55 protein-coding genes and 2 pseudogenes (1 of these 57 only partly in view) are annotated in these 56682 nt (G+C 68.8%); 16 read left to right on the forward strand and 41 right to left on the reverse strand.

Annotated features, from left to right (window positions below; translation table 11 throughout):
• Positions 1–20 precede the first annotated feature (20 nt).
• The 6 genes from L2C96_RS33410 to L2C96_RS33435 are packed head-to-tail and all read right to left on the reverse strand — an operon-like array spanning position 21 to position 5318.
• Positions 21–1718, reverse strand: a complete 1698-nt coding sequence (locus L2C96_RS33410; RefSeq protein WP_237339026.1) for a recombinase family protein — start codon at positions 1716–1718, stop codon at positions 21–23.
• A 2-nt stretch (positions 1719–1720) separates the two neighbouring features.
• Positions 1721–3802: a P-loop NTPase family protein gene (locus L2C96_RS33415; protein WP_237339027.1), complete on the reverse strand. Its 2082-nt coding sequence runs from the start codon at positions 3800–3802 to the stop codon at positions 1721–1723.
• Complete coding sequence (locus tag L2C96_RS33420) at positions 3795–4406, reverse strand: hypothetical protein (protein WP_237339079.1); 612 nt, start codon at positions 4404–4406, stop codon at positions 3795–3797. Before L2C96_RS33420 ends, L2C96_RS33415 begins: the two co-directional genes overlap by 8 nt.
• Positions 4406–4738 (reverse strand): hypothetical protein, encoded by a 333-nt coding sequence (locus tag L2C96_RS33425; protein ID WP_237339028.1) that lies wholly within the window; start codon positions 4736–4738, stop codon positions 4406–4408. Before L2C96_RS33425 ends, L2C96_RS33420 begins: the two co-directional genes overlap by 1 nt.
• Positions 4738–5085, reverse strand: a complete 348-nt coding sequence (locus L2C96_RS33430; protein WP_237339029.1) for a WhiB family transcriptional regulator — start codon at positions 5083–5085, stop codon at positions 4738–4740. Before L2C96_RS33430 ends, L2C96_RS33425 begins: the two co-directional genes overlap by 1 nt.
• Positions 5082–5318, reverse strand: coding sequence for a helix-turn-helix domain-containing protein (locus L2C96_RS33435; protein WP_237339030.1), 237 nt, complete (start codon positions 5316–5318; stop codon positions 5082–5084). The genes L2C96_RS33430 and L2C96_RS33435 overlap by 4 nt, the downstream gene beginning before the upstream one ends.
• Before the next feature lie 131 nt (positions 5319–5449).
• Here L2C96_RS33435 and L2C96_RS33440 point away from each other — a divergent pair, with 131 nt between their 5' ends.
• The 3 genes from L2C96_RS33440 (at position 5450) to L2C96_RS33450 (ending at position 7878) form a co-directional block, all read left to right on the forward strand.
• A complete protein-coding gene (locus L2C96_RS33440; protein ID WP_237339031.1) occupies positions 5450–5833 on the forward strand; it encodes an XRE family transcriptional regulator in 384 nt (127 codons plus the stop codon).
• 144 nt (positions 5834–5977) lie between these two features.
• Positions 5978–7528, forward strand: coding sequence for a transcriptional regulator (locus L2C96_RS33445; RefSeq protein ID WP_237339032.1), 1551 nt, complete (start codon positions 5978–5980; stop codon positions 7526–7528).
• The gene (locus tag L2C96_RS33450; protein WP_237339033.1) at positions 7528–7878 is read left to right on the forward strand and encodes a signal peptidase I; all 351 of its coding nucleotides are present in this window, start codon (positions 7528–7530) and stop codon (positions 7876–7878) included. The genes L2C96_RS33445 and L2C96_RS33450 overlap by 1 nt, the downstream gene beginning before the upstream one ends.
• Here the strand turns inward: L2C96_RS33450 and L2C96_RS33455 are convergent.
• Positions 7867–9507 carry a transcriptional regulator gene (locus L2C96_RS33455; protein WP_308191201.1) on the reverse strand — a complete coding sequence of 547 codons (1641 nt, stop codon included), beginning with the start codon at positions 9505–9507 and terminating at the stop codon, positions 7867–7869. The genes L2C96_RS33450 and L2C96_RS33455 overlap by 12 nt on opposite strands.
• A 147-nt stretch (positions 9508–9654) precedes the next feature.
• Positions 9655–10203, reverse strand: a complete 549-nt coding sequence (locus L2C96_RS45250) for a GntR family transcriptional regulator (RefSeq protein ID WP_308191202.1) — start codon at positions 10201–10203, stop codon at positions 9655–9657.
• Between the two features lie 496 nt (positions 10204–10699).
• On the opposite strand from L2C96_RS45250, the gene L2C96_RS33465 reads away from it, so the two are divergent.
• Positions 10700–14356: an NACHT domain-containing protein gene (locus L2C96_RS33465; RefSeq protein ID WP_237339034.1), complete on the forward strand. Its 3657-nt coding sequence runs from the start codon at positions 10700–10702 to the stop codon at positions 14354–14356.
• Between the two features lie 341 nt (positions 14357–14697).
• On the opposite strand, the gene L2C96_RS33470 is transcribed toward L2C96_RS33465, so the two are convergent.
• The 6 genes and pseudogenes from L2C96_RS33470 to L2C96_RS33485 all read right to left on the reverse strand — a co-directional run bounded on the left by L2C96_RS33470 (position 14698) and on the right by L2C96_RS33485 (position 18520).
• Positions 14698–14982: a hypothetical protein gene (locus tag L2C96_RS33470; RefSeq protein ID WP_237339035.1), complete on the reverse strand. Its 285-nt coding sequence runs from the start codon at positions 14980–14982 to the stop codon at positions 14698–14700.
• 54 nt (positions 14983–15036) lie between these two features.
• A complete protein-coding gene (locus L2C96_RS33475) occupies positions 15037–15381 on the reverse strand; it encodes a hypothetical protein (protein ID WP_237339036.1) in 345 nt (114 codons plus the stop codon).
• A 229-nt stretch (positions 15382–15610) separates the two neighbouring features.
• Positions 15611–15925: pseudogene (locus L2C96_RS45410) on the reverse strand (recombinase family protein); the annotation flags it as partial.
• On the reverse strand, positions 15855–16493 hold the full coding sequence (locus L2C96_RS44800) for an aldehyde dehydrogenase family protein (protein ID WP_308191204.1): 639 nt from the start codon (positions 16491–16493) through the stop codon (positions 15855–15857). The pseudogene L2C96_RS45410 and the gene L2C96_RS44800, both read right to left, overlap by 71 nt.
• Before the next feature lie 16 nt (positions 16494–16509).
• Positions 16510–17042: pseudogene (locus L2C96_RS44805) on the reverse strand (aldehyde dehydrogenase family protein).
• Between the two features lie 146 nt (positions 17043–17188).
• Positions 17189–18520: an MFS transporter gene (locus L2C96_RS33485; protein WP_272883613.1), complete on the reverse strand. Its 1332-nt coding sequence runs from the start codon at positions 18518–18520 to the stop codon at positions 17189–17191.
• Positions 18521–18714: 194 nt separating this feature from the next.
• Between L2C96_RS33485 and L2C96_RS33490 the strand changes: the two genes are divergently transcribed.
• Entirely contained in the window at positions 18715–19473 is a 759-nt protein-coding gene (locus L2C96_RS33490; protein WP_027936030.1) for an IclR family transcriptional regulator, read from the forward strand.
• On the opposite strand, the gene L2C96_RS33495 is transcribed toward L2C96_RS33490, so the two are convergent.
• The 17 genes from L2C96_RS33495 to L2C96_RS33575 form a co-directional block, all read right to left on the reverse strand.
• The gene (locus L2C96_RS33495) at positions 19424–19915 is read right to left on the reverse strand and encodes a beta/alpha barrel domain-containing protein (RefSeq protein WP_372491292.1); all 492 of its coding nucleotides are present in this window, start codon (positions 19913–19915) and stop codon (positions 19424–19426) included. The two genes, L2C96_RS33490 and L2C96_RS33495, sit on opposite strands and share 50 nt — an antisense overlap.
• On the reverse strand, positions 19816–21462 hold the full coding sequence (locus L2C96_RS33500; protein WP_237339039.1) for an oxidoreductase: 1647 nt from the start codon (positions 21460–21462) through the stop codon (positions 19816–19818). Before L2C96_RS33500 ends, L2C96_RS33495 begins: the two co-directional genes overlap by 100 nt.
• Complete coding sequence (locus L2C96_RS33505; protein ID WP_237339040.1) at positions 21441–22220, reverse strand: short-chain dehydrogenase/reductase; 780 nt, start codon at positions 22218–22220, stop codon at positions 21441–21443. The genes L2C96_RS33500 and L2C96_RS33505 overlap by 22 nt, the downstream gene beginning before the upstream one ends.
• Positions 22221–22296: 76 nt before the next feature.
• On the reverse strand, positions 22297–22710 hold the full coding sequence (locus L2C96_RS33510; protein ID WP_020419042.1) for a cupin domain-containing protein: 414 nt from the start codon (positions 22708–22710) through the stop codon (positions 22297–22299).
• Positions 22707–23672, reverse strand: a complete 966-nt coding sequence (locus L2C96_RS33515; protein ID WP_237339041.1) for an acyl-CoA dehydrogenase family protein — start codon at positions 23670–23672, stop codon at positions 22707–22709. The genes L2C96_RS33510 and L2C96_RS33515 overlap by 4 nt, the downstream gene beginning before the upstream one ends.
• Complete coding sequence (locus L2C96_RS33520; protein WP_237339042.1) at positions 23669–24802, reverse strand: acyl-CoA dehydrogenase family protein; 1134 nt, start codon at positions 24800–24802, stop codon at positions 23669–23671. The genes L2C96_RS33515 and L2C96_RS33520 overlap by 4 nt, the downstream gene beginning before the upstream one ends.
• On the reverse strand, positions 24799–26010 hold the full coding sequence (locus L2C96_RS33525) for a CaiB/BaiF CoA transferase family protein (RefSeq protein WP_237339043.1): 1212 nt from the start codon (positions 26008–26010) through the stop codon (positions 24799–24801). The genes L2C96_RS33520 and L2C96_RS33525 overlap by 4 nt, the downstream gene beginning before the upstream one ends.
• 29 nt (positions 26011–26039) lie before the next feature.
• Positions 26040–26834 carry a crotonase/enoyl-CoA hydratase family protein gene (locus L2C96_RS33530; protein WP_237339044.1) on the reverse strand — a complete coding sequence of 265 codons (795 nt, stop codon included), beginning with the start codon at positions 26832–26834 and terminating at the stop codon, positions 26040–26042.
• Between the two features lie 12 nt (positions 26835–26846).
• Positions 26847–28460 carry a thiamine pyrophosphate-binding protein gene (locus L2C96_RS33535; protein ID WP_237339045.1) on the reverse strand — a complete coding sequence of 538 codons (1614 nt, stop codon included), beginning with the start codon at positions 28458–28460 and terminating at the stop codon, positions 26847–26849.
• Positions 28461–28597: 137 nt separating this feature from the next.
• Entirely contained in the window at positions 28598–29710 is a 1113-nt protein-coding gene (locus tag L2C96_RS33540) for an NDMA-dependent alcohol dehydrogenase (protein WP_237339046.1), read from the reverse strand.
• A gap of 44 nt (positions 29711–29754) precedes the next feature.
• Positions 29755–31254: an aldehyde dehydrogenase family protein gene (locus L2C96_RS33545; protein WP_237339047.1), complete on the reverse strand. Its 1500-nt coding sequence runs from the start codon at positions 31252–31254 to the stop codon at positions 29755–29757.
• Between the two features lie 117 nt (positions 31255–31371).
• Positions 31372–33054 (reverse strand): sigma-54-dependent Fis family transcriptional regulator, encoded by a 1683-nt coding sequence (locus L2C96_RS33550; protein WP_237339048.1) that lies wholly within the window; start codon positions 33052–33054, stop codon positions 31372–31374.
• A gap of 336 nt (positions 33055–33390) precedes the next feature.
• Positions 33391–34347: a PDR/VanB family oxidoreductase gene (locus tag L2C96_RS33555; protein WP_237339049.1), complete on the reverse strand. Its 957-nt coding sequence runs from the start codon at positions 34345–34347 to the stop codon at positions 33391–33393.
• A gap of 8 nt (positions 34348–34355) precedes the next feature.
• Complete coding sequence (locus L2C96_RS33560; RefSeq protein WP_237339050.1) at positions 34356–36317, reverse strand: acetoacetate--CoA ligase; 1962 nt, start codon at positions 36315–36317, stop codon at positions 34356–34358.
• Complete coding sequence (locus L2C96_RS33565) at positions 36293–37276, reverse strand: fumarylacetoacetate hydrolase family protein (RefSeq protein WP_020419031.1); 984 nt, start codon at positions 37274–37276, stop codon at positions 36293–36295. Before L2C96_RS33565 ends, L2C96_RS33560 begins: the two co-directional genes overlap by 25 nt.
• A complete protein-coding gene (locus L2C96_RS33570) occupies positions 37273–38217 on the reverse strand; it encodes an MBL fold metallo-hydrolase (protein ID WP_237339051.1) in 945 nt (314 codons plus the stop codon). The genes L2C96_RS33565 and L2C96_RS33570 overlap by 4 nt, the downstream gene beginning before the upstream one ends.
• Positions 38217–39422 (reverse strand): cytochrome P450, encoded by a 1206-nt coding sequence (locus L2C96_RS33575; RefSeq protein WP_237339052.1) that lies wholly within the window; start codon positions 39420–39422, stop codon positions 38217–38219. The genes L2C96_RS33570 and L2C96_RS33575 overlap by 1 nt, the downstream gene beginning before the upstream one ends.
• Before the next feature lie 108 nt (positions 39423–39530).
• On the opposite strand from L2C96_RS33575, the gene L2C96_RS33580 reads away from it, so the two are divergent.
• Complete coding sequence (locus L2C96_RS33580; RefSeq protein WP_237339053.1) at positions 39531–40148, forward strand: TetR/AcrR family transcriptional regulator; 618 nt, start codon at positions 39531–39533, stop codon at positions 40146–40148.
• A gap of 670 nt (positions 40149–40818) precedes the next feature.
• Here the strand turns inward: L2C96_RS33580 and L2C96_RS33585 are convergent.
• Both L2C96_RS33585 and L2C96_RS33590 read right to left on the reverse strand, forming a co-directional pair.
• Positions 40819–41247 carry a DUF6537 domain-containing protein gene (locus L2C96_RS33585; RefSeq protein ID WP_237339054.1) on the reverse strand — a complete coding sequence of 143 codons (429 nt, stop codon included), beginning with the start codon at positions 41245–41247 and terminating at the stop codon, positions 40819–40821.
• Between the two features lie 69 nt (positions 41248–41316).
• The gene (locus L2C96_RS33590) at positions 41317–42363 is read right to left on the reverse strand and encodes an amidohydrolase family protein (protein ID WP_237339055.1); all 1047 of its coding nucleotides are present in this window, start codon (positions 42361–42363) and stop codon (positions 41317–41319) included.
• Positions 42364–42456: 93 nt separating this feature from the next.
• On the opposite strand from L2C96_RS33590, the gene L2C96_RS33595 reads away from it, so the two are divergent.
• Positions 42457–43188 (forward strand): TetR/AcrR family transcriptional regulator, encoded by a 732-nt coding sequence (locus tag L2C96_RS33595; RefSeq protein WP_237339056.1) that lies wholly within the window; start codon positions 42457–42459, stop codon positions 43186–43188.
• Positions 43189–43510: 322 nt separating this feature from the next.
• On the opposite strand, the gene L2C96_RS33600 is transcribed toward L2C96_RS33595, so the two are convergent.
• A complete protein-coding gene (locus L2C96_RS33600) occupies positions 43511–43855 on the reverse strand; it encodes a hypothetical protein (RefSeq protein WP_237339083.1) in 345 nt (114 codons plus the stop codon).
• Here L2C96_RS33600 and L2C96_RS33605 point away from each other — a divergent pair.
• On the forward strand, positions 43854–43994 hold the full coding sequence (locus L2C96_RS33605; protein ID WP_237339081.1) for an integrase core domain-containing protein: 141 nt from the start codon (positions 43854–43856) through the stop codon (positions 43992–43994). The two genes, L2C96_RS33600 and L2C96_RS33605, sit on opposite strands and share 2 nt — an antisense overlap.
• Before the next feature lie 102 nt (positions 43995–44096).
• On the opposite strand, the gene L2C96_RS33610 is transcribed toward L2C96_RS33605, so the two are convergent.
• Positions 44097–44942, reverse strand: a complete 846-nt coding sequence (locus L2C96_RS33610) for a LysR family transcriptional regulator (protein WP_237339057.1) — start codon at positions 44940–44942, stop codon at positions 44097–44099.
• Between the two features lie 69 nt (positions 44943–45011).
• Here L2C96_RS33610 and L2C96_RS33615 point away from each other — a divergent pair, with 69 nt between their 5' ends.
• Entirely contained in the window at positions 45012–45758 is a 747-nt protein-coding gene (locus L2C96_RS33615) for an SDR family oxidoreductase (protein WP_237339058.1), read from the forward strand.
• A gap of 62 nt (positions 45759–45820) precedes the next feature.
• Here L2C96_RS33615 and L2C96_RS45255 read toward each other — a convergent pair whose 3' ends face one another.
• From L2C96_RS45255 to L2C96_RS33640, 4 genes are all read right to left on the reverse strand, one after another.
• Complete coding sequence (locus tag L2C96_RS45255) at positions 45821–46162, reverse strand: IS3 family transposase (protein ID WP_308191203.1); 342 nt, start codon at positions 46160–46162, stop codon at positions 45821–45823.
• 375 nt (positions 46163–46537) lie between these two features.
• Positions 46538–47923: an MFS transporter gene (locus L2C96_RS33630; protein WP_237339059.1), complete on the reverse strand. Its 1386-nt coding sequence runs from the start codon at positions 47921–47923 to the stop codon at positions 46538–46540.
• Between the two features lie 461 nt (positions 47924–48384).
• The gene (locus L2C96_RS33635) at positions 48385–48546 is read right to left on the reverse strand and encodes a hypothetical protein (RefSeq protein ID WP_237339060.1); all 162 of its coding nucleotides are present in this window, start codon (positions 48544–48546) and stop codon (positions 48385–48387) included.
• Positions 48543–49418 (reverse strand): helix-turn-helix domain-containing protein, encoded by an 876-nt coding sequence (locus L2C96_RS33640; RefSeq protein ID WP_237339061.1) that lies wholly within the window; start codon positions 49416–49418, stop codon positions 48543–48545. The genes L2C96_RS33635 and L2C96_RS33640 overlap by 4 nt, the downstream gene beginning before the upstream one ends.
• A gap of 153 nt (positions 49419–49571) precedes the next feature.
• Between L2C96_RS33640 and L2C96_RS33645 the strand changes: the two genes are divergently transcribed.
• Complete coding sequence (locus L2C96_RS33645) at positions 49572–49850, forward strand: Rossmann-fold NAD(P)-binding domain-containing protein (RefSeq protein ID WP_237339062.1); 279 nt, start codon at positions 49572–49574, stop codon at positions 49848–49850.
• Complete coding sequence (locus L2C96_RS33650) at positions 49838–50566, forward strand: SDR family NAD(P)-dependent oxidoreductase (protein WP_237339063.1); 729 nt, start codon at positions 49838–49840, stop codon at positions 50564–50566. Before L2C96_RS33645 ends, L2C96_RS33650 begins: the two co-directional genes overlap by 13 nt.
• Positions 50567–50633: 67 nt before the next feature.
• Here L2C96_RS33650 and L2C96_RS33655 read toward each other — a convergent pair whose 3' ends face one another.
• A complete protein-coding gene (locus tag L2C96_RS33655) occupies positions 50634–51611 on the reverse strand; it encodes a helix-turn-helix transcriptional regulator (protein ID WP_237339064.1) in 978 nt (325 codons plus the stop codon).
• 63 nt (positions 51612–51674) lie between these two features.
• Here L2C96_RS33655 and L2C96_RS33660 point away from each other — a divergent pair, with 63 nt between their 5' ends.
• Positions 51675–52826: an epoxide hydrolase family protein gene (locus L2C96_RS33660; RefSeq protein ID WP_237339065.1), complete on the forward strand. Its 1152-nt coding sequence runs from the start codon at positions 51675–51677 to the stop codon at positions 52824–52826.
• A gap of 337 nt (positions 52827–53163) precedes the next feature.
• On the forward strand, positions 53164–54093 hold the full coding sequence (locus L2C96_RS33665) for an FAD-dependent oxidoreductase (RefSeq protein WP_237339066.1): 930 nt from the start codon (positions 53164–53166) through the stop codon (positions 54091–54093).
• On the opposite strand, the gene L2C96_RS33670 is transcribed toward L2C96_RS33665, so the two are convergent.
• On the reverse strand, positions 54075–54554 hold the full coding sequence (locus L2C96_RS33670; protein ID WP_237339067.1) for a hypothetical protein: 480 nt from the start codon (positions 54552–54554) through the stop codon (positions 54075–54077). The genes L2C96_RS33665 and L2C96_RS33670 overlap by 19 nt on opposite strands.
• Positions 54555–54894: 340 nt before the next feature.
• Between L2C96_RS33670 and L2C96_RS33675 the strand changes: the two genes are divergently transcribed.
• The 3 genes in view from L2C96_RS33675 to L2C96_RS33685 are tightly spaced (at most 44 nt apart) and all read left to right on the forward strand, a layout consistent with a single transcriptional unit that may run on beyond the window.
• Complete coding sequence (locus L2C96_RS33675) at positions 54895–55821, forward strand: LysR substrate-binding domain-containing protein (protein ID WP_237339068.1); 927 nt, start codon at positions 54895–54897, stop codon at positions 55819–55821.
• A 44-nt stretch (positions 55822–55865) separates the two neighbouring features.
• Complete coding sequence (locus L2C96_RS33680; RefSeq protein WP_020419001.1) at positions 55866–56288, forward strand: RidA family protein; 423 nt, start codon at positions 55866–55868, stop codon at positions 56286–56288.
• Positions 56285–56682, forward strand: the 5' portion of a protein-coding gene (locus L2C96_RS33685; protein ID WP_237339069.1) for a DUF1028 domain-containing protein. 268 nt of this gene lie beyond the right edge of the window; 398 of the gene's 666 nt are visible here — the first part of the coding sequence; its start codon is at positions 56285–56287; its stop codon lies beyond the right edge, outside the window. The genes L2C96_RS33680 and L2C96_RS33685 overlap by 4 nt, the downstream gene beginning before the upstream one ends.

Below are 56682 nucleotides of genomic sequence, written 5' to 3' on the forward strand. Positions count from 1 at the left end.
AACAATCCACATCGCCGCCATCAACGAGTGGCTACGCCATTGAAACAGGCCCTAGCCGCTGCTCGCTGCGCCTGCGCCTCGTTGACCGCGTCGACCAGGGCCGCGGGATCCACACCTGCACCGATGGCCGCCCGGAACCGTTCGAGCCTCGCCTCCGCATCGGCGAGCCGCTGCCGGGCGACCTCGCGTCCAGACGTCGCTCCCTCGCCACCCTGGGATGCGACCAACGCCGCCACGGTCCGGTCGACGTTGTCGCAAGCGAACAGGCCGCCCAGCCACGTGTTGACGGCGTCCCTCAGCGGCTCCTCCCGCAGATAGACCGAAGGCGGGTGTTCCGCCAGCGCCGGCGAGCCGGGCGCGAGGGTCCGTGCCGGACACCGGTAGTACATGCCGTGCTTGCGCGGGCTCGCTTCCATCTTCCGCTGGCAGTACGCGCACCGGATTCGACCACGGAACAGGTACGACCTCCGCGTGGGCCGGTCACTCCGCTCAGCCTTGCGAGCAGTCCGCAACCCGCCGGCCCCCTTCGACCTCCTCAACAACTGGGCTTGGGTGAAGTCCTCGACCGACACGATCGCCGGGTGCGCCGGAAGCCGGGACCGAACGACGCGATCTGGTGCCGACCGTCGGAACCGCGTGACGTGCCCAGCGGCCACGTCGTCCGGGTCCAGCAACGTCTCGTGCTTCGTCCAGCGCCCGAAGAACGCGTAGCCCGTGTACCGCGGGTTCTCCAGGATCGACCGCACCGTACTTCCCTGCCAGCCGTCCGCCAGCCGGTGCCGGTTCTGATCCGGTCGGCGAGCAGACGGACACGGGATCCGATCACGATTGAGGCCGTTGGCGACCGCACGATCACCCTTGCCGCTGAGGTACTCCGCGAAGATCCGTCGCACCGCTTCGGCCGACGCCTCGTCGATGTCCAGCACCCGCAGCCGGTACCCCTCGGCCGCCTTCCGCGGATTCGGATGCGGCCCACCGTCCACCACCTTGTACCCGTACGGCGCCCGGCCGCCCTGATGCCGCCCCTCGTTGATCACCTGGGCGTCCATGGCTGCCCGCACCCGCGCCTGGACGTGCTGCCGCTCGGACTCGCTCATCCCGCCGAGCACGCTCATCAGCATCTTGTGCGACGGATTCCGCGCATCGAACTTCCCGCCCAGCTCCGGCACCCACAGGTCAACCCCATACGCCGCGAACTTCGGAGCGACCAGCGAGAACTGGTTCCCGAACCAGCACCGCGTCCCCTCCCCCACGACCACCGCCCGCCACCGTCGGCCCGGGTCCTTCAGCGCCTTCAGCAGCCGGCTCGCCGCCTCCCGCCGCTCCCACGGCACCGACCGCGACTGTCCGACGTCGAAGAACTCCGCGACCACGCTCCCGCCGAGCGGCTCGACGAACTTCCGCGCGTTGCTCAACTGCCAGCCGTGCGAGGTCTCCGGATCCTGGTTGTCCTCCGTCGAGCACCGGCCGTAGAAGGCCACCGGGCCGATGCCCTCATCCACCGGCTCACCGACCTCGACGCCCAGCAAGTCATCGAGCGTCGCCCACGGGTCGTGGTTGATTTCAGCAGTCATCGATCCCCTCTCGCCGGGGCCATCCAGGGCCTCGACCTCAGCCAGCTCGATCAGTATGGCAAGCAGTATGGCGCTAGCTTTCCTATTCAGGCTAGGGAGTTGGTCGGGGACGCGGACGATCACGTGGTCATCGAGCGCGCCCATCGTCAACTCGGGTCCGGGTCGGCGCCGCTCTTGATTTCATCAATCGCCGCTCGCAGATCCGCAGTGCGGTATCCACGGACTCGCCGCAGCTCACCGTCCTCCGAGGGCACGTAATGCCTGGTCGGCCTGCACCCCAGCTCGCCCATCTGACGCCCGAAGCCGGTTGCTTCGACCTCCAGCGCCTCCACGAGCTCCGCGGTCGGCACGAACTCGCGTTCCTCAAGTTCCTCACCGAGGTACTCGACGACGGACGCGAGCGGTTCGGGCAGCTCGGATCGACCAGTGCCCCCGCCGAGCGCCATCACAACCGCGGTCGAGTCGATCGACCGGCGAGAGTCGTCCCCCGCCGCGTGCCCAGTCAGGGTGCCGGCCGCCTCCCGCAGTGCTCGACCACGGGCACAGATCGCCTGCCAGTCCTGGTTGCCCATGTAGTACGTCCACACCGTCATCGCGAGCGACTCGCTCCCGGCGTCCATGTCTCCGTCCGGCCGGAGAATGCCCACCCCCTTGTGGCTCGGCAGGAGCGCGGATGCGTCGTACCCGCGGGTGTTCATCTGCTCGCCCAGCACGATGTTCGAGTCCCGCCAGTCCATCACCCGCAGAGCGAACCGCGAGCCGAGCACCGACCGCAGCCGCGAGGGAATCGTCTGCGAATCCGGCCGCTGCGTCGCGAGCACGACGACGATCCCGGCCGCCGGCCCCTTCCGCGCGAGGTAGGCCAGCAGATCGGCGACATGCTCGCCAATGGCGATCTTCTTCGCCCCGACCTCGATCTTCGCGGGGTTCTCGAGGAACACCTGGACCTCGTCGATGATCACCGCGGTGATCGGCATGTCCAAGCCGGGATCACGCGAGATTCCAGGAGTGATCTTGGACTCCGGGCAGACCTCATCGTCCAGGGCGGCCATCCGCTGGTATCGCGCCTGCACCTCGACGACCAGCTCAAGCAGGTGATCCCGCACAGCTTGGACATCCGGCAGGCCGTCTCCGCACACGAACCGGTGCGCCACCTGCTCGGCCGCCTTCCAGTCCTTACCGCCCTTCCCGTCGAACACGTACAACCGGGAATGCGGGTCGAGAATCAGTCCCGCCGCAGCCAGCCGCGCAGCCATCGTCTTGCCCTGTCGCGGAATCGCCCCGACCAGGAGCGACGTCCAGACCAACGGCAGGTCGATCCGGCGCCGCCGCGCGTCCACACCGAACGGAATCGGCTGCCACGCATCCCACCACTCGGCCTCGACCAGCGGAGTCCTCCTCGGCGGACCGGAATACGGGTCCTCATCAGCAACCCAGAGGAACACCCGCCCGGCGTGGCCGCCCCGGCCGCGGACCCGCTCGACGATCAACTGGACCTCGTCGACGGCCAGCGCGGACGCGAGCGCGTCCCGGTGCTTGATCACGTCCGCGGCCTTCCGCGTAGCCGGAAGGTCGATCGTGATCGCCCAGCCGTCGCCGACACGCCGGGCTCGCTCGACCAGCCGGAGCGTCTCGTCCTTGCCGATCAGTTTCGCGTCCCGGAAGGCGTCGACCAGCACCTGCGGATCCATCGTCCACGCCAACGCCCGCGGACCGGGCAGGACGGTCTTGCGCCCCGGCGCTCCCTCCTTCCGGCGTCCGGCTACCGCCAGTACGACAGCTGCCACCGCGCCCGCGCCCCACAAGGCCACCGAACCGTAGAGCAGGTAGGCGACGAGCAACCCCGAGGCGACAGCGGCCACCACCGCTCCACTCACCTTCCACCGGAAGAGCGTGAGCGCCCGGATCTCCACGAACTTGTCCGCCAGCTTCTCGGACTTTTCAGCTGCCTCCCGGTAGTCGTGGACGCGAACCCACTTCCGCCACACCCGGAACATCAACACGGCACCGCGACCAACCGCGGAAGCGAATCGGAAGGGCAGCCGGATCAGCAGAGCGATCACGGCACGGACCGCGCGCCTGAACTCCTGCCGAGACGTCAGCCAAGCCGGGCGGCGCCAGCGGGAGCCGCCACCAACACTGATCGGTGATTCCTCATCGACCAACTCCGCGTCGAACACCGGCGCGGCCCGCTCGACCTCGTGCCCGGCGTTGGGTGCCTCAGCCATGCGCACCCTCCGCCCGCAACTCGGCCGCAAGGCGAGAAGACAGACCGCGCGAACACCCGGTCACCTCACGAACCCAAGCCGGTGTCACCACCGTCTCCGGCGTCCTGGCAGCCCGCGCCATCGCGAGGTACTCCGCGGACGACGTCCGCACGCCGCGCGGGCGAGCCGCCTCCTCGGCAAGCGAGGACTCCGAATACATCGCGGCCCCCAGCTTGTCCCGCAGATCCGTGACGGCCTCAGCCGCCACGAACACCACCAACGGAGGTACCGAGTGCAGCACGACCTGCGCCGGCGACCGGTCCACGAACGCCTCCCAGGTGTTCATGACGTAGGTCGCGCCGAGCGTGAACCACTTGGCTCCCCGTGCCCAGCCACCGGTCCGGATGCCGTATCGGGACGTCACCTGCTCCGCGCGCAGCACGGCCAGCAACACCAGGGAGACCATCGGGTCGAGCAACCACGCACCGCACCACCGGAGCGACCATGCGGGCGCGCCGGCGGCCGCGAACTGCTGAACGTTGGTCATCGTGAACGCGAGCCCCAGCAGGATTCCGGTCCAGCACAACCGGTCGACCTGCCGAGCGACTCGCTCGAGCGGCTCCATCACCGGCGACCTCCCCGCCGCCGCGGAGTGTCCTCCATCGTGACCGTGAGCGCGCGAGTGATCGTGTACGACGCGAACAGGGCCGGCACCCCGAGGACCACGAGCAGGAGCCCGATCCCCCGCCCGTAGGTGATCGCCACCCACTGCACCGCGACGATCAGGGCCGCGTTGAACAGAACCCGGCCGGCCAACGACGCGAACCGTGCGCCAGTCCGGGCCGCGTCCGCCGCCGCTCGCGCTCGCCGCGCCCCCGACCGCCACACGAACAGCAGCACGCAGAGAACTCCCACGCCGGCCAAGATCTGAACAGGCGTCAGGCTGACGTTCCCCATCAGGCCTCGCCTCCCCGCCGGCCGGCGCGGTCACCACGCTGCAGCCAGAACCGGTGCAACTCCCGGCGGTCGTCCTCGCACATCCCGCCCCAGATGCCCAGCGTCTGCTCTCCGCCGGAGCGCAGCTCGAGCTCCAAGCACTCGTCGAGTACCGGGCACCCGGCGCAGAACGCCGACGCCAGTTCCCGGTCAGGCAGCTCCATTCCAGACGGTTCTGGCGGTTCAGCCTCCCCGGAGCGCCAGAAGCAGAGCCCGTCACGCCTCACGATGCGGTCGAGCGTGGGCGTGGGGACCCAACGCAACCGGTCCAGCTGCCACGCCAACTCGACCAGGAGGAGATCAGTCATCCGACGCCTCCGACCGTCGGGCGGCCGAGGAGCTTGATCAACGCCGGGGCGGGGATCACGAGGCGACCATTGCGCCTCTCCGCGCGCAGCGTGCCGAGCCGGATCGCGCGGTGAATACGCGGCTCACCGACTCCCAGCATCGAAGCGGTCTGAGAAATCGTGTAGTACGCCGGGCGGCCGGCGCGAGTAGCGATACGCATTGAGAAGTCCTTCGAGTCGTTGATTTCAGCCATAGACAGCTGATTTCAATAGCGAATGGGCGCACTTTTCCAGCGCGCCGCCAAAGAAGCGCCGCGTTACGCCGCGGTATGGAGCGGAACCGCTAACCTCGTCGCCGAGGCGGAGCGCGGAGGAAGAGGAATCGGTGTCGGAGGACTGGGCGGCAGTCGCCAAGGCCATCAACGACCGGGTCAACGAACTCGGGTGGCTTCAGCGCGAGCTCGCCAAACGCTCGAACGTGTCGCAAGCGGTCGTGCGGGAGATCCAGCACCACGTCGTGGAGCGACGCAGGAGCCCCCGAACCCTGGAGTCCCTCTCCGTCGCCCTCGGCTGGCACCCCCAGCACCTGGACGCGGTGCTGCACGGACGCCGGCCGCCCGAACTCCATGAGCCGGTCACGGATCGCGGCGACACTTTGTGGACGCGCCTCGAGCAACTCGAACGTCAGATGAGTGAGATCATCGACCGTCTCGACGCCTTGCAGACCGACGTCGCGACCGTGCTCAAGCACGTCCGCCCGAAGCGGTAGCCCGATGGTTTTCCGTTTCCGGAAGTCGTTGTTTTCCATGCCTGTAATTGCACTGGAAATCGACCTCGCGTCCCATGCACATCCAGTGCCGCCCGAGTGCACGACCAGTGCAGGTTCACTGCACAAGACGAGTTCGGGAGCACGATGAGCCTGCTCGACGGCTGGACCGGCGCGACGGCGTGCGCGCTTCAGTCGGCGCTGCGACTCAGCAACGAGGCGTTTGCCGAACACCTCGGGATTGGGGTTCGCACCGTTGCTTCCTGGCACCAAAAGCCGACGCTGCGTCCGAAATCGGAAATGCAGCAGCTCCTCGATACTGCGCTGGAGCAAGCGTCGCAGCCGGCGCAGGAGCGTTTCGCGGCCTTGACCAACTCCGGATCTTCACGGCCGACATCCGAGGCTGAGCAGCGCTTGGGCGCCGATCCGCACATCGGTGCCGCGCTCGACTGGCTGGACCGCCACGCCCGGCGAGCGCCGGGCACGAGTCGCCGCGACGTAGCTGACCGGCTCGCCAGGGTGGACGTCCGCGAACTCGAAGACCGCGGGAACCGCCGGGGCAGGGTGCGTCAACGCGACGTCGCTCGCGCCCTCGCCAACTACTACCGCCATCTCCCGCAGGGCTACGGCTGCTACTCCGCATTTCACGACGGGGGCGATTCAGCGACGACCATCCTCACGTCCACGACCTGGCTGGACCTCGACTGCGCCCTCACCCCGCACAATGATCAGGTTCAGCTCGCCGACACCGGCGCACAGGATGAGAGTCTCGACGAGGAAGCCGCCGGCCACGCCGCACAACGACTCGCCGAGACGCTCGCGCTCGGCATCCGCCTCGTGGACATGCCGCTCTACCGGCTCATCTCGGCCGACGTCCGGAAAGGCACCCTCGGGGGATCAGCCGCCATCACCGAGTTCGTCCGCTACGCCCTGACAATGGACTTGCTCGAAGGCGAACTCATCGACACGCTCGCCGCGGGCGGGGAGGTCACCCCGGAAACATCTCCCCTCCGGCACCGCTACCTGCCTGACGCCGGGTCCGTGCTCGACCTCTCCAACCGGCTCTGTGCGGGCGGAACTCTCGCGCTCACCGCCATCGCACGCCCAGCCGACCCGTTCCGCGGTCCGGCTGACTACCTGCTGCTCGTGCAAGAGCGCTCCGGCCGAGTCGTCAACGCCGCGCGTCAGCTGGCCGTGATCCCCAAGGGCTTCCACCAGCCGATGACGGACTACCGGGCCGACACCCGAATCGGCGCGACGCTGCGGCGCGAGATGGAAGAGGAACTCTTCGGCCGCGACGACATCGACAACACGCTCGGCCGGCAACGCGCCGCCGACCCGATGCACCCGAGCCGCTTGTCAGAGCCGATGCGCTGGCTGACGGAGGCACCGGACCGGCTCCGGATGGAGTGCACCGGCTTCGGCCTCAACCTGATCAGCGGAAACTTCGAGTTCGCCGGCCTGATCGTGATCGAGGACGAGGAGTTTTGGAGGCGCTTCGGCGGGCGGGTCGAAGCCAACTGGGAGTCCTCCGCGCTGCGGCAGTACTCGAGCCTCGACCGTCGGCTGCTGACCGAGCTGATCAGCGATGTAGCGTGGAGCAACGAAGGGCTGTTCGCCCTGCTCCAGGGGCTGCGTCGGCTCGCGCAGATCGGCGGGGAGCGGGTGAGCCTGCCGGAGATCGAGTGGGAGGTCTAGTGGGCAGCAACTGGTACCGCGGCAACGCCAACGACGACGGCGATGCCAACCGCGGCTGGCTGCTCGGCCACTTCATCGAACCCGCTGACGACGTCCGCTCGAGCAAGGACGTCGAGGTCAAATGGGGTGTCCACCCCGCCAGCGACAAGCGCGCCGAGTGGACCAAGGACGACCAGCGGACCACGCTCCTCCTGTTGGTGCAGGGCACGTTCCGGATCGACCTCACCGAGGGCAGCACGGTCATGCAGCGCCAGGGCGACTACGTCGTCTGGGGTCCGGGCATCGATCACTCCTGGGAAGCCCTCACCGATGCGGTCGTGGTCACCGTCCGCTGGCCCTCAGCCACGTAGGACCTCGACCGCGGGCAGGTCGACGCGCTTCCCGCCGATCTCGCGCAACCGCCGCACGCCCTGCAGGAAGGCGAAGAGACCCTCGTTGCACCATGACTCGTCGCTGATCAGCTGCGTGATCAGCTCTTTGTCGAGGCTCGAGTAGATCCGCATACCGCCGGTCTCCCAATTCGCCTCGACCTGACCGCCGTAGCGAGCCCAGAACTCATCGTCCTCGATCACGATCAGGCTGGCGAACTCGTAGTTGCCGCTCACGAGGTTGAACCCGAAGCCTGTGCATTCCATCCGCAACCGATCGGGTCCGTCGGCCAGCCAGCGCATCGGCTCAGACAACCGCGACGGGTGCATTGGTGCCGCGGCTCGGTGCGGGCCGGCGGTGCCGTCGACGTCTCCCCGCCCGAACAGCTCCTCCTCCATCTCGCGAAGCAACGTCGCACCGATCGAGGTCTCACCGCTGGCGTCGACCAACGGCTGGTGGAAGCCCTTCGGAATGACCGAGAGCCGACGCGCGGCGTTCACAACTTGGTCGGATCGTTCCTGAACCAGCAGGGCGTAGTCGGCCGGGCCACGGTACGGGTCGGCCGGCCGCGCGATGGCACACAGGGCGAGCACGCCTCCCGCGCACAAGCGCTCGTTGAGTTCGTGAACGGCCTCGAGGTCCGGCAGGTCCCGGTCCCGCATTGGCAGCGAGCCCTGCTGGGTAGGTCCGCCGGCCGTCAGCTGGTCGACGAGCTCGGCCTCGAGCAAGTCGGCCGACAGGGCATAGTTCATGAACGACGTCAAGCCGACCACACCTGACACCGAGCCACGGTTCACCTCGACATCGAGCAGCCGGTACAGCGGAGCTTCCACGAGCCGCACATGAAGGGCTTTGGCATCGGCCAGCCGCTCAGCGGCAGCCTCAGCGTCTGACGACTCCGGCTCGCCCGCATCGTGTGCGAGCCGGAGGTGAACGCCTGCCGGAGAGCACGAGAGATCGAGCCAATCCGCTCGGGTGCAGACGCTGGTCCGGACAACGCTCCCAGCACTCCGGACCTGATAAAGCTCGTCTTCGGCGCCGTAGTACTCGGCGAGCGCATCCGCAACACGCGAACGCCCCACGCGGCTTCGGCGCACCTGCCGATCCGCCAAGTCGGTCTTGCTCATACTGAGACCCCGCTCGATCACCAACCGCTTGGCCTCGTCGGTGCCCCCTCGCTCTCGGTCACCCGTATGCGGTTGTTCGCCAGGCCTACCGAGCAACTCGTCCGCGCTGATTTCGAAAATCCGCTCCAGCAGCCGCGCGGTCGCCGGCCGCAGCGGACCGAGCGGCCGGCCGTTCGGCCCCTTTCCCGCCATCAACCGCTTCAAGTGACGAACGCTGAGCGTCCCCGGCTCGCCCCGCTCCCGCGCGAACGTCTCGGCGTACTCGGCGAACTCCTCGAGGGTCATCCGCCGTTCACGGATCTTCTGCTCAAGCACAGTCCGATAGCGAGGCACGCGGAGCTGACACAGAGCCGATTCAACCATGATTTCAGTCTGGCATGCCCGCGCCGACCTGGCGACGATCATCGGCCTGAGCACGCTGAACCATCCGCCGAACACGCGCAATCCGAAGCAGACAGCCCTCACACGGAGCACCCGCGACACCAGTCAACAGCTCGAGCTCCCCCGGCCCGAACTCCACACCACAGAACGCAGCGAGCACCTCCGGCCGGCCGGCCCGCGGCACCCAGACCAGGTGAGCGACGCACTGAGATTCCGCAACCGTGCCACGCACCGGCCGCGCGAGAACGATCACGAGCCCTCACCGGCCCACGCACCACTGATCACCTCGCGAAGCGCAGCCGCCGCTTCGCTCGACAATCTCACCCTCGGACCGCTGACACCGACCTGGATCACGGGTTCCGCCCGCCCAACCAGGATCGGTACAGGACTGCCACCACCCGCCATCCCCTCCAGGACGAGGTACCCCTCGCCACCATCACCGGCTGCCCGCTCTCGCCGAACGATGAAGGTCCCCTTGGCCCGCACCGTCCGCGCGAGGCCACGCTCGCGCAGAATCTCGGTCGCATGACGCGCCGTCCCGAGGGACACGCCGTACTCGCGAGCAAGCCGAACCTCCGAGGGCAGCCGCGCCCCGTCCGCCAACTCGCCGGCCGCGACACGGGCAGCCAAGTGATCAGCCATCGCCTCGTACAGGTATGGCGCATCACCAGCGCCTGGCTCGAACGCCCCAACCGTCACGCGAGCAGTTCCCACCCGGGCATCTCCGCTGACTCGTTCACCCGAACCTTCGGCCACGCGCCGCGAACCCGACGCCTGCTCATCCTCAGCCAACCGCATACCGGAGAGCCTTGCCGCGGCCCACCGCAAGCACGAGGCCCCGAGCGGGCCACGGCCGGGACACGTTGCAGCTGCGTTCAGTAGCCCCATTGAAGCCGTCACTGGGACAAGCAGGACGGGATCTCCGGGCTGTCCCCCCATGGAGCGCGAGTACGGTTATCCCAGGTCACAGCTCTCCAATGGCCCTCCGGCTCGGGATCAAGCACAGGACAGGCGAGCACCTGGCATTTCACAACGATGTGCCGGGCACAGCCCGTGTCGGGCGGCAGATACCGGGAGGTTTACGCGACCGATACGCCCTCACGGCCATCAGGACGCATGCGACAGAACCTCCACGCCTCGCGACCAAGTTGATGCCCTGCGTCGTTAAGTACGTAACTCGGTCACCCGCAACCGGCGTACGCGAAATCGATACCTTCTCGCCCGGGGAGTGTAACGACTGCGCCACCTACGAGCGACTAACTCAACACAGCGAGTCACGGGAAGAAGGTGCGGCGTGGTCGAACTAGGGACGGTCGTCAAGGTTCTGGCCAGCGTAGGCGCAAAACCAGCACTGGAACGCGCGAAACGCCAAGAGAAGGTTGTAGCAACCCTCCGACGTTTCGGACTAGGACCAAAGACTCCGCCACCAGACTTCGACGGCGTGTACATCTACACCTTAATAGAGTATTGCTACGCGCAACCAGAGCCGGTCATACGTTTTTTCCAGAACGAATATATCCGTCAAGCATTTCGTAGATCATTCGAAACCGGCGATCCAAGCTATCTTGACCGCGAAGCTGAAGGAATTATCGAGTGGAACAATGAGACCGGCGAACTGGGCCGCATGGATTACGACTTCCGTCGCGAGTTCGCGGGCTTTACAGCGGTCTTCAACACCCTCGTAGACCGGTGTCGGACAGCCGCAGAAGCTCGCAGTGAGCGGAAGTTGGATGATCTACAACATCAGTTGCGCGATCTACGCGATCAGTTACACAAGCTACCCTCACTGAATGAAGTTCGTGAGCTCATTATTACCCCACAAGAACGTAAACCCTCTGTCGTGATCGAGAACCTGGCCAACAGTCTCCACGGCTGGTTTGAAGCGATCGGTTACAACATCGAGACCGATGACTTGCCCAGCGACGGAGACGAGTTCAACTGGATCATCAATGTACCCACACGCCGACGATACGACCGAGTCGTCATCCTCGGCACCTCCGGGGAGGCTCGAGTTTCAGATGTTGAACGCTTAGTCACCTTAGTTGAACAGAAACGAGCACATGAGGGATGGCTAGTTGTACCTCGGCGAATCAGCGAAGCGGCACAACTAGCTGCAAGCAAAACCGACGGCCTGATAACCTGCTACACATTGGACACCCTTATCGACGAAGGCGCGGACTTCGAACCCTACTTATCCTGGCTAGATCAAGAGGTAAAGAGAAGGGGGATTGACGTCAAATATGTGCCGTTGTATTGTCGCAAAGAAGAATTCGATTCAAGCAACAAACACAGCAAAGCTGTCAGCGTTTACGGCAAAGATCGGGGCGGGTTGGCTGGTTACGTACGCAATTGGCTTGCCGACCCGTCGAAAGAACATCTATCAATACTCGGAGAGTTCGGAACCGGAAAGAGTTGGTTCTGTCTCCGGCTGGCCTGGGAGATCGCGCAACAGTATCGTGAAGCGCGCGCTCTTGGGCTGCCTCGTCCACGCCTACCCCTCCTGGTCCCACTGCGGGACTACGCAAAAGCGGTAAACGTAGAATCGCTGTTCTCGGAATTCTTTTTCCGGAAGCATGAGGTTGACCTTCGAGGATATTCCGCGTTTCAGTATTTAAATCGCACTGGGCGACTACTACTTATTTTCGACGGTTTTGACGAGATGGCCGCGAGGGTTGATCGACAAGCCATGGTCAACAATTTTTGGGAGCTAGCACGCGTTGTGGAACCTGACGCAAAGGTTCTACTGACGTGTCGCACTGAGCATTTTCCCGAAGACAAGGAAAGCCGTGATCTTCTGAGCGCTCGACTCAAAGCATCAACGCAATCTCTGACCGGAGAGCCGCCACAGTTTGAGGTAGTTGACTTGATTCCGTTCGATAAAGAGCAGGTAAGAGAGGTGCTCTCCCACCTTGCGGATAAAAAAACTGTCGACGTCGTGATGAGCAACTCGGAACTACTCGATCTCATGCGCCGACCAGTAATGTCCGAAATTGTCTTGGACGCCTTGCCGGAAATATCTGAAGGGAGCGCCATCGATCTCGCACGCGTCTATCTTTACGCCGTGCGGCGCAAAATGTCACGGGACATTCAAGCCGAGCGAACGTTCACCGCGATGGCTGACAAACTCTTCTTCCTGTGCGAACTTGCGTGGGAAATGCTCGTCACGAACACGATGAGCATGAACTACAGAGCATTTCCGGACCGAATTCGGACTTGCTTCGGCAAAGTAGTGCAAGAGCAAAAAGATCTAGATCACTGGCATTACGACATGCTCGGCCAGTCGATGTTGATCCGGAACGCTGAAGGCGACTACACGCCGGCTCACAGATCCCTTTTGGAGTTCTTTGCCGCCTACAAGCTTGCAGCGGAACTAGGAATCTTGCATCCCGACTTCCTGGAGATGGCTACCGAGGCCGACAACAATGTAGCGACGGAGATTACTGCAAGCTGGTCAAGCTATTTCAACAAAGAACCGTCGACGCGCCGCTTCGAGAAGATCGTGAAGTTTGAAAGCGAGGATATACGGCGCCTCTCAACAACGTTTGGAATTCGGAAACTTGATTCCGCCGTACGAGACTTGATGGTCCCAATGATTCACGCAGATTTAGCGGCGAAACGGTTGCTCGACCTAATTCTCGACACCCGACACGAGGAGGCAGAGAGCACCGGATATACAGGCGGAAACGCCGCTACCGTGTTGGCAAGGATCGATCGCACGGCCCTGAGAGGACAGGACTTACATGGAGTCGACCTCCGGGGCGCGGAGTTGGACCTCCGCAAGAACCAGCAATGCGACCTCACGAACGCCAACCTTCGTCACGCAGATCTACGCGAGACCGACCTTGAGAATGTTATCTTCATCGGCGCCGACCTAACGGGTTCGAATCTTGAACGTTGTTGGTATATCGGCCGAGAGAATGCATCACCGCTGTCGCTCGCAGTCGAGTATAAGAACGGCGGAAGATTTTACGTCGGCCTGAGTACCGGCGGGGTTCTACGCTGGGAAAACGGCGATTTATCAGGCGCCGTCGAGAAAGTTCTAACTTACGACGCAAGCATATTTGAAATGGAGTTAATCAAAGGCGTCTCGCGACTGGCGGCATTCGCGGACAACGGCCTCTTAATCGTCAATATCGAGTCGCGGACGATCGATTGTCAATTTGAGGACGCTACAGGTTACGCACCACTATACCTACAGAACTACGACGGGTTTGTAATCCAGCGCCCTCAAGTGGCGGATCCCGATCAGGCAAACACGACCTTGTACGACAGAAGTACACTCGAAGAGGTTACCAAATTTGATGCTCCCGCAATCGCGGCTCTCGGCTACTACGTAGAGGAGCTCGACAGGACGATTTTTGATGATGACGAGGGAAACTTACTGACCGCCGAATGCAAAGACGGAAATATTGAGTTTGCCGTACGCGGCAAGATCGACTTTGAGAGCGCATTCGGATCGACGAACTTAGATGTCATCCTTGCCGGCTCACTTATATTGGGAGCGCAGGTTGAACGAGACAAATTGACTGTCGCGGCTTTCGAATTGGACGGTACACTGTATCGAAAATTCGAGTTAAATGCACTGGCACCGGAGACAGAGTTCCATTTCGGATTCATCGGACGCCGTTGGGGAATTCGAGCCGACAACGCGCTGATCCTCAGCGCGGGGGATAGCCTGAGGGCTTTTGCAGCAGATAGTGGCTCCTCGATATGGTGCGACAGTGACGCTATCGAGGTTCAGGATATGGTGCTCTTGCCGGATAAAAGTCGCTTCATGTCCGTCAGTAGATATGGCGAGGTCGCCATCAGATCAGTCCTTACCGGCGAAGTGATAAGCAGAACTTCGACCGCAGCCGGATTCGCGGGCGCCAGATTTAGTCGGAACAGCGGCTTAAGTGATCCAGTGCTACGTGCGATTGAACTGGGCGGTGCGGTCATTGTGGACAATTGACAGTGAACGAAATTCAGGCTGACTGGCAGAGCCGCACGCAGCGCACTGCGTATGGTTCAGGATTGGGAAGGTAGGCGACCCGGACCGCATACGGCCACCGCTCGCCCGAAGCTGGCGGCCCTGCAGGTTACGCCGCGTGGCAATCTGCCCGCCCAGATCCTGCGGCTGCTGAACGCCGAGGAGATTGGAGGCGTTTCCGGCCTCGGCATGAGCGCAAGCGCATCAGCGGCGGACTGTCAGCTGGTTGCCGTCGACGATCACCCTCGGCGAGCATCGCCGCAGTCGCAGCCGCTGCGACATCCGGCGGACCAACTGTCATTTGGAAAGGTAAAGGCGTGTGGTTAGTGTGCAACTCCGCCCTCGGACACAACCACTGCGCACACGGATGGTTGGGGCTGGGTTTCAGCCACCACCATCCGTGTTGTTTCGTTGTAGGTCAGTTTCAGGCCGAGCTGTCGGTAGACCTCCAGCTTGTCGCCCGGGTCCGCGTCGCGCAGCACTTGGAGCAGCCCGCCCATCGCGTCCACCAGCTGACGAATCTCCGCGGCGGTCATTCTCCGGTCCGCCACCGCGCGGGCGTCCGAGGCGGCCAGCTGCGCCTCCAGCACCGCCTTCTCCTGCTGCACCTGCCTGGTCCACTTGGCCACGAGCGCCGGGTCGGTGCCGGCTTCGAGCGCGGCCTAGTGCCGGGCGAGTTTCCGGTCGCACTCCGCCAGCGCCCGGCGCGTCTCGGCGCCAGCGGAAGCGTGATCCGGCTGCGACTCCTCCATCGCGGTGAGCGACCGTTCGATGTTGCCGGGCGCGAACACCTGGGCCAGCCAGGTGTCGAGCGGCTCCAGCAGCACATCCTCGCGCAGGTGCACCGTCAGGGGATGGTCGAGCCGGTTGGCCAGGGCGTACTCGTTCGGGTAGCGGCAGCGGTAGTGGGCCCGCTCGCGGATCCAGTTGCCCTGCATGCGCCGTCCGCAGCTCTCGTGGAACAGCAGGCCCTTGAGCGCATAGGGATGCTTCTTCCGCTCGGTCACCCGGCCCGTCGACCGCGGCCCACGTCACGCCAGACGGGCCCGCACCTGCTCGAAGGTCTCCCGGCTGATCAGCGCCGCATGGACCTTCTGGTCGGAAGACCCACTGGTCCCGTGGATTCCACGCCAGCCTGGTCCGATGCCCAAGCCCCACATCCTCGACATCGATCACGGACTCCTGCTTGCGCTGCTTGTTCCACACCTCGTGACCGGTGTAGCGCGGATTGGTCAGGATCGTCCGGACGGCGCTCTTCGACCACGCCACCCCCGACCTGTGCTGATTTCGGCCACGGTCATAAGCGGACGGGCACGGAACCCCACCGGCCGTGAGCCGTTGGGCGATCGCGAAGACACCGATCCCCGACAGGTACTCGTGAAAGATCCGCTGCACGACCGGCGCCGTCTTCGGATCCGGCTCGAGCCGATGCAGCCGCTTGCCATCGCCCGCCTTCGCCGGGTTCGGATGCGGACCGGCATCAGCCAGCTGATAGCCGTAAGGAGGGCGGCCACCCAGGTAACGGCCCTCCACCTGGGCCTGCGCCGCCATCGCCGACCGCACCCGGACCTTGATCCTGGTCCGCTCCCCCGACCTCCGGCACCCACAACCCCACCCCGTAATGCGCAAAAACCGGAAACGTCAATCCGTACTGATTGCCGTAAAACGCCCGCTGCGGCTCCCCGACCACCACCGCCTCGAAACCGCGATCCCGCCTCTTGAGCACCTCAAGCAATCGAGCAGCCTCCGGCCGCCGCTTCCACGGAATCGATCGGGACTGCCCCACATCGAAGAACTCCACGACGATCTCCCCGTGTCGCTCGACCAAGGCCCCGCGCCCGCGCCAACTGCCAGTTCCGCCGATCTGCGTGGCCGGGTTCCGGGGATCGCCCACCCGCAGTGCATGGGCCTGCTCCACGAAGCGGTCGACGAACTCGTCGTGCACCGATGCGTCCACGATGACCCGGTTGGTGGCCATGCAGATCTGACCCTGGTGGTAGTAGCTGCCGAACACCGCGCATTCCACGGCGCGCTCGAGATCGGCGTCGTCGAGGATCACCAGTGGGCCGTTGCCGCCCAGCTCCAGAGACAGCCGCTTGATCCCCGCCTTCGCGATGATCCCCCGCCCCGGCCGGCTACCCGGCCTCTTCGAAGATCTTGGCCAGGAACAGCCCTCCCGTCACCGGGGTGTCTTCGGCTGGCTTGATCACGACGGCGTTGCCCAGTGCCAGCGCGGGCGCCACCACGGGCTGATCACGGTGACTACCCCGGCGGGCCGGCGGTAGACGCGGTTCTCCTTGTCCGGCACGTCGGAATCGGTGGTGACGACCACCTCCTCGGTGTGCCGCACCGCGGCGGCCGTGACCGCCTGGACGATGCCGACCTCGACAGCCGCCCGGGGCGGGGTCGCGCCGGCCTCCCGGACCAGCCAGTCGACGATCTCCGCCTGCCGCTCACCGATGATCCGCGTCGCCCGCTCGAAAACCGCCGCCCGCTCCCCCGGCGGCGTCGCGGACCACCCGCGCTGCGCCTCCAGCGCCGCGCGGTAGGCGAAGTCGACGTCGCCGTGGTCAGCCAGCATGATCTCGGTGAGCACGTCGCCGGTGTAGGGATCCGAGTCGGTGAGCGGACCGCCGCTTCCGGCACGCCACTCCCCGCCGAGGAACATGCGGTCGAATCCCTGGTACACGACGGGAGGGGGTCGTCTCGGACAGCGGGGCTTCTCATCGGCGGGCTTGAATCGTTACGAGGACAGGCAACACGAAGCGGCGAGGCGGCCGCATCGCACGAACACCTGAGATTGGCTGAGACCGGTCAGTGCCGGGATTCGGCGGTGCGCAGCAACGCCGTGCTCGCGGCGCTGATGACGCAACCCAGTGCCATGTAGATCGCGATCGCCGTGGAGGTCCCGAAGCCGGACAGCAAGGCCGTGGCGATGAAGGGGGCGAACGCGCCGCCGACCATCGATCCGAGCTGGATTCCCAGCGACAGCGAGGAATAGCGGACGCTCGTCGAGAAGGCCTCCGAGAACAGGGCACCCTGCGGGCCGTACATGAGGCTGTGCAGGATGCCGAGCCCGACGACCAGCGCGAGCGTGATGAGCACGAAGGACCCGGTGTCCACCAGGGGCCAGAACACGAACGACCACAGCCCGAGCAGCAGAGCCCCGGCCGCGAAGACGGCGCGCCGGCCGAAGCGGTCCGACAGCAATCCGGCCGCCGGCAGCGCGAAGAGCTCGACAGCCGAGGCGATCAGCACCGCGGTGAGCACGGTGCTCGACGGTAGCCCCAGGATCGCCTTGTTGGTGGCGTAGGCGACCACGAAGGTGATGAACACGTAGTAGGTGAGGTTGATGGCGAGGTAGCACCCGGCCGCCACCAGAATCTGCCGGGGGTGACGGCGGATGGCCTCCAGCACCGGCGAACGCCCGGCGGGACGGTCCTCACTGGAAGAGAACTCGGCAGTCTCCCCGACGCGGAGCTGGATCACCACGGCGAAGGCGACGAGCACGACGCTCGCCAGGAACGGCAGCCGCCATCCCCAGGTCAGGAAGGCATCGCCGGCGAAGAGCGCGGTGACCAGGAGGAACGCGCCGTTGGCGAGCAGCACCCCACCCGGAGCGCCGGCCGAGGCGAAGCTGCCGTAGAAGCCGCGCCGGCGTTGCGGCACGTTCTCCGTGGCGAGCAGGATGACTCCGCCTTGCTGCCCGCCAACCGTGATGCCCTGGATGAAACGCAGCAGTACCAGCAGGACCGGAGCGATGAACCCGACAGAACTGTAGGTCGGCAGCACGCCGATCGCCGTTGTCGTCACTCCCATGGTCACCAGGGCCGTGACGAGGGCCTTCTTGCGGCCCACCTTGTCGCCGATGTGGCCGAAGAGAGCACCACCGAACGGGCGTGCGACGAAGGCGACTCCGAAAGTCGCGAAGGACAGCAGGGTGCTCGTCAGCGGGTCCTGAACGGGAAAGAACAGCTTGGGAAAGACCAGCGCCGCCGCCATGCCGTAGATGAAGAAGTCGTACCACTCGATGCTCGCGCCGATCCACGACGCGAAGGCGACGGTGGCGACGCGCCTGCGGTCCGGCCGTGGCCGGTTCTCCGTTCCGGGCGCGGTTCGGGGCTTGGCGGATGACAACTCTGACATCGCTGGAGACCTCCGGATTCAGGTGATCGGTGAGCGGGGCGGCAGGACCGCGGCGCAGTCAACGGTCGCCGGGCGGGTTCGCGCCAACTATGCACGCCTACACGTTGTTTACGCAATAGGCGATGATTATACTTAATTACGTAACTCGGTAGCGCTGCGATACTGCGACCATCAACACGAGGAGGTCTTCGACGGTGGCCAGCGAAAGCTCGACCAGCAGCCGATCGGACAACGGGCGGAAGCGCCACCGCATGGTCGACCGCGTCGCCGCGATACTCGAACTCGCCGCACGCAACCCCGACGGCCTCACATTGACGGAGCTGGCACGCAATCTCGAAGCACCCGTGAGCTCCATCCAAGGTCTGGTCAACGGCCTGGTCGCCACCGGGTACCTCGACGAGCGGGAGCGCCGCTACCACCTCGGCACTGCCCCGTACCTGCTGAACCTCATCGCGGGGCGGCACATGGTCACGCGGGTCGGCCACCACCAGCTCGAAGCGGTCCACGCGGAGACCGGCCTGACCACGCTGCTGTCCGTTGTGGTCGGACGGGACGTCTTCTACATCGACAGCTGCGCCTCCGAGCCGCGCTACGACTACCTCGCGAAGAACTACATCCGGCGGGCCCTGATCCGCACGTCCAGTGGCTGGGTCCTCCTCGCCGGGCTCAGCCGGCGGGACCTGTGGGCGTATCTGTCCGCGCTGCCGTCCGAGGACGAGCCCAAAGTCGAACGTTTCCTCGCCCGGCTCGACGAGATCCAGGAGACCGGCGTGTGCGCGGCGCCCGGCATCTCCGACGTGGCTGACGGCGTGGCGGTGGCGGTACGGGAAGGCGGGCGGACCGTTGCGGCGGTGAGCGTCGTCGGCCCTCCCGACGAGATCCGCGACCGGCGAGACGACCTGGTCAAGGTTCTGCTTGATCATCAGGCACGGTGGGACAGCCCGGCCGGCTGACGGCGCCGGGCACGTCGAGCGTCGTGGCATCCCAGAAGGCGTGGTCCAGCCTGCGCGGGGCCAGACAGTCGCCGATGCGGATCAACGGCCGCTGCTCGCCAGCCTCGACCAGTTCCTCGTACACCGTCGTCCGGGCGCGGTTGCCGGTCGCGAGGACCACCGAGCCGACACCCTCGAGCCGCCATCGCCTGTCGCCGTACACGGCGGCGAGGTCGACGAAGCCGTCCCCGATTCTCTCGGCCCAGGCCAGCGTCGTGATCTCCACTCCGGCGTCGGCCAGCCGGGTGTGCAACGGGTGCGCGTTGACCGGACCCGCCCAGGTTCCCGCCGCGAAGCGGCGCGTCACGAGATCGACCTGGTGACCTCGGGCACCCAGGTACTCGGCGGCGGTCGTCGCCTGGCCGTGCGGATCGTCGTCGAGCACGAGGACGCGAGACTCCACCCCGGCCGCACCCGACAAGACCTCGGGCACGGTCCAGACCTGCGGCAGGTCGTGACCGGGCAGCGCACGCCAGCCGGAAACGCGCTCGTGTAGCCGGTGCGCACCGGCTCCGATCCGACCGCGAGCACGATCACCTCCGCCTCGTGCTCGTGGATCTCCCGCGCGGTGGCCTCGCGTCCGCGGTGCAGCCGGACCCCGAGCGCCGTCGCCCGCTCTTCGAGCCAGACCAGGATCGACCCCAGTTCCCGCCGGGACGGCACCGATGCGGCCAAGGCGAGTTGACCCCCGAACCGCGGCTCCCTCTCCCACAGGCTGACCGCGTGCCCCCGCTCGGCGAGCGTGACCGCCGCCTGGAGTCCCGCCGGACCGCCGCCGACGACGAGAACGTCGCGCCGGTGCCGGACAGCCGGGACCGGCAGGGTCTCCTTGCCGGCGCGCGGGTTGACGGTGCACGACAAGGCTCCCCCGGCAGCGATCCGGCCCAGACACCCTTGGTTGCAGCCGATACACGGCCGTACCTCGGCTTCCCGCCCGGTCCGCAGCTTCCGGGGCAGATCGGGATCGGCGATGAGAGCACGGGTCATGCCGACCAGATCCGCTTGTCCCGACGCCAGGACCCCTTCGGCGGCCGCGAAGGTCTTGATGCGGGTGGCGACCAGAACGGGCATCGAGATCCGTGCGCGCAGAGCGGCCGCGTACTCCGCGAACGGGGCCACCGGATGTCCCATGTCCGCGATCCAGGCCGGGTAGTTCTCGTTGCTGCCCGCGGACACACTGAGGTAGTCCACCGACCCGGTCCCGTCCAGAGCGGTCGCCACTTCCGTGGCCGCCGCCGGATCGAGCCCGCCCGCCACCAGGTCGGTCGCGTTGATCCGCACGCCGACGAGCGGCCCGGGCCCGATCGCGTCCCGCACGGCGTCGAGGACGTCGAGCACGACCCGCAGGCGGTCGCGAACCGGTCCGCCGTAGCGGTCGTCACGGAGGTTGTTCTGCGGTGACAGGAACTGCGACAACGCGTAGCCCTGCGCCGCGAAGATTTCGACGCCGTCCCAGCCGGCGCTGCACAGCGCCGCCGCGGACTCGGCGTACGAGCGGACCATCTCGGCGATCTCGTGCGTTTCGAGCTCCTTCGGCACTTCCCCGACCACCGGGTCCGCAATGGCGCTCGGCGCCAGCAGCGGGCCACGGTGCCAGGCCGAGTTTCCCTGCCTGCCGCTGTCGTGCAGCTGTCCGACCAGGACCGCACCGTGCCGGTGCACCGCAGCCGCGAGCGCGACGTGCCCGTCGTGCGCGTTGGGATGAGTGGCGAGGTTGACCAGCGGCGAAGTCCAGGTCCGCCGCCACACGGCCCAGTTCCCCGCCACGATCATCCCGGCGCCGCCAGCCGCACGCGCCTCGTAGTAGGCGATCTGCTCAGGTGTCGGGACGCCGTCGCGGGCGAGGTGGGTGCCGTGCGGTGTGTTGACGATGCGGTTCGGCAGCTCGTGCTCGCGCAGCCGCAACGGCGAGAACAGCCGGGACGCCGCTACAGGGCCCGGCCGCGCCATGCCATCCCGCCGTCGAGCGTGACGATGCAGCCACTGGTGTAGGACGACCGTGGGGACGCGAGGAACACCACGGTGTCCGCGACCTCCTCGGCCGTCGCGATGCGCCTGGCCGGGTAGCCCGCCACGAACTCCGGCCACCGTTCCGGGTCACCCAGCTCGGTGGCGGCGCGGGCCCGGAGGGCGTCCGCGAGGCGCTGGGTCTCCACGGGGCCCGGGTTCACGCCCAGGACGCGAACGCCGTGGTCCAGGGAGTAGGCGCCGACGGTGCGGGTCATCGTCATCAGCGCCGAGTTCGCCATCGACCCGGCGAGGTACCCGGCGTCCGGCCGCTCACCGGAGACACCGACGACGTTGACGATCACCCCCGATCCGCGTTCGGTCATGGCGGCCAGCGCGAGCTGCGTGAGCTCGACGTAGCCCCACACCTTGAGGTCCCACGCCCGCTGCCAGTCCGGCAGGTGCGCGCCGGCGAGCGCTCCCTGCGGGATCGCTCCCGCGTTGTTGACGAGAACGTCCACCTCGCCGGCGACATCACGCAACCGGATGCGGTCCGCCGGGCGCGACAGGTCCAGGACGTGACCGACGATCTCCGCGGCAGGCACCTCCGCCGCGAGCCGGTCGATCGAACCGGCGTCGCGGGCGGCGACGTGCACGCGCTTGACGCCCTCGCGGGCGAAGGCGCGCACGGTCGCCGCGCCGATGCCGCGCGAACCGCCGGTGACGAGAACCGACTGTCCGGCTTGGTATCCGAGATCCATGAAGACGAGCCTCCTTGCACGGGAATGGATCCAGACGGCGGTCCCCGCCGCCCCGGGGAGGCGGGGACCGCCGAACTCACAGCGGCGAGTCGACCGCGACCGTCCGCGGCTTCGGCGGCATGAAGATCTCGATGAACTCGAGGTCATCGGAGGTGGCCGTCTCGTTGTGCCGGTAACCGCCGGGGATGAAGCACACGCCGTTCTCGCCGATGCGCCGGGTCTCGCCGTCCTCGAACTGCAGCTCGAGCCAGCCCTTGGTGACGTACAGCCACTGGAAATCGCAGTCGTGGTAGTGCCAGCCGGTCTCCTTGACCATGCCGCTGCGCATCTTGGTGACCTGCGTGCTGACGAGCCCCTGACTCGCCTCGGCGACACCGAGGTCGAAGTACCGGGCGAACGAGCGCCGGCCGGGGATCTCCGCGCCGTCCTCGAGGGCGATCGCGTGCGCGGTCATTCCCTCCGGGATCTGCCGGGTCCGGTTTTCGGTCATGATCTTTCCTCCACTTCTTCGGGGAACAGGTCCAGTGCACTGGACGAAACGCCGTCGAGGCTGTCCTGCAACACCGCCCGGTCCCAGGCGCGGGTGCCCCCGTCCGCGGAACGCCAGCCGAGGATGCGCCTGGTGAGGCCGGGCAACGGGTGTTCTTGTGTGGTACCGATGGCACCGACGACCTGATGGGCGTTGCGGACGACCGGTTCGGCCGCGTGCCCGGCGCAGGAGCGCGCCACGGCCACCGAGGCGAGCAGCTGCTCCAGCGGGGTGGCGGGGGCGGCGGCTACGAGTACGGCCGCGTCCACAGCGGAACGGGCGAGCGCGACCTCGGCGGCCAGCGTGGCCAGCAGCCCCTGTACCGCCTGGAACTTGCCGACCGGTCGTCCGAACTGCTCACGCGTGCGGGCGTGCTCGACGGCGAGGTCCAGGACGGCTTCCATCGCGCCGGTGATCTGCACGGCCCGCACGAGCGCGGCCAAAGCGTGAGCACGGTCGACGGTCTCCGCGCTCACCTCGTGCCATCTCGCCGCGCCCGGTGGCGCTGCGCCGGCCGGAACGTCGGCCAGGCGCCAGCCGCTGGTCGTCCGCCGCAGAACGACCATCCGTTCCACCAGCGGGTGCGAGGCAGCCGGCACCTCCTCGCCGTCTTCCACCGTCCACCCGCGCAACGCCGGAGTCGCGGCCGCAACGCCGGCCTCGTCGAGGAGCCGGCCGGCGACCAGGTCACTCTCCCCGACCGGCAGGTCGCAGCCGCGGCGGGCGAGCGCCCTGACCAGCTCCGCGGCTTCCCGCCAGGTCGCGCCACTGCCGCCCCGCTCCTCCCGTCCGGTCAGCTCCCCAAGACCGAGTTCGGCGAGCGTGCGCCACAGGCCTGCGTCGTCGCCGCAGTCGTGTGCCTGCAGAACGGCTTCGATCAACGAGCGCAGGTCTGCGTCGACCTGGTCCCGGAGCGTGCTCATCGCAACCCCAGACCGCGCGCGATCACGCCCCGCAGGATCTCGTTCGTGCCTCCGCGCAGGGTGAAGCCGGGACGCTGAACCACGGCGGCGGCGATGGCCGCGGCCAGTTCGCCGTCCCGCCGCGCGGCCAACAGGTCCGCCAGTTCCACCAGATCTCCTTCCAGCGTCGTGCCCAGGACCTTCACCATCGCGGCCGGCACATCCGCGTCCTCTCCTCGTTCCAGGGCCGCGGCCACCGCCAGCGACATGTGGTGCAAGCCGTGCAGGCGGGCGATGATCCGCCCCAGTGCGGGGTCGGCGTCGGCGTCCCCGGCGCGCACCGCGCGCCGGAGCAGACCGGCCAGCGGCACCGTCGACAGGAACCGCTCCGGGCCGCTGCGTTCGAACCCCAGTTCCGAGGTCACCTGGAGCCAGCCGTCACCCTCCTGCCCCAGCAGGTTCTCCTCCGGGACTTCCACGTCGGTGAACACGACCTCGTTGAAGTGGTGCTCGCCGCTCATCGAGACGATCGGCCGCACCACGACCCCAGGCGCACGCAGATCGACGATCAGCTGGGACAGCCCCCGGTGCCGGTCTCCGTGGGATCCGCTGGTCCGCGCGAGGACCACGATCAGATCCGCCTGGTGGGCCCCCGAGGTCCACACCTTGGTGCCGTTGAGCAGCCACCCGCCGTCGATCGGCACCGCCCGGCTCCGCACCCCGGCCAGGTCGGACCCGGTGTCGGGTTCGCTCATGCCGATGGCGAAGGAGCATTCGGCCGCGGCGATCGCGGGCAACAGCGACTTCTTCTGATCCTCGCTGCCGAAGCGCAACAGCGACGGCGCCGCTTGCCGGTCGGCGACCCAGTGCGCCGCGACCGGCGCACCTGCCACCAGCAACTCCTCGGTGACCACGAAACGCTCCAGGAACCCACGGCCGCGGCCACCGTAGGTCCGCGGAATCGTCATCCCGACCCAGCCGCGCTCCGCGAGCGAGCGGCTGAAGTCGCGGGACCACCCGGTCAGCCACGCGTCGACCCTCGGCGTGAAGGCGCCGGACTCGCGCCGCTCGGCGAGGAAGTTCCGGACCTCGGCACGCAGTCCGGCCAGTGCCGGATCCGGCTCGACGACCGAGGGCATCGACAGGCTCATGCCGCCACCACCGTGACGCCCTGCCGCACCAGATCGTCGATGTCGTCGCGGCTGTACCCGATGGCGGACAGCAGCTCCGCGGTGTCCGCCCCCAGCCGCGGGGCGTGCCGGCGGAGAACGGCCGGCGATTCGCTCATGCGCACCGGGTGGGCGGGACTGAAGTAGGCGCCTTCGGTCGGGTGCTGCTCGGGCGTGAGCAGGGCCTGCTCCCGGACATAGGGGTCGTCGTTCACCCGGCTCAGGTCGAGCAGCGCCGCGGCCGGGATGTTGCGTTCCCGGCAGAGGTCGAGCCATTCCTGCGTGGTGCGCTTCGGTGTCACTTCATGGATCTCGGCGTGGAGTTCGCTCATGTTGCCGTGGCGCGAGTTCACGTCGGCGAAGCGCGGGTCGTCACGCAGGTGGCCGAGTTCGGCCACCTCGAAGAAGTCGGCCCAGTTGGCGTCCGAATAGGGCATCAGGCAGACGTACCCGTCGGCGGTGCGGTAGGGAGTCCGCTCCGGGACGAGGACCCGGCCCCACCCGAAGTCGCCCTCGGCGGGGTCGAACGCGTGCCCGCCGAGGTGTTCCACCAGATTGAAGTGGATCATCGTGTCCACCATGGGGACTTCCACGTGCTGCCCGCTCCCGGTGGCCGCGCGGTGGGCCAGGGCGGCGAGGATGCCGATCACCATGTGGAGTCCGCTGACCTTGTCGGCGATCACGTATGGCGCGTACCGCGGCTCTCCGTCGACTCGTTCGGCCAGCGACGCCGCACCGGACGCGGCCTGCACCATGTCGTCGTAGGCCGGGTGGTCCCGCCACGGACTGTCCTCCGCGTAGGCCTGTGCCGTACACAGGATCACGTCCTGCCGCAAGGCCCGCAGCGCCTCGTAGGTCAGCCCGAGCGGTTTCCGGGACCGGGGCCGCAGGTTGGTCACCACCACGTCGGCCAGCGGCACGAGCTGCTCCAGGATCGCCCGGCCCTCCGGCTTCTTGAGGTCCAGGGCGATGCTTCGTTTGTTGCGTTGCAGCGTCAGCGTCATGGCGCTCATGCCCGGGTTGCGCCGGGCACCGATCCGCCGCGTCATGTCCCCGTCGAGCGACTCCACCTTGATGACGTCGGCACCCAGGTCACCGAGGATGGCGGTCGCGTAGGGCCCCATCACGACGGTGGTCAGGTCCAGGATGGTCACTCCGGCCAGCGCTCCGGCCGGCTCCGCTGTCGTCACGCGTTCCGTTCCCTTCGTGTGTTCTGTCGTCACGCCGTAACCGGGCCGCGCCGCTGCCCCCACCGCGCCACGCGCGCACGGTGCTCCGGGTCCTGGTGCGCGAGCGGCTGCATCGCGGCTGCCAGGTTGAGAACCGATTCGAGGGTTCCGGAGCGGGACTCGGTCAGCAGCCGCTTGGCCATCCGCAGCGCGTGGGGTGGGTTGCGGGCGATCCGGCGCGCCAGCTCCCGGGCCGCGGGGAGCAGCTCGGCGTCGTCCACGACGCGGCTCACCAAACCCCAGTCCAACGCGGTGGCGGCGTCGACCCGGTCACCGGTGAAGGTCATCTCGGCCGCTCGCCCGGCGCCGGCCACCCGGGGAAGGAACCAGGCTCCCCCGTCCCCGGGAATCAGTCCCAGTTGGACGAAGCTCTCCGCGAACGAGGCCGACCTGGCGGCGATCCGGACGTCGCACATCATCGCCAGATCGCAGCCGGCCCCGACGGCGGCGCCGTTCACTGCGGCGATCACTGGCACTTCGCAGCGCACCATGGCACGCGGGATCCGCTGGATCCCCGAGACGTACCCGTGGCGCTGCGCGAGGGGGTCGAGGCCGAACACGCCGGTGCCGTCGGCCATCTCGCGCACGTTCCCGCCTGCGGAGAAGATGTGCCCAGCGCCGGTGAGGATCACCGCGCACGCTTCGGTGTTCTGGTTGACGTCGTCGACCGCGCGCTCCAGCGCGGCGATGAAGTCCGGCCCGGAGACTGCGTTGCCGGCGCCGGGAACGTTGATGGTCCAGATCTGCACCGGCCCGTCGCGGCCGATCACCAACGCTTCGGTCACGGTTACCGCCTCTCAGAAGGGAATGTGGTGGGTGGGGTCGAGGCGGATGTCCACGACGAGCGGGCGCTCCAGCCCGGGCACGCGCTTGGCCAGGACATCGATGTCCTCCGGCGTTTCCACCACGTGGGTGTCCGCGCCTGCTCCCGCGGCGACCGCTGCCACGTCGGGCCAGTCGTTGTAGGAGTGGCGGGGATCGAACCCCTGGGTCTCGAGCTTGTGGTACTCCGCCCCGTAGGCGCCGTCGTCGAAGACCAGCACGAGCAGGGGCAGACGATGCCGCACCGCCGTCGCGAGTTCGGAGGCGTGCATCATGAAGCCGCCGTCACCCACGAGAGCCACCGTCAGCCCGGATACCCCGGACACCGCCGCACCGATCGCTCCGGCGAGCCCCAGACCGATCGAGCCGAACCCGGTCATGGCGGTGAACCGGCCAGGAGCGCAGCGATCCAGGTAGGGCCAGGCACCGGCGACAAATCGTCCGACATCGCTGACGATCGCGCAGTCCGCGGGCAGTGCGCGATTGAGGAGCAGGCTCGCCGTGCGGATGTCGATCGTTCCGTCCGCCGGTCGCCGGTCCTGCGGGGTCCACTCGGCCATAGCGCTCGCGGCGGCGGTGCCGCGGTCTCGCCACGAGCCGCTTCCGGATACTCCCGCGGCGCGGAGTTCGGCGGTCATCGCGGCCACGACCGCGGCGGCGTCACCGGCGACACCTTCGTCGGGCTGCACGAGCCAGCCGAGTTTGGCCGGATCGAGATCGATCTGAACCAGGCGCTTGCCCTGGACCAGTTCCCCGCCCATGGTCGTGTACTTGTTCATGCTCGCGCCGACCGCGAGCACGCAGTCGCTGTCCATCAACACCTGGCTGGCGCATTCATGGGCCAACGTGCCCAGGATGCCCAAGTGCCGCGGATGCCCCCGGAACAGCCCACGTCCGAGCGCCGTGGTGAACAGCGGCGCCCCCAGCAGGTCGGCCAGTTCCGCGACCGCGGATTCGGCCGAAGCGGCCACGACGCCCCGGCCGGCCACGACGATCGGCCGGGTGGCGGACGCCACGAGACCGAGCGCACCGTCGAGCGCGCTCTCCGGCACCGTCGTGCCGGCGGGCAGCCACACCGGCTCCAGCGGCTGCCCCGCTGACACCGCCTCCGACACAGACACCGGCAGCGGGATGTTGAGCACCACCGGAGCCGCCGAGGTGCTCAGCCGGCGCATCACGCGCCCGAAATCACGGACGACAGTGTCCGGGCGGTGGATCCGCTCGTGGACGACCCCCAGCGCCGAGCAGACAGCGCCGATGTCGAGCCGCTGCAGGTGCGTGGCCTCCGCGGGAGGATCACCGGTGACCAGCAGTACGGGCGACGGGAACCGGGCCGCTTCGACGAGAGCGGTCAGCGTGTTGGTGAACCCGGGCCCGTGGGTGACGGTGGCGACCGCGGGACGGCCGCTCATGCGTGCGTGCACGTCGGCCATCGCGACCGCACCTGCTTCGTGCGCCACCCGGACGAACTGGCCGCCCTGGTTTTCGAAGGCGCTGCTGACGTACATGTTCGCGTCGCCCATGAGACCGAAGACGGTGTCCACTCCAGACGCGCGGAGCAACGAGGACACCTGCTCGTAGACCTTCATCGAGTCCCTTTCGCCGCACTGCTCCCCCACTCTGGCAAATTCCGAGCGAATACGCAATAGCATAGATCGTTACGTATATAGGTATCGGCTAGGGCAGGGGTAGGCCCTGGCGTCCGGCCTACCCCTGCCCAGGCGAATCAGGAATCGTGGATGATCACGCCGCGGATGTTCTTGCCCGCACGCAGGTCCTCATACCCCTGGTTGACCTCCTCCAGGCGGTACCGCTGCGTGACGAGCTCGTCCAGCTTGAGCTTGCCCTCGTCGTAGAGGCGCAGCAGGCGGACGATGTCGTACTGCGGGTTGGACGAGCCGAACAACGACCCCTTGATGGTCTTCTCCATCAGGGTCAGCTCCATGCCCGAGACGTGGACCGTGAGCTTCGCCGGATCGGCGAGGCTGGCCAGGCTGACCGTGCCGCCCTTGCCGATGATGGCAAACGCGTCGGCGATGATCTTCTCGTCCGGGGTGCCGACGAAGATCAGCGCGCCGTCGGCCATCTGGCCCCACGTCATCTCCCGGACCGCGTCGTGCGCCTCCTCCGCGGTGGCGAACGCGTGCGTGGCGCCGAACTTCAGTGCGGTGTCGCGTTTGAACGGCACCGGGTCGATGGCGACGATGTGCCGAGCCCCGGCCATGACCGCGCCCTGCACGGCGTTGATGCCCAGCCCGCCGATGCCGAAGATCACCGCCGTGTCACCGGCACGAAGGCCGTTGTTGTACACCGCGCTCCCCCATCCGGCGGGCACGCCACAGCCGACCAGCACGGCCGTCTCGAGCGGGAGCCAGTCGTCGATCTTCACCACCGAGTGCTGAGAGACCGTCGACCGTTCCGCGAAGCTGCCGAGCAGGCACAGGCTGCCGTAATCCACCCCGTCCTTGTGGAACTTGAACGATCCGTCGGGGAACCGGCCTTCGAGGATCGTGGCGCCGAGGTCGCAGAGGTTGGACCGGCCCGAGGCGCAGTACCGGCAGATCCCGCAGTTGGGGATGTAGCTGCACACCACGTGATCGCCGGGCTTGACCTTGGTGACGCCGGGGCCGACCTCCTCGACGATGCCGGAGCCCTCGTGGCCACCGACGATCGGGTACCGCGGCGGCATGTCGCCGTCGGTGAGGTGCAGATCCGAGTGGCACAACCCGGCAGCCACGTTCTTGATCAGGACCTCGCCCTCGCCGGGGCCGTCCAGGTCGAGTTCCATGATCTCGAACGGACGGTGCACCCCCAGGCTCACCGCTGCTTTCGTCTTCATCTCAAATGTCCTTTCGCGACGTTGCGGAAGTAGTGTGTGCCCGGTCAAAGGGCGATGTTGACGGCCTTGGTCTCGAGGTAGAGCTCGAGGACGCCGGCTCCGAGCTCGCGGCCCCAGCCGGACTGCTTGTAACCGCCGAACGGCAGTGTGGTGTCGAAGCCGTTGTACTGGTTGACCCACACCGACCCCGCGCGGATCTCGCGCGCGGTGCGGTGCGCCTTGGACAAATCGCGCGTCCAGATCCCGGCCGCGAGTCCGTAGACGGTGTCGTTGGCGGCCGCCGTGACGCCGTCCGCCGCGGTGAAGGGCTGAGCCGCGACGACCGGACCGAAGATCTCCTCCCGCACCACGCGGGACTCCGGCCCGACGCCGACCAGGACGGTGGGCGCCACGAAGAACCCGTCCCGGTCGAGCCGGGTGCCGCCGGAGAGGGCACGAGCCCCCTCGGCGAGCCCCTCGTCGACGTAGCCCATCACCTTGTCGCGCTGGTCGGCGGAGATCAGGGGGCCGATCTCGGTGGCCGGATCGAGCCCGGACCCCACGCGCAGACCCGCAGCGATGTCGGCGACCTTCGCGGTGAACTCCTCGAAGATCGTGTCCTCGACGTAGAGGCGTGAGCCCGCGGTGCAGGCTTGGCCGTGGTTGAAGAAGATCGCGTTCGCGGCGCCGGGCACCGCCAGGTCGAGGTCGGCGTCGGCGAAGACCACGTTGGGGCTCTTGCCACCGAGTTCGAGCGAGACACGCTTGAGGTTGCCCGCCGCCGCCCGGACGATCTCCTTGCCCACCTCGGTGGAGCCGGTGAACGCGATCTTGTCGACCCGCTCGTCGCGCACCAGCGCGGCGCCGGCGTCGCCGAACCCGGTCACGATGTTCACCACGCCGTCCGGAAGCCCGGCGTCGGCGAGCAGCTCACCGAGCAGCAGCGCCGACAGCGGGGTCTGCTCGGCGGGCTTGAGCACGACAGTGTTACCCGTGGCCAGCGCCGGCGCGATCTTGAAGACTGCCATCAGGAGGGGAAAGTTCCAGGGCACGATCTGCCCGACCACGCCGACCGGCTCACGCAGCGTGTAGGCGTGGAAAACCCCGCCCGGCGCGAACGGCATCGACACCTGCGGCGTGCTGCCCTCGATCTTGGTCGCCCACCCCGCGTAGTACTCGAGGATCTCGACCGCCCAGGCGATGTCGACGTGCTCGGCGACCGACACCGACTTTCCGTTGTCCAGCGCCTCGATCTGGGCGAACTCGTCGGCCCGCGCGGCCAGGGCCTGAGCAACGCGCCACAGGAGCCGCTGCCGTTCCAGGGGCGTGAAGCGCCGCCAGGGCCCGTCGTCGAACGCGCGCCGGGCCGCGGTCACCGCGCGCGTGACGTCGGCGTCCTCCCCGTGGGCCACCTCCGCGAGCACCCGCCCGGTCGCCGGATCGTGCGTCGTGAACGTCCTGCCCGACACCGCCGCGACCCACTCACCGCCGATCAGCAGCCTCTTCGGTTCCCGTAGAAAGCTGTCCACCCGTGGATGGAGAACCGGCTGGGAGACAACAGTCATCGTTCCACCTCCGCCGTTGGAGCCAGAGCACGGTGTTCCGTGCTCATCCGGACAGGCACGATGCTGTCCGAGGCGGCGCCGGTGGAACCGTTCAAACTTTGCACACCGGCGGGACGCTCACACGCGGATCCGCAGCACCCTGATCCGGTTGTACAGCGTTCCGCGGCTGATGCCGAGGTCCTCGGCCGCGCGGGTCTTGTTCCCCTGGTTGCGTTCGAGCGCGGCCAGGATCGCGTCGTGCTCGGACCGTTCCCAGGGAGTAAGGCGAGCCTTGGCGGGGGCGCCGCGGTATTCCCGCGGCAGGTCACCGGCGACGATGTCGCCCGTGCTGCGTTTGGCGGCGACCCGGCGTACGACGTGATCGAGCTCCCGCAGGTTGCCGGGCCAGTCCAGCTCCGCGAGGCACGCCAGGGCGGCGGGCGTGAACCGGGCGGACCCGTTCGTCGCCTCGGCGAGCATCGCCCGGGCCAGCGCCGGGATGTCCGCGCGCCGCTCGCGCAGGGGCGGCAGTTCCAGACGTCCGGGGCACCGGAAGGCGAGGTGCCGGTGCCGTGGACCGAGTCGATCCACCGGCGGCCCCGTGATCGCCGTCCAGATCCCCTGCGCGACGCACTCCCCGAGCGCCTGCACCACGGTGTCGTCGAGCAGTTCGACACCCTCGACGACGACCAGCGCGCCGGAGGCGGCGGCGCTGCGGACCCGGTGGAGCCAGGTGGACCCCTCGACCGGTTCATGGCCGCCGACGGTCACCACCTCGGCGCCGGTACCGGATGCCAGGCTGTGCGCCGTCCGGGTGCGCCCGGTTCCGGCTTCTCCCGCGATGAAGGTCGCCAGGCGCGCCGCGCGGTATCTCGCCAGTTCCCGGTCGAGGACGTCGCCGGCGGTGGCCTGCCTCCGGGGAACCACGGGATGCGACCGGTAGGCGGGGGTGAACCGGATCAGCACGTTTCCGTGCCCGCCCACGGGTTCGAGCGTCAGTCGCAACCGCATCCCGTGCGCCGTCTCGAAGACCACCTCGCGGGACTTCCCGTCCCACCGCGGCCCATGTGCCAGCTCCCGGAGTCGCTCGTGGTCGAGGGCGTCGAAGTGGTCCAGCGCCTGCTGGTTGGCGAGCACCACGCCGTCGCCGCCGAGCGCCAGAACCGCCCGTTCGCCACGCCTGGCCACGGCCCGGTTGAAGGCGTCGAGGAGACGTCGTTCGGAATCACGGGAGTCGGCCAGCAAGGCGCTTTCGATCTGCCGGACGGCCTGCCGCAGGAACGGGCCGAACAGCGGGTTCTCCCCACCTGCCGGCCCGGCGAGGTCGAGGACGCCTTCGAGCCGCCGCGTCGCGGGGTGCACTATCGGGTAGCCGTAGCAGCTGTAGCCACGCAGCGACCGGGCGAAGTGCTCGCCGCCACGCACCGCCACGCCCCGGCGAAGCTCAAACGGTGTGGCGATGGCGTTGGTGCCGGTCGTGTCCTCGGTGAACCGCCTGCCCAGGACGACCCCGGTGTCGTCGAGGATGTCGGCCGTGCGCGAACTGATGCGTCCCCGGTGGACGATCCGGGCGGCGCTGTCGGCCAGGACGGTGAAGTAGGCCGTCTCGCCGAGTTCGGCGGCAACCTGGTCGAGCACGGGCAACGCGGCCCGCAACAGGCGGCTTCGCTGGTCGACGTCCACCGCGTCGAGCCGCTCGAGTGGCAGGTCGGGCCGTACCCCGGACCGCCAGGAGCGGCGCCACGAATCCCGGATCTCGGCTTCCGCCGCGCTCGGCAGCTCGCCGGCCACGGCGGTCGCCTCGAACCCGTCGACGCCCATGTCGACCCCCTTCCGCTGAAGCTGGCACACCTACGATATGGGCGTGGTCGCACCGGCGGTAGCCGATGGCGCCTCCGGGGGCCGCTCGTCCGGCAGCCACCCGGAGGTTCCGGTACCAGCTCGGGTAGACGCGGGCGAGAGAGTCGCGCATGTGACCGGTGATCAGGTCGAGGTGGCTCTCCAGTGCGAAGTGTCCACTGTCGAGCAGGTGATCCCGGCATCCGGCAGGTCGCCGCACCAGCAGCGTTGTCCGTCGCGCTGACGTCACCTCCTCGGCCCCAGCAGGGCAGACCTCTCCCAGCTCACCCGAAATGACCAGCACGCACACGAAACTCCCTACAGATCGAGGATCAGGCGGGGCGAGCGGGCGCGGGACACGCAGATCATCATGCATGAGCCCGCCTGGCGTTCCTGATCGGTCAACACCGAGTCGCGGTGGTCGGGGGCGCCGTCGAGGACCGGTGTCTCGCAGACCCCGCAGGTGCCTTCTTCGCAGTTGTAGACGACCGGAATCCCGGCCTCCTCGGCGACCGCGATGATCGAGCGGCCCGGCGGGATCGTGAGCGTCACGCCGGACTGCGCGAATTCCACGTCGAATTCGGTCGTCGGGCCGTCGAGCGCTCCCTCCGCCGGGGAGAACCTCTCCACGTGCAGTGACCCCTTCGGCCAGGAGGCGCAGTGCGCTTCCACGGCCTTCAGCAGTGGCTCAGGGCCGCAGCAGTAGACAGCCGTGTCCGGGGCGGGCTCGGCGAGCAGGCTCGCCAAATCGAGCAGTCCGTACTCGTCCTGCGGACGCAGGGACACCCGCTCTCCCCCGGTTGCCACGAGTTCTTCGGTGAACGCCATCGATGCGGCGGTGCGCCCGCCGTAGAGCAGCGTCCAGTCCGCACCCGCGCGCCGCGCGGCCTCGATCATCGGGAGCATCGGCGTGATGCCTATGCCGCCGGCCACGAAGACGTAGCGCTTCGCCTCGATCTGCGCGAAGTTGTTGCGTGGCAGGCTCACCAGGATGGTGTCCCCCAACGTCAGTCCGTCGTGGACATACGCTGATCCACCGCGGCTGTCCGGCTCACGAAGGACCGCGACCTGGTAACGGTCGCGCTCGGTGGGTGAAGAGCACAGTGAGTACTGCCTGATCACCGGCGGTTCGCCCAGGTGCAGGTCGATGTGCGCCCCGGGCTGCCACGCCGGGAGCTCGCCACGGTCCGGCCGACCCAGCGTGAGCAGGACGACTCCGTCGGCCACGGTCTCCTTGCCGAGCACGACCGCTTCGAAGGTCTCGGGAATGGGCATGGCTTTCCTCATCTGGTGCGGCGGCGGTTCTCACCGGTCTGCCGGTAGAACTCCAGGAGTTCGGGCCGGTCGACGGCGTCCTTCTGGACCGTTCCGGTGAAGCCCCGCAGGATGTTCTTGACCGGGACTTCCAGCTTCTTGCCTGTGCGGGTGTGCGGAATCCCCGGTGCCTCGATCACCTCGTCGGGGACGTGCCGCGGTGACACCCGGTCGCGGACCGCGGCCCGCACCGCGGCGGCGAGTTCCTCGTCGAGGTGCCGTCCGCCGGAGAGAGTGACGAACATCGGCATCCAGTAGCCCCCGTCGGGTTCCTCGATGCCGACCACCAGCGCCTCACCGACCTCGGGAAGGTCCTCGGCCGCCTGGCAGATGTCGGCGCTGCCCATGCGGATGCCGTGCCGGTTGAGCGTGGCGTCCGAGCGGCCGTGCACGATCACCGATCCGCGGCCGGTCACGGTCACCCAGTCGCCATGCCGCCACACCCCGGGGAATTCCTCGAAGTAGGCGCCGCGGTAGCGGCTGCCGTCCGGGTCGTTCCAGAAGCGGAGCGGCATCGACGGCATCGGTGAGGTGACGACCAGCTCCCCCACCGCGTCGGTCAGCGGCTTCCGGTCAGCAGACCAGGCCTGAAGATCGACCCCCAGACAGCGGACGGCGATCTCCCCGGCCCGGATGGGCACCGTGAGCGCGAAGCCGGCGAACCCGCTGACCACGTCCGTCCCGCCGGTGGTGGACCCGACCAGGACCTCCCGGCCGAGTTCCTCGGCCGCCCACTGGTGCAACGGGGCGGTGAGCACGGATCCCGTGCACCCGACCACCCGCAGGGCCGGGAGATCGAAGTCCGCGGCGGGGTGCAGCCCCGCGTCGCGAGAGGCGCTCAGATAGCCGGGGCTCAGCCCGAGGTGCGTGACCCCGCCACGCTCGGCGACCTGCCAGAGCGCGCGCACGGTCGGCGCGCCGTCGAAACAGTGGACGGTCGCTCCCCGGAGCAGCCCGCCCACCCGGAGGTTCCACATCATCCAGTTCAGCGTCGTGTACCAGAAGAACTGGTCCCCTGGCCGGACTTCCAGATGCAGGCTCAGGGTCTTGAGGTGCTCGACGACAACGCCGGCGTGGCTGTGCACGATGCCCTTCGGGGGGCCGGTCGTTCCCGAGGTGAACAGCACCCACAGCGGATGCTCCGCGGGTACCGGCACCGGCTCCACGCGTTGTGCGGGCGGAGAGACGGCCTGCGCCCACGTGAGGGTGGTCCCGTCCGTCGGGTGACCGTCGCCGACGAGCACGGTCGCACGCAGAGTCGGCAATCCCTCCCGCAGCTTCCGCACGTCGGTGGTGCGGTCGATCCACTGCCCCCGATGGTGGTGGCCCGAGGCGGCGATGAGGACAGCCGGGTCCAGCTGGGCGAGGCGGGCTCGGGCGGCGTCCCCGGCCAGGTCTGTGCCGCAGCCGGCCCAGACCGCCCCCACGCTCGCCGTGGCGAGGAAGGCCACGATCGCCTCCGGGCGGTCGGGCAAGTACCCGGCCACCCGGTCGCCCGCCCTGACCCCCAGCCCGGCGAGGGTGGCGGCGAGGCCGCTCACCTGCGCCTCCAGCTCCGCCCAGGTCAGGGTCTGGCTGATCCCGGTTTCGTCGTGACCCACGACCGCCGCGCCGGTGCGCGGGGTCCGGAACACCTGGGCGGCGTAGTTGAGGCGCCCGCCAGGGAACCAGCGGGTTTCCGGCATGGGGGCACCATCGGTGACCGCGTCAGGCGGGGTGTCCCAAGCCACTTCGCAGAACTCGGCCACGGCGTTCCAGAACTCGGCCGTGTCGTCGACCGACCACCGCCACAGCTCCTCGTAGGACGCGCCGGGTGGCGGACCACCCCGCCTCCCGGCGAAGCGGGCGAACGCGGTGATCGTCGCCTCGGCGGCCGCCTGGGCTGTCGGTGTCCAGACCTCGGCGCTCACGACGACCCCGCGGTGTTCCACGGGCGCGCACGTCGCCGCTGCCCCACCCGGGCCCTCGGCACGGCCACCGGCTCGGCCCCGGCGACGATCCGGTTCGACACCGAACCGATGCCCTCGGCGACCAGCGTCACGACGTCGCCCGGCCGCAGCGGCGGGGGCTCCTCGCTGTCCGTGTGTGCCCAGTATTCGAGCAGGCAGCCGGCTCCGCAGGTCCCCGAGGCGAGCACGTCACCGGGCACCAGCTCCGCGCCGCGCGAGGCGAACGCGACCATCTCCTCGAACGACCAGGACATGTTGGCCGAGTTGTCCCCGCCCGCGGGCAGCGCGGCACCGTTGAGCTCCGCGTGCATCTCCAGCGCCAGCCTGCCGTCGCGGCGGTAGGGCGCGAGCTCGTCGGCGGTGACGATCCACGGCCCGAGGGTGTTGGCGAAGTCCTTTCCCTTCACCGGCCCCATGCCGACCGGGACCACCGGCGACATCAGGTCCCGCGCGGACCAGTCGTTGAACAGGGTGTACCCGGCTATGTGCTCGGCCGCCTGCTCCGGGCTCAAGTCCTTGCCGGGCTTACCGATGACGGCGGCCAGCTCCAGCTCGAAGTCCAGCAGCCGGCACCCCGGTGGCACCGCGACCGGGTCGTCGGGTCCCATCACCGCGTTGGTGTTGGAGAAGTAGAACAGGGGCTGGTCGTACCAGGCGGGGTGGGGCGCCGGCGCGCCGAGCAGCTTCAGGCTGCCTTCCAGGTGCTCCTCGAAGGTGAGGAAGTCCCGCAGCGTCCTGGGCTGCACGGGCGCGAGCAGCCGCACCTCGCACAGTGGGCGTGGCTCGCCCTCCGTGGCGCGCTGGACGAGCTCCGTGCGCTGTGCCGGGGTCGCGGCGAGCAGCTCGCACATGTCGGTGTCCGCGGCGAGCGGCTGCACCTGGTCGCCGTCGACGATGCCCACCCTGGTCGTTCCCTCGATCTGGATTCGCGCGATCTTCATGCCTGCTCTCCGAGTTCGAATGCGGCGATCCGGCTGAACTGCTCCAGCCGGTCCGCGCGCGGCCTGTCCGGATCGAGCTCCTCGTAGACGTTGAGCACATTGGCCGCGATCCGTCCCTGCTCGGACATCGCCGCGAACCGGCCGAGGTCCATCGACGCGACGGCCTGCTCGACGCTGAGCCCTTCCTCGAACCGCTTGGTCGCTTCGACCTCAACGAACGCGAGGTAGTCCCGGACCAGCCGGACGCCGTCCTTGTCGGTGAGCGGGCCGTGCCCGGGCACGATCGCGGTGAGGTCGAGGTCGAGGATCCGGTCGCAGGCGGCGATGCACCGCGAGACCGGTCCCGCCCACACGAGCGGGGCACCACCGACGAAGACGATGTCCCCGGTGTAGACGACCTTCGCGTCCGGCACGTGCACCAGCACATCGCCGGGCGTGTGCGCCGGACCGACCTGAACGAGCCGCACCTCGCGCCCGCCGACGTCGAGGTCGAGCTCGCCGGCGAAGGTGCGGGTGGGCGGGGTCGCGGTGATCCCGGACAGGTCGAAGCGGCCGCCGACCGAGTGGATGAACCGGCCGACGCGGTCCCGGCGGTTGTGCAGGGAGGCCATTTCGGACACCGCGCGCGGAGTCATCAGCTCCGCCGCGGCCTCCGACGCGACGATCTCCACGTCGGGCCCGGCGACCAGCTGGTTGCCGAACCAGTGGTCGCCGTCGGAGTGGGTGTTGACCAGGGTCCGGATCGGATGGCCAACGGTCAGCGGGCGGTAAGCGTCGAGCATCTCCGCGGTGTGCGGGAGGTCGTAGAGCGTGTCCACCAGGAGTGACACCCCCGCGCCGCGCACCAGCCCGGTGTTGCTCTCCCCCCAGCCGCCGTCGGGCAGCAGCCAGGCGTGGCAGCCGCCGCCCAGGTCGTGGGGTCCCTTCGAGTAGCCGCTCATCACGCCACTCCCGGGGCCGGGACCAGCCGCACCGGCAACGAGTCGAACTTGCGCATGGTCTGGCTGGGGGAGCGCACCGGCTCGCCGGTGCGCTCGAACCGAAGCACCCGGCGAGTGAGCTCGGTCAGCATCGACGTGGCCTCCAGCCGCGCCAGCGGCGAACCGAGGCACAGGTGGATCGACGTCCCGAACGACAGGTGCGTGCGGGCGTTCTCCCGGGTCACGTCCAGCCGGTCGGCGTCGGGGAACTGCCGAGGATCGCGGTTCGCCGAGGCAAGTACGGCGCACACCGCGGCACCGGCCGGGATCGTGGTTCCGCCGATCTCGGTCTCGGCGCGCGTGCGGCGGTAGAAGACGCGGAAGGGAGCCTCGAAGCGCAGCAGCTCCTCGACCGCGTTCGGGATCAGGTCGGGCCGGGCGCGCAGCAGCTCCCACTGGTCGGGGTGCTCGATGAACGCGTCGATCGCGTTGCCCAGCATCGCGCCGGTCGAGTCGATGCCCGCCAGCCAGATGGAGGCGAGGGTCATCAGCCGTTCCGAGCCGTCGGCTTCGAGCCCCCCGTTCGCGCCTCCGGACTCGGTGATCAGCCGGCCGAAGCAGTGCGCCGGCAGGCCGGGAACGCCCACCTCGGTCAGCCAGTTCAGTGCTTCGATCAGCAGCTCGGAGTGGCGCGGGCTCGCCGCCGGTTCCTGCGCGCGGACGACCGCGTCGCTCCAGTCGGCCAGCGTCTGGGCGCTCGGCGGGGTGAGCCCGGTCAGCAGTTCCATGGCCTTGTCGGGCATCGGCTGGGCCACCGCCTGGACGGCGTCGATCTCGCCGAGCGCGACGGCTTTCTCGGCGATCGACTTCGCGGCGGCCTCGATCGCGGGCCGCAGCTGCTCGATCGGGCTCTTGGTGAACGCCGGCTGGACCGCCCGGCGGATGCGGGTGTGCACCGGCGGGTCGTTCTCGATCAGCGGATACCGTTCGAGCCGGTCGCCGACCCCCTCGTAGGTGACCCCGTCGCCGGAGACGAACTCCTTGTGGTTGCGCAGCACACCTGACGCCTCGGTGTAGCCGGGCACCAGCCAGATCTCGCGCTCCGGCTCGAAGAGCACCGGTCCCAGCTCGCGCAGTTTCGCGTAGTGCGCGTACGGATCGAGCAGCGCTTCCGGGTGGTAGAGGTCGAGGTCGCTGGGCCGCATCGAGGACGTTATGTTGGACATGGTCACTCCCTTGTGACGAGTCGTTGCACTCGAGTGCAGTCGTTGTGCGAGGGATGTTTGCACTCGGGTGCAGACGATGTCAAGCATCAGGAAGGGGCGAGGGCGGCGGTGACCGCAACCGAACAGGGCGCAGCGGGCCGGCGCGCTCCGGCCACCCGTGATCTGCTCTACGAGGCCGCGGCGGCTTTGTTCGTGGAGCGTGGCTACGAGGACACCACGATGGCGGACATCGCCCAGCGGGCAGGCACCTCGCGCCGCACGGCGTTCAACCACTTCCCCAGCAAGGGCGACATCCCGATGTTGTGGACGCGGCGGATGGCGGACCGCGCCGTGGAGGTGATCACCGAGGCCACGGAGGAAGCGGTGCCGGAACGGGTCCGCGCCTACTTCCGGCTGATCAGCCGAATGGTGGAGGCGGAGCCCGAGCTGAGCAGGCAGATGATGCTCGGCTGGACCGCGGCGGGCGGCCCCATCCGCTACGAGTCACAGTTGCTGGCCGACCTGACACCTCTGCTCAGAAATGGCCAGGAACGCGGAGAAGTCGATCCTGGGGTGGACGTCGCCGAGGCGGCACGCACCCTCAGCGACGTCTACACGGGAGTGATCTTCCGCTGGGTACGGGACCCGGACACGTCCCGGACGCTGCAGACGGCGGCGGACAGCGCCATCGACCTCGTCCTGTCGGCCATCCGGGCGGGCGGCACGACGCCGAGCGCGCCGCGGTGAAGGCCGTGGAACAGATCCAGCCCGCCCTGCTCCGCAGTCCGGGCCCATAGCGACAGCGCGAGTGAGGCTGCGATCTTCAGGCTCCGCGTCGCCGCGCTCCAGCTCGTCGGCGGCACGGCACGAGCACGAGACCTGGAGAAGGCGCTCCAGCTGGCGCAGGTTGTGCCCGAGGCACGCGGAGAAGTGCCGGCCTTCTGGGAAGCCGGATACCGGCTGCGCCTGGCCGCCACCTCGCTCCAGCTCCACCAGGATCGGGCAGGCGCTGCGCTACCTCGCCGAGGCTCGCGACCTCGCGCCGGACTGGGTGCGGACGCAGCGGTTCGGCGGGGCCGTCATGGCGCGGCTCGTGAAGCGTGCGCCCCGACGCCTCGGCCCGAGCTCACCAGGCTCGCAGCGCACTTCGGAGTGGTCGCGGCCGAGCCCCTGACAGGAACGCACCGGCCCGACCGCTGGTGGACTTCGTGTCCGCTGGCAGGTCGGTCTACTCGTCGCGTGTCCCGTCGTAGGTGACACGTAACCGCACCCGGCCGTCGTCGCTGACCGTGAGGTGGATCCCGTCGCGGACCGCTGCCCCCTGGGCCAACACAGTGCCGGACGCGCCCGTCCGCCTACGCCGGCAGGCAGAAGAACAGCGTCGCGACCGTGCTAGTGGTGAGCGCTCGTACCACTACTACCGGCCGGTGGCCCGTCCTCGCCCACGGTGCCTGGTCGCGCGGGTAGGCCACCATGCCGTCCGGGCTCGACGATCACTCGCCCCGCAGGCGGCTACGCCCGCAGCTCGTCGGCGACGGCGGCGGTCAGCACGGCTCCCCGCCTTCGCCTGTGCGCGAAACCGTTGCAGCGCTTCGGTGAGCGCGTCACGGTAGGCGGCGACGTTGCCGAGCTTGATGTCCTCGTAGCCGCGGACGGCGTCCGGCAGGTTCGCGATTTCCACGGCCACGTCGTGGTTTTCCGGACACAGCGAGTGTCCCGGCTCGGCCGGCACCTCTCGGTACCCAGCGACCAACGCCCGCTCGGCGCGCCGCACCGAGGCGCGGCCGAACGGGTCGAATGGCGTGCCGCGCAGCCGCGGGGCCCGGCTCATGCGCGAGACCGGCATCCAGGGTCTCTACCGACGTCGGCGCCGTGGCTGCACCGTCCGCAACTCCGGTGACGCCCCATGCACCCGTCATGCCGGTCGGCGGGGCCGGCGGTCGGCGTTGAGGTGGCCGGTCAGCCGTTCCCAGTTGCCGGATCCTATGGCGGCCTTCTCCTCCTCGGTGAAGGGTGCGTTCTCGAGGAACGACCTGGCGATGCCGCCGCTGGTGTCCAGGTAGGGGAAGCCGCCGGGCCGGGTGCCGAAGGTGTACGGGTAGTCGGTCGAGTAGAGCATGCGGTCGGTTCCGACGACCTCGGCGGTCCAGCGCAGGTAGCGTTCGCTGACCGTACCGCTGCCGGCCACCCAGAAGTTCTGACGGAAGTAGTCGGCCAACGGCCGCTGCAACCTGGCCACCTCCCCCAGGAAGCCGACGTGGTCGAGGTAGAACAGCACGACCTCGCCCCAGTGCCCGGCGATCACTTGCAGCCCGGGGTGACGGTCGAACACCCCGGAGAAAATCATCCGCAGGTACTGCACACCCAGGTCGTAGTACCAGCCGAGCCCGGCGGTCGCCAATGCCGCCCCCACCCCGTTGGGCAGTCCCGAGTAATACGCCTCTTGGACCGCACGCACCGGCGCCTGGGGGTGGAAGTGCAAGGGGACGTGAAGCCGTTCGGCGGCTCCGTAGAGGTCGTCGAACTGCGGCGCGTCGGCCAGTGCGTCGCCGGTGCGGCCATACAGCATCGCACCGCGGAAGCCGAGTCCGGTGACCGCGCGCTCCAACTCTTCGACGGCGGCTTCGGGCGAGGACGTCGGGATGGCGGCGAATGCCTGGAACCGCGAGGGATTGGCGTCGACGATCGCGGCGAGCGCGTCGTTGGCCTCGCGCGCGACGCGCACGGCATCGGCCGGCGGGAGGTTCTGCACCCCCGGAGTGGCCAGGGACAGCACCGCGACGTCGATGCCCTGCTCGTCCATGTCGGCCAAGCGTTCATCGCCGACATCGCACAGCCTTCGCGTGACCGGGTGGTCGTCGGGGTAGACGTTCGGCTGGACTCCCGCCGCCGCCCACGCGTCGAGCAGAACGGGCAGGACCACGTGTTCCTCAAGGCCGACGATACGCAGCTTGTCGCTCATGTCAGCAACTCCTCAACTGGCGTTTCCAACGATACTCGAATCATGGTATCATCGGAAACATCAGTGGAAGCAAGTACTCGATATCATTGACACATGGTTGATGGATCGGAGGACGCACAGGTCGCGGCACGCGAGGTGTCCCGACAGCGGCTTGTCGAGGTGGCGGCGGACCTGCTCGCGCGCGAGGGACGCGAGGCGGTCACCACCAGGGCGGTCGCGGCCGCCGCCGGGGTACAGGCCCCAGCGATCTACCGCCTGTTCGGCGACAAGGACGGGCTGCTCGACGCGGTGGCCGAACACGGCTACGCCACCTTCCTCGCGGCCAAACACGCCGACGCCCGTCCGGAGGATCCCGTCGAGGACCTGCGCACGGGCTGGGACCTCGCCGTCGAGTTCGGGCTCGCCAATCCCGAGCTGTACACGCTGATGTACGGCGAACCCAGGCGCGGCACGGACTCGGCCGCCTTCCGGGCCGGCATGGAGATCCTGCTCGATCGCATCCACCGCCTCGCCAGCAGCGGCCTGCTGCGCGTCGGCGAGGAACTCGCTGCCTCTCTCATCCACGCGACCGCCCGCGGAGCAGTGCTCACCTGGCTATCGCTCCCCGGCGATCAACGCGACCCCGCCCTCCTGACCGCCCTCCGGGAAGCGATGATCACCGCCGTCACCCTCGAGGAACCCGCCGTACGCGACGCAAGCCCCGCCTCTGCCGCCCGGGCGCTGCGTGCCCTTCTGCCCGAACAGACAACGCTCAGCAGTGCGGAGCAACACCTGCTGAGTGAGTGGCTCGACCGCCTGACCGCCGACCACCACAAGGACCGCTGACCCGGCCTCCACGGCCCGCGCGTTTCCGGCGGGGAAGTCCGGCGCAGGACCACAGGACCAAGAGACACGCTTCACAGCATTCATCGCCCGCCTGCCGCGCCATGTCGCTTGTCGCCGCGCCCAGGTGCCCGATCGGTTAGTGCACCTGAACCGCCAGCTGCGTCAGGTCGAACAGCCGGTCAAGCGGCGCGGCCGGCGCGCGATGAAAGTCGACTGCCAGATGCGGTGCCGCACCGAGGAGATCGGCCCGGCTGACACGGGGTGGCCACAAGCTCGCCGATCTCACTCGCGAACAGGACGTCGGCGCTGTTCAGCTCCCGGCCTACGTCGCGAGTGAGTCGATCATGGCGTACACCTCGGCGAACGTCAGCAGACTCGGCGCCGGGGCCCCGTCCAACTCGGCCCGTGCGGCTGCTCGCTGCGCCTGCGACTCGGTGATCGCCTCAACCAGCGCCGCCGGATCAACTCCTGCCTCGATCGTTGATCGCAGCCGCCGCAGCTTCGCCTCCGCCGCCTCCGAGCGATGCCGAGCGGCATCATGCGCTCCCGTCTCGTTCTTCCCCTGAGAGGCCACCAGCGTTTCGACTGTCCGGTCCCGGTTCCAAGGCGGACGAGCCGGAACCGAACGGTTCGTGCTGACCTTCAAATCCGAGCTCGCCGACCGCATGTTGATCCTGAGCCAGCGCCATCTGGACGTCGTGCTCGCCGAGTACGTCCGGCATTTCAACCGTCGACGGCCTCATCGTTCCCGAGAGCTTCGCCCGCCTCGGCTGACCCGCCCTGTGGCGAACCTCAGCCCCAGCTGATCAGGCGACATCGGCTCCTTGGCGGCCTGATGATCGAGTACGAGCGAGCCGCGTAAAGCTGCTGGTCAGCGCTGGTAGCTGGCGTATTCCGGCCGTAACCTGTCAGACCTGTTCCAGCTCGGTCTTGACAGAGGTCGCGGCGCGGATGAAGGCGGCGACCTGGCGAGAGGTTGACTCCCGGTGCCAGGCGATCACGAGGGTGGCCGGCTCGGCGTCGAGGACAGGACGGCTGACCGTACCGGGTGGCAGACGATCACGGATCGATTCCGGGAGCACCGCGACCATCCGCCCGAGCCGGACAAGCTGCAGCAGTTGGTCGGTGTCGGTGACGAGGTGGCCGGTCACCTCGGGGCGAGACTCCGGCCATCGGGGCTGGGTTCCGCCGCGCAGGTCGGCCATCGACACCTCGGTGCGGGCGGTCAGGGGGTGGCCATCCGGAAGCACCACGACCTGGCCTTCGACGTGGAGGTCGTCGCTGTCCAGGCCGCTCAGATCGTTCTGCGGCCGGTGCAGCAGGGCGAGGTCGGCGCGGCCGTCGCGCACCATCGCGGCGCGTTCGCCGACACTGAAGACGAGATCGACCGGAACGGCGTCGGGGGTGGCAGCGTAGCGGTCCAGGATCGGCTGCAACAGGTCGGCGTCGCTGCCGGGTTTGAGCGCCAGGACCAGCCGCGGAGTGGTTTCCGCCGCCCTTCGCGCACGGCGCACCGCGGCGGCCACCGCATCCAGTGCGACACGTCCCTCGGCCAAGAACACCTCCCCGGCCGCCGTGAGCTGCACCCCGCGACTGGTGCGGTCCAGCAGAGTGAGGCCCATCCGTTGTTCGAGCAGGCGGATCGCCCGGGACAGGGGTGGCTGTGCGATGCCCAGCCGCTGGGCAGCCCGCCCGAAGTGCAGTTCCTCGGCGACCGCGATGAAGTAGCGCAGTTCCCGGGTCTGGACGTCCATACAAGGAGGGTATCGAGCGAGATCAGTCCGGTCCTGGCCTAGGGGAACGACGGGTGATTCGCTGATCGTATGAGTGATGACGCAACGATTGCCCTGGTGACGGGGGCGAACAAGGGGATCGGGCGGGCCGTCGCTGGCCAGCTCGCGAGGCTCGGGATGACGGTGGTAGTTGGTGCCCGAGACCTGGAGAAGGGCGCCGAGGCGGTGGCCGAGATCAGCGCGGCGGGTGGTATCGCGCACCCGATCGGCCTCGACGTGACGGACCAACGCGGGGTGAGCGCGGCGGCCGAGCAGATCGCCGAGCGGTTCGGCCGTCTGGACGTCCTGGTCAACAACGCCGGCATCGCCGGCGACCTCGGGACGCAGGCGCCGGGCTCCGCACACCTCGATGGGGTGCGGGCGGTGTTCGAGACGAACCTGTTCGGTGTCGTCACCGTGATCGAGGCGATGCTCCCGCTGCTGCGCCGTTCGTCCGCGGCACGGATTGTGAACGTCTCCAGCGGCACCTCGTCGATGACGTGGACGACCGATGCCACCCACTACCTGAGTCGGATGCCGGGTTCGCTGGGCTATCCGGTGTCGAAGGCGGCACTGAACATGCTCACGGTGCAGTACGCAAAAGCACTGTCACGCGAAGGGATCCTGGTGAACGCGGTCGCGCCTGGTGCGTGTGACACGGACTTCGCCAAGGGCCTGCCGTTCCAGTTGACTCGGACCGCAGCCGAGGGCGCTGCGATCGTGGTGCGGCTGGCCACGCTCGGGCGAGAGTGTCCCACAGGCGGCTTCTTCGACGACAACGGCAGGGTGCCTTGGTGAGGGGGCCGGAAGGCAGGACGACGGGTGCGCTGAGGGACAGGGCAGCGCTGGTCACCGGTGGCTCACGCGGAATCGGCGCGGCGGTCGTGCGACGGCTCGCATCGACGGGGCAGCGGTGGCCATCGACTACCGGCCCCAGGCCGACGCGGCGAACGGCTCACTGCCGAGATCAACACCGCTGGTGACAACGCGATCACCTGTCGTCTCGACCTTGAAGGTGCGTGGGCTGATGCCCTCGGCCCGACCCCGGCCATGATGTTGGCGACGGTCTTCGCCGTGACCACCTCGCCCTGGTCACGCGGTTCGGCGGTGATGCGCGGCGACCCGTAGGTGCCGTGCGAGTCCCGGTGCGCCTGGGTGATCTTCACCTCCAGGTCGGCGCGGCGTTGCAGCAGCCGCGCCATGCGCAGCACCGAGAAGCGTGTGCGCTTCGGTGAGGTGGCGCCGGCGCTCCCGGCGAACTCGTCGGGACCGGCGTATTGCCCATCAAAGCGAACCGGCGTGACGCTGTGCAGGTGCTCCCCGCAGGCTCGTCCGAAGCTCTGTTCGTATTCCAGGGTGGGAGACCAGGTGCAGGCCGAGCCGGCGGTAGGCCTCCGCTTTGTCCGCCGGGTCGGCGTTGATCAGTGTCTGTCGGACGTCGCGGGTAGCCGACTTTTTCGGCGGAGCGCGGGTCGTTGCGCAGCACCCGCGATTCCCGGCTGGCGTCCACCCTCGCTATCCGCGCGACGTCGGCTGGCGCGGCACCTCCTCGGTCGTGTCGCCTCCCGTCGAGCCGGCTACCTCACCGACAGCGCCTTCGAGAGCGTATCCACGGCCGGGACGCGTTCAGCCCGCTGCGACAAGAGCGCGGAGCCGAACAGCAGCGCGGCGATGAGGATCGACACCGCGGTGATGGCGGCGGTCGATCCGTATGTGCCGGCAGCGGTGTAGAAGAGACCGCCGACGATCGCGACCGACAAGGCGGCGCTGATCTGCAGGGTCGCGTTCACCAGGCCGCTGGCCAGTCCCGCGAACGCGCGCGGGATGTGGGTGACCGTGAGGCGGATCAGCGCGGGCAGAGCGAGCCCTTGGCCGAAGCCGATGAGCGCCAAGGGTGCGGCGGTCCACGCCGTGTGCTCGAATGCGGCGGCGAGCCCGGCGAAGGCGAGGAAGCCGATGGTCTCCAGGCACAGGCCGAGCGCGGCGATCCGGCGCCCCATCACCCGCACGAGGTACGGCACGGTCAGCGGGCCGATGAGGAAACCGATGCCCAGCGGGAGGATGTCCAGGCTCGCCTGCAACGGCGTGCGACCGACCGTCTGCTCGTGTTCGGAAAAGATGAGGAAGAACGCGGCGATCGAGTAGAACAGGGCGACCGCCACGAGCGCGATCCGCACTCCGGGCGCGGTGACCGCTCCGGGTGGCACCAGGGGCATCACACGACCACCGCGCCGGTCGCCGCCGAGCGAGGACTCGTAACGCCAAAACTTGCGCAGCAGGATGACGGCGGCGACGACCAGGACGAAGCACCACCAAGGCCAGTCCAGCGCGCGCCCCTCGACCAAGGGGATGACGATCCCGGCAAGACCTCCGAAGAGCAGGACGGCGCCGACCCAGTCGAGTCTTTCCACGCCCCGGGTGTGCCGGTCGCGCAGGAACAGGCTGCCCAGCAGAGCCAGCGCCGCGACGGGCAGGTTGATGAGGAAGATCGCTCGCCAGCCCAGCCCCCAGACATCGGCGGTGACGAGGAGGCCGCCAAGGGACTGGCCGATGACCGCGGCGAGGCCAAGGGTCGCACCGTGGAAGCCGAGGGCGATCGTCTGGTCACGGCCGTCGAGGCTCGCGCGGATGAGGGCCAGCGACTGCGGCGCCATCAGCGCGGCCGTCAGACCTTGCAGGATGCGCCCGGCGAGGAGCAGCCAGGGCGCGCCGGCCGAACCGCAGATCAGCGAGGCCAGGACGAACCCGACGATTCCGATGAGGAAAGCGCGCCGCCGCCCGTACAGATCGCCGAGCCGGCCGCCGAGGGTGAGCGTCACGGCATAGGTGGCGGCGTAACCGGCCACGATCTGCTGGCCCAGGATGTCACCGCCACCGAGGTCGTCTTGAATCGACGGGATGGCGAGGTTGACGATGAAGAAGTCCAGAGGCGGCAGCAGCGTGCCGGCCAGCAGTGTGACCACGCCTACCCAAGTCCGGGCCGGCGTTTTCGGTGTTGAACTCACTGCTTGGTCCCGCTTTCGGCAACGTTGGACGAGACACCGCGGAGCCGGGTTCCTCGGTAGATCACGAAGACGGTTTCCATGAATTCCCTTTCCGGTTCTTATCCCCGCGGCCAGGCAGGCGGGCCCACGAAATCGAGCAGCGAAAGACAGGAGATTGGGGTTGCTCCGGCGGAGCGAGGTGTCCGCGACCTTGGCCGTGCCGGAACAGGCAGGCCGACGTCGGAGTGGTGCAGCATCCAGGACAGTGCCACATTGGACGGTGGCGCGTCGTGCGCCGCGGCGATGGGGCGCGCCGGCTGCCCGGCGGTGACGGAAGTCCACGGGATGAACCCGATGTCGTGCCGAGTGCAGTAGACCAGGACGTCGGCGGAGCTTCGGTCAGCGGTTGTACCGGTTCAGGACCGTGGCGAGGTCGGTGATCAGCCGCGCCTGCTGCCGGAGGTACTCGGGGCGACCGGCCGGTCTTCGGGCTCGCCCCGGAATCCGAGCCCGGTCAGCCGCATGGCGCCGAAGCCCAGGCGACCGACCTTCTTCCCGGTGATCCCGTAGGTGCCCACGCTGTCCGCGGCACAGGCGGTCATGATCGGGTGTCACCGTTCTCCAGGACCTCGTCCTGGTCGGCGTTGTCGGCGGTGGCTGCCTGCTCGGCCAGACGGCGCAGGAGGACCAGCCCGTCGTGGCTCGCGCTACCGGGTTCGGCGCTGTAAACGGACAGGTGCTGCCCGGGCGCGCTGGCGACGGCCAGCGTCTCGAAGTGCAGCCTCAGCTCCCCCACCTGTGGATGCAGGAAATGCTTCACCTCGCGGGTCCGCGGACGCACTTCGTAGCGGGCCCACAGGTTCGCGAACGCCGGGCTGCGCAAGGTCAGTTCGCCGACGACCCGCTCGATGTGCTCGTCCGCGGGGAACTGCGACGACGATGCCCGCAGGTTGCTCACCGCCAGCCGCGACGCCGCGTCCCAGTCGCCGTAAAAGGACCTCGCGTACGGGTCGAGGAAGATCATGCGCAGCAAGTTGTCGTACCGGGCGAACCCGCGGTAGAGCTCCCTGGCCATGGCGTTGGCGGCGAGGATGTCCTGCGCCGCGCCGACCAGGAAAGCGGGCACGTCCGGCATGCCGTCCATCAGCCGGACGAGTTCCGGAGCGACCGTCAGCGAGGTGACTGAACTCGCCCCGAACACCGGAAGGGCGAGCCGGAACAGGTGCGCCGCGGCGGCGTCATCCAGTCGCAGCGCGCTGGCGATCGACCGCAGCACCTGGTCGGACGGATGCCGTTCCCGGCCCTGCTCGAGCCGGATGTAGTAGTCCGTGCTCACGCCGGCGAGCAACGCCACTTCGTCGCGCCGGAGCCCCGGGACCCGCCGCGGGCCGTCGTCGGGCAGACCGACCTCCTGCGCCCGGAGGAGCGCCCGTCGAGCACGCAGGTAGTCACCGAGCTTGTTCTCACTGTCCACGCCGCCGACAGTAATGTCGGCCGGCTCCCGGAGCGTGGGTGCAGCACACCCATGCAGGCCTGGCCGGCGCTCCGGCATCGCGGCGGTCAATCCTGCTGCTCCGTCGGCCGGACCAGGACATCGTTAACGGCGACGCGGCGAGGCCTGGTCACGATGAAGCCGACCGTCAACACGGGATTTCGCCGGAGCTGGGCCGGACGCGAGCGTCCCGGGACGATCGCCGACTACGACGCTCTCGCCGCCCGGCTCGACCGCATCGGGCGCGATGCTCGGCGGCCGACCGAGCCGGAGGAAGTGGCGGCCGCGATCGTCGCGCTGGTCGGCCTGCCGCAACCGCCCTTGCGGCTCACCGTCGGCAGCGACGCCTCGGCCGGAATCCGCGCCGCCCGGATCCGCCAGCTGGCCGACTTGGAGACCCGATGGATCGCCTGACCGGCAAGACCGCGTTGATCACCGGCGGCAGCGAGGGAATCGGCCTCGCCATCGCCACCGCGTTCGCGCGGGAAGGAGCGAACCTCGTGCTTCTCGCGCGCGACAGCCGCAAGCTCGACGCCGTGACGTTGCCGAACACGCGCACCGTCGCCGTCGACCTCAACGACGAGGACGCACTCGTCGCCGCTGCCGGATCCCTGGACGTCGACGTGCTCGTGAACAACGCCGGTGTCTCGCACATGCCGCCGCTGTCCGAACTCACCAAGCCCCAGTTCGACGCGATGGTGCACCTGAACCTGCGCGTACCGGTGCTGCTGACCCAGTTGCTGCGCGAGCGGCTGAGCGTGATCGTGAACATCTCCAGTTACTGGGCGGACAAAATGGTCGCCGGGCGCCCCTCTTCGGTCTATTCGGCCACCCGCGGCGCGCTCAACTCGCTCACCAAGGCGCTGGCCAACGAACTCGGTCCGCGCGTCCGGGTCAACGCCATCGCACCCGGCTCGATCCGCACGCCGACGTTCGAACGCGCCTACCTCGCGCGGATGACCCCGGACCAGCGCGCGGATTACGAGCACTACGTCCACGACGCGTATCCGGCCCAGCGGATCGGCGAACCCGAGGACGTGGCCGAAGCCGCCGTTTACCTCGCCTCGGACGACGCCCGGTGGGTGACCGGCACAGTGCTGCACGTCGACGGTGGATTGACGATCAGATAGCACCCACGCGGCGACACCGTCCGGAGTGGACCGGTCCCGACAGTCCTTCGCGCACGCTTCGCTGCCGTCAGCCCGAACCCGGGTCCGATGTGGTCGCGGCCCGATCGAGGCGGTCGCGGAGCTCGCGCAGCACCGGGACCAGCTCCGGCGGCTCCAGCACCTCGAAGTCGAACCCCTTCACCGCCACGTGCACCGCCAGCTCGCGCAGCGAGTTCGCGCCGGCCGTGAACAGGCACGTGCGCGCGTTCACGGCCTCCAGCCGTCCCGCACCGGGCGACGTGCGCGGTGCCACCGCCTCCAACGGGGCGTGGAAGAGGACACGGGCCTGGTAGGCGTACGGTGCCGAGGTGATCCCGTGCGAGACGTAGGCGGCCGTGTTCTCCTCGGGCGGCGGGCGCGGCGTGAACCGCGCGCCCGGCGGTCCGAGTGGCCCCTCGATGCGGTCGACCCGGAAGGTGCGCCAGTCGTCCTTGGCCACGTCCCACGCCACCAGGTACCACCGGCGCGGGGTGTGCACCAGCCGGTGCGGCTCGACCTCGCGTGCGGTGAGGCCGTCGCGCCCGCGGTAGCGCAGGCGTACGCGGCGCCGGTCGCGGCACGCGGCGGCGATCGCGGCCAGCACCTCGGCACTGACCGCCGGATCCGCCGCCCCGGGCAGCGCCACGGTCGCCGCGCGGAACGCCTCCATCCGGTGCCGCAGCCGGGCGGGCAGGAGCTGCTGGAGCTTGGCCAGCGCCCGCACCGCGCCCTCCTCCAGGCCGGCGACGCTGCCCGTCGCGGCCATCCGCAGGCTGATCGCCACCGCCACGGCCTCCTCGTCGTCGAGCAGCAGCGGCGGCAACGCGGCCCCCACCCCCAGCCGGTACCCGCCGGCCACACCCGGCGTGGCCTCCACCGGATAACCCAGCTCGCGCAGCCGTTCCACGTCGCGCCGCACGGTGCGCAGGCCGACCTGCAGCCGGTCGGCGATTTCGGCACCGGTCCAGTCCGTACGCGCCTGCAGGAGCGACAGCAGCCGCAGCAGCCGCGCGGAGGTTTCCAACATGGGCACCATTGTGGCCATGATCGGTGCCGGAACCTGTCACCAATCGCCAATACCGTCCCGGACATGACGAACGAGATCCAGCCCTACCGCGTCGAGATCCCCAAGGCCGACCTCAACGACCTGCACGAGCGCCTGCACCGCACCCGATGGGCCCCCGAACTGCCCGGCACCGGATGGGAGCGCGGCGTGCCGACCGGCTACCTGCGGGAGCTCGCCACCTACTGGGCCGACGCCTTCGACTGGTACGCCCAAGAGGCGGCGCTCAACGCCTACCCGCAGTTCACCACCACCGTGGACGGCGCGCAGGTGCACTTCCTGCACATGCGCTCCCCCGAGGCCGGCGCCACCCCGCTCCTGCTGCTGCACGGCTGGCCCGGCTCGGTCGTGGAGTTCCTCGACCTCATCGGCCCGCTCACCGACCCCCTGGCCCACGGCGGCGAGGCCGCCGACGCCTTCCACCTGGTGATCCCATCGCTGCCGGGATACGGCTTCTCCGGCCCGCTGCCCGCCACCGGCTGGACCGACGGCCGCACCGCCGCGGCGCTGGCGGAGCTGATGTCCCGGCTCGGCTACGACCGGTACGGCGTGCAGGGAGGCGACGTCAGCGCGTTCATCGCTCCGCTCGTGGGACGCGCCGCGGCGGACAACGTCATCGGCGTGCACGTCAACGGCCTGCTCACGTTCCCCGGCGGCGATCCGGCGATCATGGGCTCGCTGAGCGAGACCGAGCGCGGGCGGCTGGCCGGGATGAAGGAGTGGCAGGAGAAGCTGGGCGCGTACATGCAACTGCAGGGCACGCGCCCGCAGACGATCGCGGCGGCGCTGCACGACTCCCCCGCCGGACAGCTCGCCTGGATCGTGGAGAAGTTCAAGGACTGGACGGACCCGGCAGCCGAGCTCCCCGAGGACGCGGTGGACCGTGACCGGATCCTCACCAACGTGAGCATCTACTGGTTCACCGGCACCGCGGGCTCGGCGGCGCACACCTACTACGAGCGTTTCAACGACTTCACCATGTGGGCGCCGAAGGAGCGCGGGACGGTGCCGACCGCCGTCGCGGTGTTCCCCACCGACTTCTCGGTCCGCCCCCTGGCCGACCAGGCGCACAACGTGGTGCGCTGGTCGGAGTTGGAGCGCGGCGGCCACTTCGCGGCTCTGGAGACGCCCGACCTGATGATCTCCGACCTCCGGGAGTTCTTCCGGAGCCTGGCCTGACCGGACGGCAGAGGTCCGCGCCGTGCACCCCGCGCGGCGGCCGGCCTGCCTCGTGAAGCGGAACGACTCACCAGTATCACGATGAGGTGCGCGGCCCCGGCAGAGCACGTCGGCGGCCGCGCACCGCGCGATTCAGCTTCAGCCGTCGGACCGCGCCACCGGCGGCGATGCTCACTTCACGGCGCGTTCCACTTCCTTCAGCTCGCCCTCGACACCGGACGCTCCACTTCGGACTCGCTGGCCGAGCTGGAGCGGATGGCCGCCTTCGCCGCCGTCCACGACATCGAGCTCGCCACCTACGTCATCTTCGCCCGGGGCGGCTCCAACGGGCCCGCGCGTGACGGATGTCGTCGTCGCCGGAGCCGGACTGGCTTGGCTGTCCGCCGCGATCGCCGCGCGTGAGGTCGGTGCGCGGGTCGTGCTGCTGGAGAAGGGCGGCCGCGAGGACGTCGGCGGGAACGCCGCTTTCTCCGGAGGACTGTTCCTGTTCCGCTACGACGGCCCGGAGGACCTCATGTCCATCACGAAGGACGTCGAATCCGGGCTGCAACACGATCGGATCGAGGCCCCGCCCTACACCGCCGAGGCCTACACCGCCGAACTCATGGCGATGAGCGGCGGCCGCGCCGACCCGGCGCTGGTCGGCACCCTCGCACAGCGGTCCTTGGACACGGTGCGCTGGCTGGCCGCCCGGGGCGTGCGGTTCGTGTTCAACCGGACGCTCGGCGCGCAGGTGCGCGACGGTGTGCTGCACGTGCCACCCGGGCAGGTCCTGACCTGCGCAGGTGCGGGGATGTCACGTGGTTTCGCCGTGATCGAGCCGCTGCTGCGGCACGCCGAGCGCATCGGCGTCGAGATCCGCTGGTCCACGCCGCTCGCCGGCCTCGTCCGGGATGGCGGCCGGGTGACGGGCGCGGTGACCGGCGCGGGTGTGGTGCCCGGTGCCGTGGTGGTCGCCACCGGCGGGTTCCAGGCCTCCCCGCAGCTCCGCCTTCGCCACCTGGCGCCGGACTGGGCGAGCGCGCGGCTGCGCGGCACCCGCCTGGCCACCGGGGACGGCATCACCGCCGCGATCCAGGCGGGTGCGACGCCGGCGGGTGACTGGTCGCGGTGCCATTCGGCCGCGGTCGACCTGTCGATGCCCTCGCCCGGCAGCAGTGCCGCGCCGCCACCGTTCCCGCTGCACGCGTTCTGGCTCGGCGTGCTCGTCAACACCGGCGGTGAACGGTTCGGAGGAAGGAGCGTTCGTCATTCCACCGGGACGTAGTCACCGCCCGTCCGAGCGGCGGCGAGATCGGCGCACGTGGACACGCTGGCCAGGAAACGACCTTGGACGACGCGAACACAGGAGCCGTTCGAAGGAAAGACGAGCACGAACTTTGATCCGTCATTCCCGCGGAGAACGGCTTTAGCTCGCAGGTTGGCAAGAAACTCGATGATATCGCACTCGATCTCCTCCGCGAATTTGCGTTGATCGTCCAGCGAGATGTCGTACAGGTCGGTGTCGATGTCGTAGGTGGCAGACCTGCCGGCAAGTGGATCCCGCGCCTCGAACGTCAATCCGAGCCAGCTTCGCGGCTCGACGACCACGGTGGCCTCCCACGTCGATCCCGCGAGCCGCCACTTCGAACCGCCCTCGGCCTCCTCGGTGACGACCACCGTCCACGTGGTGGCCACCTGAAGCTCGCGGAGGAAGTTGAGGAGCCGATCGCCCACTCCGAATGTCACGTACGCGCCATTTCTTGTGATTGCTGTTGCGGGACTTCCGCCATTCTAGATGGACGTGGATCGGATTCACGGCCTTCCGGCTGAGGACGCGATCCTCTCGACCGACGCTGCCGCCCTGGCGCCTCACCTTGCCAACACCTGCACTGCTGCGCCGACGAACTTCATCGCGCCGATGGTCAAAGCGCCCGCTGCGTGCCGCGCTGCGGTACCCGGTCGCCATCTTCGGGCTGGTGGATGCGCGCGGCAGGACCGGCCTCGCGCGCGGTACGTCGCGGGCAGGCAGGGTCACACTCCTGGGCCGCGCCTGGCCGCGGCCCCGCGCCGGGGGCAGGATGGCGCCGTGAGCGAGCCCTCCTTCACCCTCGTCCAGTTGCGGTACTTCGAGGCCGCCGCGCGGCACCTGAGCATGACGGCGGCCTCGCGGGAGTTGCTCGTTTCGCAGTCGGCCGTGTCGACCGCGATCGCGCAGCTGGAACGCGAACTCGGGGTCCAGCTGCTGCTGCGCCACCACGCCCGCGGGCTCAGCCTCACCACTGCTGGGCAGGCGTTCCACCAGCGCGTCCTGGACTTCCTCGCCCACGGCGCCGAGCTGGTCGAGACCGCCCGGCAGGCCGGGACCGAGCTGGTCGGGCCACTGACCGTCGGCTGCTTCACCACGCTCGCGCCGTTCCGGCTGCCCGGGTTGCTGGCCGAGTTCGAGGACCGCCACCCGCAGGTCCGCGTGCAGCTGCGGGAGGGCGAGCACTCGGCGCTCAAGGCGGCCCTGCGCAGCGGCGAATGCGAGGTGGCGCTGCTCTACGGCTACGACCTCGACGACGACATCGACCGCGTGGTCGTCGACACCGCGCCGCCGTACGTGCTCGTCTCCCCCGGGCACCGGCTCGCCACCCGCGGGAAGGTCGCGCTCGCCGACCTCGACGGCGAGCCGATGGTGCTGCTGGACCTGCCGCACAGCCGCGAGTACCTGCAGTCGGTGCTGCGCGGCGCCGGTGTCGAGCCGGAGATCCGCCACCGCACCACCGGCTACGAGACCGTGCGGGCGCTCGTCGCCCACGGGCACGGGTTCGCGCTGCTCAACCAGCGCCCGCCCGCCGAGTCGACGTACGCAGGCGAACGCGCGGTGCCGCTCGCCCTGACCGACGAGGTCGCCTCGCTGGAGATCGTCGTCGCCTGGATGCGCGGCGTGCGCCTGACCCGCCGCGCCCAGGAGTTCGTCAAGCTGTGCCGCGAGCTCTACGCATCAGGAAAACAGATGCAAAAGCGCTGAAACATCTGTTGGACAGAACCTCGGCCAAGCCGCACGCTGGGCCGATGACCGTCCACCAGCGCATCCGGCCGTTCAACACGCGCGACACCTACCCGGAACAGAACCTCGACAACGACCTGTGCCAGGCGGTCGTCGCCAACGGCACGGTCTACGTCCGCGGGCAGATCGGCCAGGACCTCGAGACCAGCGAGTCCGTCGGCATCGGGGACGCGGCCGCCCAGGCCGAGCGGGCGATGGCCAACATCGCCCTGCTCCTGGAGGAAGCCGGGAGCCGGATGGAACACCTGGTCAAGCTCACGATCTACCTGATCGACCCGCGCTACCGCGAGGCGGTCTACCGCGTGGTCGGGAAGTGGACGAAGGGCGTGCACCCGATCTCGACCGGTGTCGTCGTCTCGGCGCTGGCCCGCCCGGAATGGCTGTGCGAGATCGACGCCATCGCGGTCATCCCCGAGGAGGAGCGGTGACCTTCTCCCTCGTCGCCCGCGACGGCGGCCGCTTCGGCATCGTCGCCAGCTCGTCGAGCCCCGCGGTCGCGGCCCGCGTCGCGCACCTGCGCCCCGGCGTCGGCGCCGCGTCCTCGCAGAACGTCACCGACCCGCGGCTGGGCGCGAAGCTGCTCGACCGGCTGGCCGAACACGGCGACGCCGAGCGCGCGCTGTCCGAGGTGACCGGGTCCGCCGAGCACATCGCCTACCGCCAGCTGACCGTCCTCGGCCGCACCGGTCCCGGTTTCGCCTACAGCGGCGCGAAAACGCTCGGCACGCACGCCACCGCGACCGCGGACGGCGCCGTCGCGGCCGGCAACATGCTCGCCGGCACCCACATCCCCCAGGTGATGCTCGACGCCTTCGCCGCCAC

The organism is Amycolatopsis tucumanensis (assembly GCF_021654135.1).
GTDB lineage: Bacteria > Actinomycetota > Actinomycetes > Mycobacteriales > Pseudonocardiaceae > Amycolatopsis_E > Amycolatopsis_E tucumanensis.

Coding starts and splice junctions, on each gene's coding strand:
- L2C96_RS33410 (WP_237339026.1), bottom strand. CDS start 1,718: ATGGGCGCGCTCGATGACCACGTGATCGTCCGCGTCCCCGACCAACTC.
- L2C96_RS33415 (WP_237339027.1), bottom strand. CDS start 3,802: ATGGCTGAGGCACCCAACGCCGGGCACGAGGTCGAGCGGGCCGCGCCG.
- L2C96_RS33420 (WP_237339079.1), bottom strand. CDS start 4,406: ATGGAGCCGCTCGAGCGAGTCGCTCGGCAGGTCGACCGGTTGTGCTGG.
- L2C96_RS33425 (WP_237339028.1), bottom strand. CDS start 4,738: ATGGGGAACGTCAGCCTGACGCCTGTTCAGATCTTGGCCGGCGTGGGA.
- L2C96_RS33430 (WP_237339029.1), bottom strand. CDS start 5,085: ATGACTGATCTCCTCCTGGTCGAGTTGGCGTGGCAGCTGGACCGGTTG.
- L2C96_RS33435 (WP_237339030.1), bottom strand. CDS start 5,318: ATGGCTGAAATCAACGACTCGAAGGACTTCTCAATGCGTATCGCTACT.
- L2C96_RS33445 (WP_237339032.1), top strand. CDS start 5,978: ATGAGCCTGCTCGACGGCTGGACCGGCGCGACGGCGTGCGCGCTTCAG.
- L2C96_RS45250 (WP_308191202.1), bottom strand. CDS start 10,203: ATGCGGTTGGCTGAGGATGAGCAGGCGTCGGGTTCGCGGCGCGTGGCC.
- L2C96_RS33485 (WP_272883613.1), bottom strand. CDS start 18,520: ATGTCAGAGTTGTCATCCGCCAAGCCCCGAACCGCGCCCGGAACGGAG.
- L2C96_RS33500 (WP_237339039.1), bottom strand. CDS start 21,462: ATGGCGCGGCCGGGCCCTGTAGCGGCGTCCCGGCTGTTCTCGCCGTTG.
- L2C96_RS33505 (WP_237339040.1), bottom strand. CDS start 22,220: ATGGATCTCGGATACCAAGCCGGACAGTCGGTTCTCGTCACCGGCGGT.
- L2C96_RS33510 (WP_020419042.1), bottom strand. CDS start 22,710: ATGACCGAAAACCGGACCCGGCAGATCCCGGAGGGAATGACCGCGCAC.
- L2C96_RS33515 (WP_237339041.1), bottom strand. CDS start 23,672: ATGAGCACGCTCCGGGACCAGGTCGACGCAGACCTGCGCTCGTTGATC.
- L2C96_RS33520 (WP_237339042.1), bottom strand. CDS start 24,802: ATGAGCCTGTCGATGCCCTCGGTCGTCGAGCCGGATCCGGCACTGGCC.
- L2C96_RS33535 (WP_237339045.1), bottom strand. CDS start 28,460: ATGAAGGTCTACGAGCAGGTGTCCTCGTTGCTCCGCGCGTCTGGAGTG.
- L2C96_RS33540 (WP_237339046.1), bottom strand. CDS start 29,710: ATGAAGACGAAAGCAGCGGTGAGCCTGGGGGTGCACCGTCCGTTCGAG.
- L2C96_RS33545 (WP_237339047.1), bottom strand. CDS start 31,254: ATGACTGTTGTCTCCCAGCCGGTTCTCCATCCACGGGTGGACAGCTTT.
- L2C96_RS33550 (WP_237339048.1), bottom strand. CDS start 33,054: ATGGGCGTCGACGGGTTCGAGGCGACCGCCGTGGCCGGCGAGCTGCCG.
- L2C96_RS33555 (WP_237339049.1), bottom strand. CDS start 34,347: ATGCCCATTCCCGAGACCTTCGAAGCGGTCGTGCTCGGCAAGGAGACC.
- L2C96_RS33565 (WP_020419031.1), bottom strand. CDS start 37,276: ATGAAGATCGCGCGAATCCAGATCGAGGGAACGACCAGGGTGGGCATC.
- L2C96_RS33570 (WP_237339051.1), bottom strand. CDS start 38,217: ATGAGCGGCTACTCGAAGGGACCCCACGACCTGGGCGGCGGCTGCCAC.
- L2C96_RS33575 (WP_237339052.1), bottom strand. CDS start 39,422: ATGTCCAACATAACGTCCTCGATGCGGCCCAGCGACCTCGACCTCTAC.
- L2C96_RS33585 (WP_237339054.1), bottom strand. CDS start 41,247: ATGCCGGTCTCGCGCATGAGCCGGGCCCCGCGGCTGCGCGGCACGCCA.
- L2C96_RS33590 (WP_237339055.1), bottom strand. CDS start 42,363: ATGAGCGACAAGCTGCGTATCGTCGGCCTTGAGGAACACGTGGTCCTG.
- L2C96_RS33595 (WP_237339056.1), top strand. CDS start 42,457: ATGGTTGATGGATCGGAGGACGCACAGGTCGCGGCACGCGAGGTGTCC.
- L2C96_RS33605 (WP_237339081.1), top strand. CDS start 43,854: ATGTTGATCCTGAGCCAGCGCCATCTGGACGTCGTGCTCGCCGAGTAC.
- L2C96_RS33600 (WP_237339083.1), bottom strand. CDS start 43,855: ATGCGGTCGGCGAGCTCGGATTTGAAGGTCAGCACGAACCGTTCGGTT.
- L2C96_RS33610 (WP_237339057.1), bottom strand. CDS start 44,942: ATGGACGTCCAGACCCGGGAACTGCGCTACTTCATCGCGGTCGCCGAG.
- L2C96_RS33615 (WP_237339058.1), top strand. CDS start 45,012: ATGAGTGATGACGCAACGATTGCCCTGGTGACGGGGGCGAACAAGGGG.
- L2C96_RS45255 (WP_308191203.1), bottom strand. CDS start 46,162: ATGGCGCGGCTGCTGCAACGCCGCGCCGACCTGGAGGTGAAGATCACC.
- L2C96_RS33635 (WP_237339060.1), bottom strand. CDS start 48,546: ATGACCGCCTGTGCCGCGGACAGCGTGGGCACCTACGGGATCACCGGG.
- L2C96_RS33645 (WP_237339062.1), top strand. CDS start 49,572: ATGAAGCCGACCGTCAACACGGGATTTCGCCGGAGCTGGGCCGGACGC.
- L2C96_RS33650 (WP_237339063.1), top strand. CDS start 49,838: ATGGATCGCCTGACCGGCAAGACCGCGTTGATCACCGGCGGCAGCGAG.
- L2C96_RS33655 (WP_237339064.1), bottom strand. CDS start 51,611: ATGTTGGAAACCTCCGCGCGGCTGCTGCGGCTGCTGTCGCTCCTGCAG.
- L2C96_RS33660 (WP_237339065.1), top strand. CDS start 51,675: ATGACGAACGAGATCCAGCCCTACCGCGTCGAGATCCCCAAGGCCGAC.
- L2C96_RS33680 (WP_020419001.1), top strand. CDS start 55,866: ATGACCGTCCACCAGCGCATCCGGCCGTTCAACACGCGCGACACCTAC.